The following is a 57,671-nucleotide window of genomic DNA, read 5'->3' as shown; positions in this document are numbered from 1 at the left end:
TAGTGAATTTGAAAAATCATGTGCATCAACAGAAACTGGAAAGCTATTCATAAATCTATCCTCAGGTTATTAAAGGCAAAGCAATGCCCTGCCAGCTATGGCATACAAAAAGTACAAATAGGGAGGCTTGAAAATTTATCGTCGTCGCGATGCTAAATCAGGATGATCCGCTGGCGAGTTTGAATTGTCCTGCACAAGAGTAAACCGAAATATTTCAGTTACACCGTGCACAACAATAGGTTGGCCATCAAACAACTGTGGCCTGTAATGGGATTTTTTTAATGCACTTAATACACTGCGATCAAAAATGGCTGAAGGTGAATGAGCAATAACACGCGGATTTACAATATAGCCATTTGAATCAATGGTAAATTCAACTTCTACCCAGCCTTCAATGCCTTTACTCAAGGCTTGTGCAGGATATTCAGGTGTCACCAGCTTTAACGGCAGATAACCCTCTATTTGTATCCGCGGAATCATCAAATCTTGAGCGCGACCAAATTCCACTTGAGTTAAGCCCTGCAATTCGAGTTTATCGGGACGTGGAGCCTCAACATGTAGATGCTCCAACTGCTCTATCGCAACCGGCGGCTCCACCAACACGGGTTTTAACGCTTGCATTAACTCCCAAGAAAACATTTCGCTGCGTATGCTGTTCTGCTGAACCGTGGAATGCTGCAACTCAGGAACCCGTATTCTCAATGACGCGCCTGTGAATCCTGTCATTTGTTCACGCAGTGGAGCCCACTGTACACAGGAGAAAAGGATCAACAATAAGCCGCCAACCAGAACCCAATATTGCGCCGACTCCGTTGCCAAAGGCTGATGTGGTCGCTGGTTATCAAGCACCGCTATAATGCGTTGATGTACCTCCGAATGACCGCGCATATACAGTGCGCTATCTTCCGTTTTAAGTTCGGTTGTTAATCGGGCAAAGGCGAGCAAATTCCTAGCGTAATTCAGATATTTATCGCGCAGCCTGTAAATATAATCATCAGCTGCAATTTCTGCCTGCAAGTACAATTGATGAGCAAGCCACCAAAGGGGCAATAAAAACCAGAAAATAGCACAGACAATTTTTACTATCATGCTAACCGGCCAATCGCAGCGCGCGATATGACCCAACTCATGCATAAGCACACTGATACGCTTATCCTCATCCCACAATAAAGCGGCACGAGGCAATAAGATAACGGGACGAAAAAATCCCCAAGTATGTGGCGATTTAATAGTGGGTGAGGTTAATAATCTAACCGGGCGGCGCACATCGATAAGTTCGCACAAAGCATTTTTTTGTGCGATTAGTTCCGGGGCGACAATTTCTTGAGCCGTTTTTTGTTGCAACCAAAGCCCAATAATACCCAACGCTAAATAAGCTAGCAGACTGGTAGCAGGCAACAAATATATCGCCGCCATCAATAACCATTGGTTAGTGGTTAACCCCCGCTCCAACCAAGCACCTAGCAGAGTTAAAAAATCCAACGGAAACCATTCGGAAAAAAATTCCAGTACGTTGAGTTGAATTGGTATTACTGGCGCAAAGGCTGCAATTACAGGCAGCATTAAAAGACCAACAAAACCGAGACTTAACACAAAATGTTGAAGTGCTGCGGACTTGTTGCGCACTAACAACCACAGCAACAATATCACGGCAATTAAAACCAAGGGTTTTATCACGCCTGTTATTAATAGCTCTGCGGTTGCCAAATTATCCATGGAACATCCCTTGTGAAAAAATACTTAGGGGGGCGTTGTCACCGAACTGATTGCGATGATTTTGCATCGCCTTCTTTTTTTGCTGCCTCATCTATAGCTTGCTGCAATTGTTTTATTTCATTTTCACTTAACGAGTCCTTGTTCATTCCCAACAACGCATTAACTGCTGCCGCCGTTGATCCGCCAAAAAAAGTTTTTAGCAGTTTTTGTAAGGCAGATACACGAGCCTCTTCTGGCGCGATACGGGGAAAATAAATATAACGTGGCCCCTCTTCGCGAAAATCGACAATTTGTTTTTCCACCAATTTGGCAAGAAGTGCCCTGACCGCAGAATAACTGGGGGCATCGGGAATTGCCGCTCGCACATCTTGGGCAGAAAGCTCCCCCGCCTCAAAAAGAGCATCCATTATTTGTCGCTCACGGCGACTAAGCTGCGACGCAGCCGCCTTATCTACATCATTCAACGTCATGAATTACCAACTTAATTGTTTTCATAAATGCTAATTTTTTAGCACCATGCTAATAAAATAGCACTCGCGGCCTGAGTGTCAAGAAAAATATGCTAAAAAAATAGCATGCCTATCCAATCGCCATCACAACCCTGTTTATACAGGTAACAAAAAAGCCGCTACGGTTGCCCGAGCGGCTTTAGATGGAGCAAATACAGGCAAATCGTTATTGCTCGTTAGGCACTAATTCCAGCTCTACGCGACGGTTTTGCTCACGACCAACAGGAGTGTCGTTGCTGGCAACCGGGTAACGTGAACCATAGCCATAAGACTGGATACGTGAGCTGGAAACTTTCTGGCTGCGCAGGTACATGGCTACGCTGTCAGCACGACGCTGGCTGAGTGGTTGATTGATACTGTCACTGCCAGTTGAGTCAGTGTGACCAGTCACACGAATAGAGGTTTGGTTGAACTCAGCCAGCACTTTAGCTACCGAATTCAGAACATCAAAAAAGTCGGAACGAATATCTGCACTGTTAGTTGCAAAAGTAATGTTACCCGGCATCACCAGATAGAGGTTATTACCTTCACGTCTTACTTGCACACCGGTACCTTGCAGTTCCTGGCGCAATTTGGCTTCCTGGCGATCCATGTAATTACCGACGCCACCGCCCACAACACCACCAATCGCAGCACCTTTAAGTGCGCGCTCGCGGCGATCTTTTGCGTTATCACCGGTCGCCGCCCCCAATACCGCCCCAGCCAATGCACCTATACCGGCACCTTTTGCTGTTTTGCTGGTTTTTTGCTCGCCAGTGTAAGGATCAGTAGTGGTACAACCAATCAATCCAACAGACAAAAATAAGGCTAATAAATATTTCATGATGAATCTCCATTAAAACCAAAGTGACCGAGAATAATAAAAGTAATTAAAATAGATACTGAACATACCGGACATACCGGACTCAATCCTTGCGGATGATTGGTTTGATTGTTAATAAAATCAACTGAACCAATACTGAATCGATGATTCTATCATTGATGACAAGGGATTATCTGATTAAAGTAAGAAACTGCTCGTTAACTAACATTTCTCTTCTATCCCCCGCTATCACAAACAAGGTACGCAAATATGCAGAGCAAACATGCACTTTCCACAGGAAAATATCTTTGGATATTTTGTACTTTGTTATGCAGCCTACTCGCTAGCGGGTGCAAAAATTATTCAGTCAGTGTGAATGACAACCTGGTGTATGTCCCGCCGTCAATTTTTAAAGATTACACGATTGCGGATCAACGACTATTCGATTGTGTAGAGCAAACTATTTACGATAAAAAGATCACTCGAGCAGAAGACTTAACTTCTCTCAATTGCAGCAATGCAGCCATTAAATCATTAAAAGGGTTGGAAAAATTCTTTGCACTTAAAGAGCTAAATCTGGCAGAAAATCAAATTGATGATATAGCAACGCTAGCGATGCTCGGTCGCTTGGAAAATTTGAAGCTCAATGGAAACCAAATAAAGGATGCAACTGCTTTACTGAATTTGCTGCATTTAAAGCAATTGGATTTACAAGAAAATGACCAGTTAAACTGCAAGAGTTTGCAACAAGTAGTTACTAATCTAACCAAAACCGCTGCACAAGTTTTAGCGCCCGAACAGTGCATAAATTAGAACAGGCAAAAGAAGGAAGGCGAACCCAACGTCATTCGAGCTTAGGTATCAATGGATTATTAAAGCGCGCATTGGCGCGCTTAATTACCACCGCGAACAAACATCAACCCTATAGTATTGCGCAATTGGTGAACCACACGCATGCGTACTGGTTCGGCATTAATAGCACCAACTGCTTTTTTAAACTTCACCATTACTTCAGTGCCAACTGGTGGGCAAATTTGATTTTCAATTTGCACCTGGGCCCCACCATCTGAAATATCTTTAGCAAAACCAACAATGGTACCAAAACTGGGATTGGACATTTCAACTCTGACTGATGTTGAGGTGCGTTCAAAAACGCGACGTTCGTTCACAATAGCATCTCCATTTCAATCTCCGCGTGCGAGCAATGATCAATACTTGTTGATTATAGTTTCTAATTATCAGAACACACAGCAGCAACAAAAAAGGGGCCGAAGCCCCCTCCTATTTCCAATTGCGACTACAACTAAAAGGTCAGACCCAAACGCTGACCTACCATCTCGTAAGACTCGACCACATTACCCAGGTTTTGACGGAAGCGGTCTTTATCCAACTTTTCACGGGTGTCCTTATCCCACAGACGACAGCCATCGGGCGAGAACTCATCACCAAGAATCACTTCACCTTTATGCAAACCAAACTCCACCTTGAAATCAACCAACAGCATATTGCCTTCAGCGAAAAGGGCTTTCAGTATGTCATTGATTTTAAAAGTAAGTTCTTTCATACGCGCCAATTGCTCGGGGGTAGCCCAACCAAAGGATTGCACATGAGATTCATTAACCATGGGGTCGCCCAAGGCATCATTTTTCAGGAACAGCTCAAAAGTAGGAGGATTTAATTCCAATCCCTCTTGAACGCCTAAACGACGCACCAGCGAACCAGCAGCCAGATTGCGCACTACACACTCTACCGGGATCATCTCCATGGTCTTAACCAGCACTTCAGTATCAGACAGGAGTTTTACAAAGTGAGTAGGAATACCGGCTGCTTGCAACTTACCCATAATGAAGGCATTGAACTTGTTATTCACCATGCCTTTGCGATCCAACTGCTCGATACGCTTGCCGTCAAAGGCAGAGGTATCATTGCGAAATAACATAATCAAATGATCTGGATCATCTGTTTTGAAGATGGATTTGGCTTTGCCAGCGTAGAGTTGTTCGCGCTTTTCCATTAATGGGCCTGCTATTTAAGGTAAAGGTAATAAATCGAATTTAACAAACAGATAACCAGTCAAACCCCTGGTTTTGACACGCAAAAGTCACTTGTTTGACCTCCGCCGTGACGGGTGCCAAAGCGGCTTGCGCCAGCTCCAGCGAATTATTTTGCTGACTGATGTGAGCAATCACCAAGTGTTGCAAACGCGCACAATCCAAACGCTGCAGGAAGCCAGCGGCCTGCTGGTTACTCAAGTGCCCCCACAAACCACCAACACGTTGTTTGAGTGAAGTAGGATAATCGCCCGAAGCCAGCATTGCCGGATCATGATTAGCCTCCAACAACATTGCATCCAGATTTTGGTAATGCGCCTCAACGTGAGCAGTTATGCTGCCCAAATCAGTAAGGACACCCAAACGTCTACCTGCATATTCAAACACAAACTGTGATGGCTCGCGTGCATCGTGAGGGACTGCTACGGGAGTAACCTGCAACTGATCGAGTTCAAATGGCTGGTAAGCCTCAATCAAACGTAGATCCGGCAGCTCACCCATGTTGCGACTATGATAGGTGCCAGGCGTCATATAAACCGGCAAATCATAGCGGCGCGCCATGGCTGCAACACCTTTTATGTGATCGGTATGCTCGTGGGTAACCAGTATAGCGGTCAGATCTTCTGCTCGCTTCCCCAAGCGCAACAAGCGCTCATTGGCCTGTTTGACGCTGAATCCGCAATCGATAAGCAGCGTGCCTGTGCCCCATTCAACCAGCGTCGAATTACCACGGCTGCCGCTGCCCAGCGACGCAAATCTAAAAGGCCCTGACATTTAGATCAGATTTTTACGCAACAAAGTCACCAAGTGGCGCGCCTCACCGGTAGGTAAGCGTTTACCGTAAGGATCGCGAACACGCACCACAAAATCGTTGTTATCGCCGGTAATAACGATCAAATAACCGGGCGCTTTGGGCAATACTTTTTCTTTCTTGCGCTCTGAGCGCGGAGCAGCTTCAAACTCGTCACCCGTCAACATGTTGGCTTTTATCTGAGCCAGGCTGTAAGGCGTTGTAGGTGGCTTGGGGTTCAAACCAATTCTGAAAAGGCGCTTAAAAAATCCGGGCTTGGAATCTTCCGGATCTTTGTAGTGAACATAGTAAAGCGCTGCATCCGCATCAGCTTCGAAGGTTGTAAAGCCATCTTTTTTGGCTGCATAAGCCAATGTGGCAAAGGCACGGGTGCGATCAAGTTTGATTAACATGGCTGGCTCACCACGCAACATCGTCAAATTGGCTTTTACCGAACCACCGATTGCTTGTGCGAGCAAAGATGTGCCACCTTCTGCCGTCTCACTGGCCAAAGTAGCGGCCAACTCGTCCAGCATCCACTTCTCGCGCTCCGCATTTACGGATTTACGCGGCCAGTTCATCTCTGCGGCAGGCTTTTCGCTGGCAGGAACACTCATGTGGATAATGTGAATTTCTGTAGTCTCGGGTTGAACCCCCTGATCAATCTGCAAGCGATAGCGATCATAGGTAGCCAAGTCAGTTTTGAATTGCAACCAACTGGTTTCAATAATGCCTCGACTGATATCGGCACGACTCACTGGAAGATTATTGACATTCAGGAAGTTACGAATACGTGGCCACACCTCACCGGGAGCAGCATTGAGCAATATCCAGCTTTCACCACCAACGCGCTGGATCTTTACATTTTCCTGCTCCAGATTTGCAGAAAGCGGCATGGGACGCGGCACTTCTGTATCTATGGAGTCTGGATCATAACCAAAATCAGTCGCTGTAATGGGCGGTATAGGATAAAGCTCACCCATAGCTTCAGAATGTTTGCCAGCAGGCAAAACCAGTGGCGGGATATTATCGGCCTTGAGGTAGTCGCTCTCGCGATTGCGAAACACCCCCTCATCGCCAAAAAACATACCGCACCCAGACAGGGAGAACCCTAAAGAAGCAACAAGCAACAACTGCAGCGGGCGATTGATGCGGTAAGCAGATATTTTTATCGTCATTGCGCTATATAAACTCATGAATCTTCTCATCGACAACAGCACGTCAGGGGGCGGTTAAACACCAGCTGCCTGCATAGCTGTTTTAAGCTGTTGGTGATACTGCTCTGACAAACGCGTCAGCGGCAGACGAATACCCGATTGAATCAAACCCATTTGTTCCACAGCCCATTTAACCGGAATAGGGTTGGATTCAACAAACATGGCGGTATGCAGAGGCAACAAACGTTGATTGATTGCACGGGCTTCTTCAGCATTACCTGCCAAGGCCAATTCGCACATACGCGCGATGGCAGCAGGTACGACATTCGCTGTGACAGAAATATCCCCTTTACCACCTAAAAGTATTAAATCAACCGCAGTTGCGTCATCGCCAGAGATGATCGCGAAATCTGATGGCGCTTGCGCTACCAATAAACGAGCGCGCTCAAGATCACCTGTCGCTTCTTTAATACCGATGATATTGGCAATCTTGGCCAAGCGCAGAGCGGTTTCCGGTTTCATATCCACTCCGGTGCGCCCCGGTACGTTGTACAGGATTTGTGGTATGGCAACCGCTTGGGCGATGTGCGCGTGATGCAAGTACAAACCCTCTTGGGTAGGCTTGTTGTAATAGGGAGTAACCAGCAAGCAAGCATCCGCCCCTGCATCTTTTGCTGCTTGGGTAAGCTCAACAGCTTCAGACGTCGAGTTGGCACCGGTTCCAGCGATCACCGGTATACGACCATTAACTTGATCTACCACTTTTTTAATGACTGCGAGATGCTCTTCTACCGTCAGCGTGGCTGACTCACCGGTCGTGCCTACGGCAACAATCGCATGGGTTCCCTGCTCCAGATGCCAGTCCACCAATTTGTGCAAACTCGCCCAATCCAGGGAGTTATCTGCATGCATGGGGGTCACCAGGGCAACCATACTGCCTTGAATCATCGGGAGCTCCGTTAGTCAGCAAATAAAGCTGGCATCAAATAAATAAGGAAATAAGAAGAAAATGAAGGTCATTGCACGAAAGGCGCAATGGTACTGAGTGGGGCCAACCGAAACAAGCTAAACCCCACTCGGGCGCACCATCGCGCCCTATTTATTGCTTTTAAAATCACGACTTGGTTTTTTAAGCGAGCGTTACTTTTTAAAATCGAGCATGCGCTGCAGCGGGATCATTGCCTGACGCCCCAATTCCGGATCGACATGGATCTCGTTATCTGCACGATCAAACACACTGGCAAGATTATCCAACACATTCATCGCCATCCAGGGACAGTTGGCACAAGAGCGACATGTCGCACCACTGCCTGCCGTTGGTGCTATATGAAAAACCTTATCAGGATTCAACTGCTGCATTTTGTAAAAGATACCCTGATCAGTTGCCACGATAAACTCACGGTTAGGCAATGTTTGCGCCGCTTTGATCAACTGCGAGGTGGAGCCTGCGACATCAGCCAAATCCACTACCGCCTTGGGCGACTCCGGGTGTACCAGTACCGCCGCATCCGGGTAGAGCAATTTTAAGTCCTCCACACCCTTGGCTTTGAATTCTTCATGCACAATACAGGCACCGTCCCACAACAAAACATCTGCACCGGTTTTTTGTTGTACATAAGCACCCAGATGCTTATCCGGCGCCCAGAGGATTTTTTTACCCTGACGATCCAAATAATCGACAACATCCAAAGCAATACTGGAGGTGACCACCCAATCAGCGCGGGCTTTTACTGCGGCAGAAGTATTGGCGTAAACCACCACGGTGCGGTCAGGATGCTGATCGCAAAAAGCAGAGAACTCCTCGATAGGGCAACCCAGATCCAATGAACAAGTAGCCTCAAGCGTGGGCATTAACACGCGTTTTTCAGGAGTGAGAATTTTGGCTGTCTCACCCATGAATTTTACACCTGCAACTATGAGTGTATCGGCGGAGTGATTTTTTCCGAAGCGGGCCATTTCCAATGAGTCGGATACACAACCACCCGTCTCTTCCGCCAGCGCCTGAATTAAAGGATCAGTGTAGTAATGGGCAACCAATACCGCATTGTGCTGTTTCAGCAGGGACTTGATACGCGCCTTGTACTCCGCCTCTTGTTCCGGCGTGTATTGCGGCGCACTCCAAGCGCGCGCAAGGTGTTGTTTTACCAAATCCTGCGCATTGGGATCGCGCGGAGCGAGACTTACACGCTCGGTCACATTCAAAAGCTCTGACATAAAATTGCCTCGGTGGTCACTTAGCCGCACGGCAAGCAAGAAAATTGCGCCAGATTTTATCACAGCGCGATATTCTCAACGGGAAAATTAACTGCGCGCGGAAGAACTTCGACGCAATAAAAAAGGGCGCTAACAAGCGCCCTTTTAGAGAATTACATAAGTGGTGGGTCGTGCTGGATTCGAACCAGCGACCAATTGGTTAAAAGCCAACTGCTCTACCGACTGAGCTAACGACCCACAGTCGCATTTTGTTTTCCCCAACTTCGTGTTGAAAGTGGTGGGTCGTGCTGGATTCGAACCAGCGACCAATTGGTTAAAAGCCAACTGCTCTACCGACTGAGCTAACGACCCTAAATGCGAGGCGCGTATAATAAGGTTTTGATGCAAAAAGACAAGCGTTTTTTTGAAACTTTTTATCATGCTCAATAAGATTGGCAGCAATCGCTCAAACAAAAAACAATTTGCATTGCAATCAAACAATATCGCCAGCATTTGCTCTGGCGCATGGCGCAACACCTGAGGCAACAGCAAACTTTACGTCCCGATGGGCAAATTCTGACCTATCATTCACTGGGAAAAGCCCGGTTTACAGACACTCATGAGATTCACGCATGCCGCTTGCGCAATTCGCAGAAAATACACCTGGAGCTAGTAAAGTCAAAATAAGCCATTGCTTGTTCTTAGTGTTGGCTTATGTTTCCACTGGCTTGCTGGGACTATTGGTGCCGTTTGAAAATGCCAAGGTGACGCTCTTTTGGCTGCCCAGCGGCATAGCGGCGGCTGCCCTTTACAGGTGGAGCACCAAACTTTGGCCATGTGTTTTTCTGGCTGCACTGATTATCAATATAAGTTCAGGGCACAACCTGCTGTTGAATCTATTGATTGCTGCCGGGAATACACTGGCGCCACTGGCGACCGTCTGGCTATTGAAGCATTTCAACTGTGACCTCGCGAGCCTTGATCGCCGCAACGCGATTGGTTTTTTTCTGCTCGCTGCGCTGAGCATGACATTGTCAGCACTGGTGGGTTCCAGCCTCTTGGGTGTCTATCATCAATTATCACTGGAAACCTCTGCATATATTGCAATTGCCTGGTGGATGGGCGATAGCCTGGGGGTCTTTTTAGCGATGCCCGTGCTCGTCAATATGAATCGCAAATATCTCGAAAAGGTAGCAAAGCGCAAAAAAGATTTTTTTATGATCATGGCAACCAGTTTGGTAATGGGCCTGATTTGTTTTCCGCTGAACAACTATGCAGATGGCGCACACCTTCCCATCGTTTTTATCACCTTTGTATGCGTTGCCTGGGCCGCATTATGGTTTGGTTTATTTGGGAGCACCCTGACAACTATCGGCTTCTGTTTCCTCGCCATTTGGGCCACAGTCAACAATTTGGGGCCCTTTGTCCTGCCCAACCTTCACTTGAGTTTTTGGTTAATCTGGCTGTACACCGCTGGCACTGTCATTCTCGGTTTTATGATCACAGCGGCTCACATCACCATCTCCAACAGTTACGACCGCTTGGTGCAATCCGACCTCCATCAGGAGCAACAACAAGCACAACTGGCCCATGCTCAACTGATGGCGCGACTAGCGCACTGGCAGTGGAACCCGCTCAGTGATGACTATCAACTCAGCCCGTCCATTCACACACTGTTTGGGCTACCCAAGGAACACCTGAATGGCAAGATGAAGGGCTTTATCGATACATTCATTCATCCTGATGATCGATTGTTGTTACAGGTCGCGCTGAAATCTGCTCTGGAACAACCGCAGCCACTGTCGCTGGATGTGCGCCTGGATACCCGCAGCAGCCAATCTTATTGGGTTCAATTACAAGCCGATAAAAGCAGCGGGGCAGAACCCCCTCTGCTACAGGGCACAATTCAGGATATTACCGAGCGTAAACGACTGGATTTGGCGCTCGCTGCTGCCGCTGCGGATGCCGCATCCGCACCGGACTTTTTTGTCACTCTGCTACGCGCACTGAGCGAGGCCGTTGGAGCGGATCACGTGTTAATCAGCCTGATTGACACTGAAAACCCTATGCAAGCCCACACCCACACCTACCTCAAACGCGGCGAACTCCAACCAAATTTTAGTTATGACCTGAAACACACCCCCTGCGCCGATGTGATGGACGAGAACCTTTGCTACGTTAGTGAAGGAGCTGTAAGTCATTATCCTGATGATGAAATGTTTCGCGCTTACCGCATAGAAAGTTATCTTGGTGTCGGTATCCGCAATGCAGAAGCCAAACCGATTGGCATTTTAATAGCCATGGCCGAGCACCCCACCCCTGTCTCTCCGCAATTAAGTTCACTGTTGATGATTTTTGCCGAGCGTATCGGCGGCGAATTGCGTCGCGCGCAGGATCAGGAAAAGATTTACAACCTGGCATTTTTTGATCCACTCACCCGCTTACCCAATCGCCGCATGCTGCAGGATCGCCTGAGATTAGTGATCTCCCAGAGTGCACGCAGCAAACAATATGCAGCACTGCTGTTTATCGACCTGGATCACTTCAAACTACTCAACGATACCCGCGGTCACCATATTGGCGATCAATTGCTGGTACAGGTTGCGGAGCGTATTAGCAGCATTATTCGCAGCTCGGATTTGGCTGCCCGCTTGGGTGGCGACGAGTTCGTGGTGGTGTTTGATAATCTGGGAGAAAACCCGCAAGACGCCGCCCTGGAGGCCAAAAAACGCGCGGAGCAGCTACATCAACTCATCAGCCTGCCCTATGCACTGCGACAATCGGTTTATCACTGCACCATCAGTATTGGCGTGAGCCTGTTCAACAACCAAAACGATTCAATTGATGATTTGTTGCGCCATGCCGATGCCGCCATGTACCAAGCCAAAGACAGCGGTCGCAATGCCATTCGCTTTTTTGATCCCATGATGCAATCGCACTTGGAAAAACGCGCTGCTATTGAGGAAGATTTGCGCAGCGCCCACGACTCGCACCGGCAGCTTATCCCCTACTATCAAGTGCAAGTTAATGCCCAAGGTAAGGCAATTGGGGTGGAGTTATTATTGCGTTGGCAACATCCGCAAAAAGGCATGATTTCTCCTGCCGACTTTATCCCTGTTGCCGAGCAGACCGGTTTGATAGTTCCTATGGGGCGCGAGGTAATTCGGCAAGCCTGCCAACAATTGATCCGCTGGCGGCAGCATCCCGAATTTGCCCACTTGAATATCGCTGTGAACGTGAGCCCCATTCAGTTTAATCAGCCTAATTTTGTCGAGGACGTGCTGACGATTGTGGACGACTGCGGCGTAAGCCCACAGCAGCTTAAATTGGAACTGACTGAAAGCTCACTGCTGAAGAACGTTGACCAAAGTATTGGCAAAATGCAGCAATTGCAGGATCGCGGTATAGGGTTTTCGATGGATGACTTCGGTATCGGCTACTCGTCCCTGTCCTATCTCAAGCGCTTGCCGCTGGATCAACTGAAAATTGACCAGACATTCGTGCGCGACATAGCCGTAGACCCTAATGACGCAATTATTGCCCGCACTATTATCGCCATGGCGCACAACATGAATCTGCAAGTGATTGCCGAAGGCGTGGAGACAGATGAACAGCAGAAATTTCTGGAGCAGAACGGGTGCAGCTTGTTTCAGGGTTACTTTTTTGGGCGCCCCATGCCACTTGAGCAGCTTGAACAGGAACTCAGGGCGCGCGGTTACTGCGGATAATTACATCAACTGATAGCGGGTTGGGTCAGCCACACCTGCCTGCACAAACCCCTGCTTACGCAGACGACAACTGTCGCACTTGCCGCAGGCTTCGCCCAGATCGTTAGCCTGATAGCATGATACCGTCAGACCATAATCCACCCCCAAGGCTATACCCTGCTGGATAATCTCGGCTTTACTCAGATGAATCAGCGGTGTGCGGATATGCAATTTATTGCCTTCGGCACCGGCACGTGTAGCAAGGTTGGCCATGACCTCATAAGCGGCAATATATTCCGGGCGACAATCCGGGTAGCCGGAGAAATCCACCGCATTGACACCAATGAATATATCGTCGCAGCCCAATACCTCAGCCCAACCCAGCGCAATGGACAGGAACACGGTGTTGCGCGCTGGCACATAGGTCACCGGTATACCACCAGTCTCCTCTTCGGGCACGGCGATATTGTCGTCAGTCAGCGCCGAACCGCCAATCGCACGCAAATCCAACTTGATGACCTTGTGCTCAACCGCACCCAGCGCCTTGGCAGTGCACTCTGCGGCAGCCAATTCAGAGCAGTGGCGCTGCCCATAATCAAAACTCATTGAGTAACAGGCGTATCCCTCACTGCGTGCTATAGCCAGCACAGTGGTGGAATCCAAACCACCGGAGACAAGAACAACGGCTTTTTTTTGCGACATAACTCAATCAACCACATCAGATAAGGAAGTAAGCAGGGCTAAACACAGGATGACAAAGCACCATGGCAATGAATGCACGACAGCAATAAAAGCACCGAAAAACTGGAAGCGCCGAACACGATTAATGACCGGGAGTGTCGTTCCATAACAATTTATGCAACTGTAGCTGGAAACGCACAGGCAAATTATCCGCGAGAATCCATTCCGCCAGAGTAACTGCTTCTATCTGGCCAAAACTCGGGGAGAAAAGTACCTCGGCAACACGCTCTGCCAGTTGATGCTCATCCAGCTTGAACCTTGCCCAGTCGTAATCCTCACGACTACAAATCACAAATTTGACCTGATCCTGCCGACTCAGCAAAGGAATATTCTCCCAGCGGTTGCGCCCGACTTCGCCGGAACCCGGTGTTTTCAGATCCATGACTTTAATCACCCGGGGGTCTACATCATCCACCGGCAAAGCGCCACTGGTCTCAAGGGATACGCTATAACCCGCATCACACAAGGCGGTCAGCAGGGTCAAGCATTCGCGCTGGGCCAGAGGCTCACCACCTGTCACACAAATGTAACGAGGCTTAAAGCTGGCAACCTTGGCGAGAATTTCGTCAATCAGTAATCGCTCACCGCCATAAAATGCGTATTCAGAATCGCAATAGCCACAGCGCAGCGGGCAGCCGGTAAGGCGCACAAATACTGTAGGCAGGCCAACAGTATTGGACTCCCCCTGGAGCGAGTAAAAAATTTCAGTGATTTTTAGGCTGGCTTGGGTCATGGCGGCGGACTGCTTGAATGCGGGCGGGATAAATCAAAGCGGCGCGCAGTTTACCCCAAAGCCAGCTCCCGATGCGAGGATCGGGCAGCAACAGGGTTTGCCCTCAGCTCCGCCGCGCTGGTATGCTGGTTAATGCCGTTTTTTTTAGCCCATCGATTTTTTTACAAGACTACTTCTGGATTCATGATTAAACCCACCAAAACCCGCCGCCAATTGCATCAGGAACTGGAAGAGCAAATCCAGGAGTTTCTGCAACAAGGCGGACAAGTCAACGAAGTTCCACGCGGACTGAGCGGCAGAGTAGATGCCAACGGCCCTCTGATCAGCATATTTGACGGCACCAGCCAGGAAGACCGCACCCCACTACCGGAAGTGGTAGCCGCCATTGAAGCGCGCAAAAAACCACAACTTATTACCAAACCCAAAAAGCCGCGCCCACGCAAAAAAGTGATTCTCGATGATTTTGGCCAACCGCTGCGCTGGGAGTGGGTTGAAGACTAGGTCAACTTGATTACCCGCCCGTTAAAGCCTGCTCGCTGAAGATGGAGCCCCAATAAAAAACACCGCAGTGACAAAATCGCTGCGGCGTTTTTTATTGGGGTACAAAAATAACTCAGAGCCAATCTTTGCGCTTGAAATACCAGTAAGGCAAAACAGCTGAGAGCAACATAAGCACCACAGCCACTACAAAACCGTATTTCCAATCGGTGTGAGGGATGTATTCAAAGTTCATCCCGTAGGCGCTCGCAACCACAGTAGGCGGCAGGAATACCATGGCGGCAATGGAGAAAATTTTGATAATCTGGTTTTGTTCGATATTGATAAAACCCTGGGTCGAGTCCATCAGAAAGTTGATCTTGTCGAACAAAAACGCAGTGTGCGACATAAGTGTATCCACATCGCGCTTAATTTCGCGGGCGGTCTCTTGCAACTCAAAGGACTCGCGCAGGTGACGCTGCAAAAATGAAATAGAACGCTGGGTATCCATCAGACACAACCGGATTTTACCGTTGCTGTCCTCCAGTTTGGCGAGCCGATCAATCGCATCTTCCAGCTCGGCATCGGCGTCCTCCAGCACCATGTGGCTAACGTCCTCCAGCTTGCGATGTATGTCTTCGAGCGCGTCAGCAAGGTTTTCCACTTTCTGCTCAAACATAGTTACCAGCAGATCCTGAGGGGACGCTACCTGCACCTGCCCTGCGCGCGCGCGCATACGCAGCAAGCGGAAATCTGCAAGATCGCCATCGCGTACACTGATCAGACGTTTTTCCTGGAGAATGAAGGCGACCGTAGCGGTACTGTGACGACCCGAGTCACCCGGTGCCAGAAACAAGGAGTGGACATGAATTCCCATATTGTCCTGAAAGTAACGTGCGGAGAATTCGATTTCCTCAACATCGTCTGACTCAGGCAGCTCTGCGCGCAAAAAACCGTTTAATTCGTCGCGCTCTTCGTCGGATGGCTCATGGGCATCAATCCAAAGCGCATTGTGCAACGCCAAGCGTGTGCTTTCATCCGATTCCTTATCCTCTCGCAGGGTATTACCTTGAACTTTAAACATTCTCAACATCGTTGTTCATCTCCTGCAGCTCAAGGTTTAAGGTATCTCGTCAAATCCGGAACTTACCGGCGAGCGATTTTGGGGCGGCTTTATAGCACAGTGCAATCACAGTTAAAGTATTTTATTAGCTTTTCAGCCTAGACAATTATTTTTTTGAAGATTTTCTGAAGCACTCACAAACTACTGCCAGCCCATGACAGCAAAGCAGTGGCAATTCTGCTAAGGTTAGCCCGCCACCTTTTGAGCCTAGAGTTATGCATATTCGCCAGATATCAGCCGCGCTGGATACCAAAGTTGCACAGTTGGACAAGCAGCTAAAGCAGCTGCAAGACCAACAACAACGACAAGGTGATAACCCGGAACCAAATCTGCTGGAAGATATAACCGCACTGAATCAAATGCGTGACAAGCTGCTTAAGTCAAAAGATCTTGCCTGGCGCGCCCATCAGTTGCGCGATGCAAATGACGAAGAGCGGCGCGCCCGACAGCGAGCCATGGGTTTGGCAATGTGTGGGGTGAGCCTGCTGGGCGCCCTGCTGCTGATTTATTTCGCTTTGCAATAACCCGCGGGCTCATCGATAAGCCCACCACCACCAAACCCTTAACAACAACACTAATAAAGAGCCCATACAGCGATAGGCTCTTGTTTATTGACCCGCTACTGCCGCGTCAATCAGCGGTTTCAATTCACCTTTTTCATGCATCTCGGTGATGATATCGCAGCCGCCAATCAGCTCGCCTTTAACCCACAACTGCGGGAAGGTTGGCCAGTTGGCGAATTTAGGTAACTCGGAGCGAATGTCGGGATTGCTCAGGATATCCACATAAGCGAAACGCTGGCCGCAGGCCATGAGCGCCTGGGACGCGCGCATAGAAAAACCGCATTGTGGTGCGCTGGGTGAACCCTTCATATAGAGGATCACGGCGTTGTCACTAATTTGCTGCTTGATTGTATCTAACACATCCATCTTAACTACCTCGATGATCTTTAAGGATTAACTCAGGGGAAATGAGGGCGACAGGGCAAGGTCGGTATATCCGAGTGTTTTGCTCAAGTATTGCCATTTTACCCCAGCCGGTGACGCTAGGCCAATCGGGGCGATTGCCAAATCCCGGTTTTTGCTTATTCTGTAAAAATCCGGTTTAGCGGCCCCCGTCTTTTTAAAGGTAATTATCGCGGTGAAGTTTAATTTACGAGTTCAGGTGTTTATCGCCTTCGCACTTTTTGCACTCTTGTTAACGGGAGGCTTATACCTTTATTCACGCCTTAGTTTTGAGCGAAGTTTTAATAATTACATGGAGCAAAAAGAAGCTGCGCGCAGCGCCACATTAATTCGCGCGCTGGAGCAGCATTATTTATTGTTTGGCAATTGGGAAAGTTTTAAAAACAATCGCGACTTTTGGCAAATGTTTGTCTGGCAATACACCACCAATTGGCGGCAGCGAAGTGAGCGCCCCATCCCCTTGCCCTTACCGCCGGATGTAAATCCTTTTTTTGCACCGGATAGCGAAGAAAAAAATCCACTGCAATCTTTTTTATTGCGTCGCGACACACAAAAAAATGCACGCGAGCAACGCCCGGACGACTTTTTGCGCCATCAACCTTTCCGACGCTTTATTTTGCTGGATGAGAATAAAAATCTGGTCAGCGGAAAAAAATGGCGCAATGAAACTTACTTTTTTAATGAGCTGTTTATTAACCTTGATACGGACAAAAAACTCATTGGCTACCTGGGCACACCGATGAACCCGGCACTGCGCGATTTACGGGACAACGAATTTGCCAAGCGTCAGCAGCAACATTTTTTACTAACCGCATTGGTAGGTTTAACCATCGCCCTGGCTTGCGCTATTCCACTGTCCTACTTACTGACCCAGCGAGTAAAAAAATTGGCAACCCAGGTACAGCGCTTGAGCAGTGGCGATTACAGTCAGCGTTTACCCAGCAAAGGGCAGGATGAGATATCTACATTAGCGGAACACCTGAATCACCTGGCTCATACTCTGGCGCAAAGTGAAACATCGCGCAAACGTTGGGTTGCCGATATCTCCCACGAACTGCGCACCCCGATTGCAGTGTTAAAAGCTGACCTGGAAGCACTGGAGGACGGAGTACGCAAATTTGACAATAAATCCATCGCCCGTTTACAAAAGCACGCAGAGCGGCTGAATAGTTTGGTGAATGATTTATACCAGCTTTCACTTACCGACATAGGTGCTATGACCTACCGCAAGCGCGAATGTGATTTGGTGGAAATCATCGAGGAAATAGCGGTTTCCCTGCAGAGCAAGGCCACGCAACAAGGCCTGGGTTTGGAGGTAAAAATTCCAAAACAATCGCTGTTATGTTTTGCCGACCCTGAGCGTTTACACCAACTGTTCCTGAACTTATTTAATAACAGTATTAATTACACCCTCAGCCCTGGCCAGATTCGCGCTGAATTAAAAACTTATCGCATGGATACTGGTGCTGAAGCGGTATTCACGTTGGAAGACTCAGCCCCCGGCGTAGATCCGGCATTGCATGAAAAATTATTTGAACGACTTTACCGCGCCGAATCATCGCGCAGCCGCGAAACTGGCGGCGCCGGTTTAGGGTTGAGTATTTGCCGCAACATTTGTGAAGCCCACCAAGGGCGCATCGACATTAGCGAGAGCGAACTGGGTGGTTTGAAAGTATCAGTTTATTTACCCCTGCAGGAATCCGCATGAATATTTTAATCGTTGAAGACGAAATAGATTTAGGTGAAATATTGCAAGATTATCTCGCCAGTGAAAACTTTAACGCGACGCTGGTAAGCGATGGCGAGCTGGCACTGCAAAAAATTCTCAATGAAAAATGGGATTTGGTGCTATTGGATTTAATGCTGCCTAAACGCGATGGTTTGAGCATCTGCCAGGAAGTGCGCAAGGTTTCACAAGTACCCATTATTATGACCACCGCCAAGGTGGAAGAAATTGATCGTCTGCTCGGCTTGGAATTAGGTGCGGACGATTATATTTGTAAACCCTTTAGCCCGCGCGAAGTTATCGCCCGCGTTAAAGCAGTGCTGCGCCGCAGCAATAAAGCTGACGAACCCCAAGAGTCAGGCTTTCATTTGGATAAAGAGCGCCAGTATGCCTGCGTGGGCGAACAGTGTGTGGAATTAACCAGCATAGAGTTTCGTATTTTGGAAACCTTGCTACTCAACAAACAACGAGTTATTTCACGCGATGTACTGCTCAAAAATGCCTACACCGATCATCGGATTGTCAGCGACAGAACCATGGATTCACACATCACCAAACTGCGTAAAAAACTATCGCCTATTTGTAGCGATGACTTGATTCACTCGGTTTACGGTGTCGGTTATCGCCTGCAATTACCCTAACCCCGCTCAAGCCTTTAGTACCGCCATGGATGGCAAAAACCAAATCAAATACCCACAACGATCAGTTTTTTGGTTATTTTTATGGCTGATTTTTCAAGTTCCACAGTTTTTGCACACTTATCAAGTTTGAACAATTTTTGAAATTTGTTTCAACAATTTATCGCAAATTAATTTCCGCGCACTGAGTCAAACTTCAGGCTACGCATTCACTTTTTGCAGCTACGACTCATTAACACAGGAAAATAATTATGCACCAACAACCTCAAGTGCCAGCAACCACCACAATAGACAACGGGCGCCGCAAAACCTTGGGCACACTCGGACTCTTCAGCTTGATGGGTGCAAGCGGATTAATCAGCTGTGGCGGCGGTTCAACAACAGGCAGCGGTACCAGCAGTGCAAGTGCCACAAACAGCACCGCCACCTCCGCAACAACCACAAGCACTGCCCTCAGCAGCTCGGGAAGCTGTGTAGTCATTCCCACCGAAACTATTGGCCCCTACCCACTTTCCACTTTATTAAATAGCTCGATGATTTTGCGTGAAAATGTGGCGGAAGATAAAACCGGTGTACCACTGCAGCTCAAACTTAAACTGGTCAATGTCAACAACAGCTGCACGCCGGTCTCTGCTTACGTTTATATTTGGCATTGTGATAAGGATGGCAACTATTCAGGTTATGGCAGCGAAGCGGGAACAACCTACTGCCGCGGCGTGCAATATACCGACACCAATGGCACTGCACATTTCACTACTATTTATCCGGGTTGGTATGCGGGGCGCATAACCCATATTCACTTTCAAATTTTTTTAAGCGCCTACGACAGCAATGCGCAATCCAGTAAAATTTCACAATTGGCTTTTCCGCAAACCATTACCCAAGCCGTCTACAATTCGGCGCTCTATACCAAGGGGCAAAATACTTCAGTCACCAGCTTTGCTGCCGACAATGTGTTTAGCGATGGTGTGGAATACCAAATGGCAACAGTCACCGGCAATTTGAGTGAAGGTTATGTTGCTGAACTGGTTGTAGGTTTAGCGCTTTAACATCAGGCGGTATTAGCGCGGCGGTTGTTGCAGCGCCAATTTCTTTTTAGTGAGCGCGGTAGCTTCATGCTCCAGCGGATTTTCCGGCCAAGGGTGGCGCGGGTAGCGGCCGCGCATTTCTTTGCGCACCTCCGGGTAAGCCTGCTGCCAAAAGGTTTGTAAATTGGTGGTGATGGCAAGCGGGCTGCCATTGGGCGAGAGCAAATGAATTTTTAATGGAATTTTGCCATCGCTTAATTGCAGTTGTTCGCAGCCAAAAAATTCCTGCAATTTAGCGGCGATTTGCGCGCTGCCCTCACAGGTGAATTCAATAGTCACTTTGCGCCCGCTGGGCAAGGTGATGTGATCCGGCAATAACTGCGCGATTTTTTGGCAGTGTTCGTAACCCAAATAAAATTCCAACCCATCCCGCAGGGGCAAATGCTCCAGCTGGGTGGAGGCAGTTAAAAAAGGTGCCAACCACTGCGGCATGCTGGTGATCAGCGCTTCATCATCCAGCGCGGGCAACTCCATCACCTGATGCCGCACCAATAACCGCGCGCGCTCCAGCAAAGCCAGCGCACTAGCGCTCCACCTCAGTTGCGCCAAGGTTTTTTCACGCGCAAGCTGTTGAATATGTGCAACCAGTGCCGCACTGATGGATTCTGGCGCGACTGGCTGGAACTGCTCATCAATTACCACGCCACCCATGCGCCAAGTTTGGTGAATTTGCCAGCGCTGTTGTTTAAATTCCAAGGCGTGACTGAACTGGCTCAACTCGCGTTGCTGCGCTTGATTTAGCTGCAGCGCAACGCCAATGCCCGAGTGACTTTTGGCTTTGCTGTTGATAAGTACAAAGACCGCCCAATTGGATTCCAGCTTGCCCTGCGGCTCCACACTCATTCCGGAATTCAAGCGGTAGCGCCCCGATTCCTGTTTAAAACCAATGCGATCATTAAAAGCGCGCGCCAGTAATAACGCATCAACCTCACCTTCACCCTGTTGCAAACCCAGCGCCGCGAGCCAACGTTTTTGTTGTTTTTGCCAGTGGCGATTGCGCGTTAATTCCTGCGCTGCGGCATCCAACCAGAGCACCCAATCCTGCTCGCCCGCCCATTCAAAATGCAGCGCCAGTGCGAGCAATAAGGACGATTTGGGAATAGTGGTGTTGTGCAGCAATAAAAAAGCGGCAATGCGCGGGTGAGTACCCAAGGCACTGACTTTTTCACCGGCGGCGGTGATGGCGCCCTGCGCATCCAACAGCTGCATTTTTTGCAATTGTTGCTGCGCAAATTCCAGCGCGAGTTTGTTGGGTGCCTCCAACCAGGGCAGTGAACTGGCGGGGCTGCCCCAGTGGGCGATGCGCAACAGCAGCGGCAAATAATCGGTGGCGCGAATTTCCGGCAAATCGGCGGCGGCCAGAGGCTGATCCTGCGACCAGAGCCGAATGCAATGACCGGCCTGCACCCGACCGGCGCGCCCACGGCGCTGCTTCGCACTGGCCATGCTGATGCGCGCGGTTTTTAGGCGAGTAATGCCAGTGCGCTGTTCGTAATCGGCGCGGCGCGCGAGGCCAGAATCAATCACCAGCGTAACATCGGCAATGGTGAGCGAGGTTTCGGCAATATTGGTCGCCAAAATAATGCGTGCGCCCTGCGCCGGATCCAGCGCACGCAGCTGCTCACGGGCATCCACACGGCTATGTAAGCGGCAAACTTTGTGTGCAGGAAATTGCTGGGCGATGGCTTGGGCGCAGTCTTCAATCTCGCGCCAACCGGGTAAAAACACCAAGCAACAGGCCTGCTGCCACGCGGGATAGTCGCGCAGCGCGCGCAGCAGTTGCTGGTCCAGTTTTTCCACTGCGCCGCGGGCATCCTGTTTGGCGGGCTGGTAGTGCAGCGTCACCGGAAAACAGCGACCCGCCGCAAATAAACGCGTGTCGATTTGTTGCTGCAGTGCAGGGTCAGGGGTCGCGCTCATCAGCACCAGCTGCAAGTCATCGCGCAGTATCTGCACCTCCTGCAAAAATGCCCAAGCCAAATCCTGATTAACACTGCGCTCGTGAATTTCATCGAGCATCACACAGGCCACGCCCTCCAACGTGGGGTTTTGCAGCAAATGCTGTAACAGCACCCCCGGTGTCATTAACACCAAGCGGGTGGCTGCGCCCATACAGGCATCGTAAGGCACCTGATAACCCACCTGCTGCCCCGGCTGCTCGCCCAAGAGTTGCGCCAATCGCTGCGCCAAGGCCTGCGCTGCAAGCACGCGCGGCTGCACCAGCCACACCTGCTGATCGGCAGGCGCCTGGGCTAACACCCACAGAGGCGCGAGGGTAGATTTACCCGCACCGGGTTCCGCCTCCAACAACAGAGGCGTGTGCTTGAGTGCGGCGAGAAAGTCGTCGTGCAGCGCACTGAGGGGCAGTTCGGGTAATGGGGGCAAAGGGTTGGTCACGCTGATCTCACCACGGTTATAAACAAGCGCGGCGCCTTATTAACAGCGCAGCGGCAGGACTGCACCGCTGGCGAATTAATAAAACGCCGCTTACTAAAAACTACTCACTAAAACACCACTAAAAAGCGTACTGCATATTTATTCCTGCGGTGACATTGCGCCCCAAAGCCGGCTCAAAGGCGCGGCCGTTGGCTTGGTTGACCACCACGGAACCGACGTAGTTTTCATCGCTAAGGTTGGCGATTTTTAACCACCAGCCCAGGTTTATCGCACTGAGTGAGTACTCACCCTGAGCGCTCAGGTCAAAGGTGCGATATCCGGGGGCAGCCACGGCGTTATCGTCAGCTGTGAATACGCGGGAACGCTGCTGTAGCTGCGCAGCTAATTGCAGCACTTCGCTGCCAAAGGGCAGCCATTGTAAACCGAGTTGGTATTGCTCGCGCGCCACACCGGGCAGCTGTTTGCCGTCCAGTGTACCGGCGGCAAAAATGGCATCTGTAAATTGCGCACTGCCCAACAGACGCCAGTGGCTGCCAAACGCGTAGCGACCAAATAATTCACTGCCTTCACGCTCGGTGGCGGCGGCATTGCGATAACTGGTGCGACCACCCACTGACTGATCCACCACCAATTCATTGTTGCTGTCGATGGCAAATTGAGTCAGCACTACTTCAAGGCGATCATCCAATCGATAATTAACGCCCCATTCCGTTTGGTAATTAACTGCCGCTTCCAGCGCAGTGTTTAGGCCGCTACCTATGCGCTTGTAGGCCATCTCGGTAAGAGTGGGTGTTTCATAACCGCGCCCGCGGCTGGCAAAAAATTCCCACTGCGCATTGAGCTGGTAGTTGCTGCCAAAGGCATAGGCTGTCTCGCGATAATCGCGCGCACCGCTATCATCTGGGTTGCCGGCAACCACAAAATAATCCTTTACTTCAGTATCCATTTGCCCACGGCGAGCGCCCGAGTAGAGCGAGAGCCCATTGATCGGTGTCAGCTGCAGTAACGCAAAACCATCCAGACTATCTACCTTGCCCAATTCATGGCGGCGCAGGTCGCCGGCGGTGCCATTGTTATTCACAAAGCCGCGCCGGCTGTCTTCCATTTGCGCCAATTCAACCCCCACACTCAGGTCTGCCGGCATAGCCAGCAATTCAAAACCCTGGGTCAGGGTCGCGCTGGCACCGGCAAAATCACGCGCCAAATCCACAACGCCGCCGCTGCCGAGGAAGCGAATTCCGTCAACAGTAGTATCTCCGTTGCGGAAACCTAAATATTGGGTAATAGCGCGTTCACCTTGCCAAACGGAGGTTTGCCAACGGGTTTGCCCCTCACTCCGGCGCAGGCTGACAGAGGTCTGTTCGTAATCCACGGTTTTGCGGGTATTAAAGGTTTCTGCGACGGGGTTGGTTTGGCGCGGATTAGTGCGCCATTCATCGGGGCGCAGCGACAGTGGATCCTGCAACAGCGGGTCGCGGTTGCGCTCGTGTTTAAGGGCGATATCCAAGTCGCCGGCGGTGCGGTAATACAATTGAGCAATCCCCTGTTCGCGCTCGGCGTAGGCGTGAGGGCGCTCACCATCGACCTGGGTATTGGCCAGTTGCAGACGCGCAGCGGCCGCGCCTTCACGCCACTCACCGGCCAGGGTTTGGCGCTGCAAACCCGGATCGCCCGCCGCCACACCAAGGCTCAACTGCGTAATTTCAGGTGCGGCTGTTTGCAGGGCGATTACACCGCCCGCACCGTTGCCATAAAGGCCGGCAATTGGCCCCCTGAGCACTTCAACCCGCTGGATATTATCCAGAATGACGCTGCCCAACTGCCCCTGCCCATCGGGGGTGGACATGGGGATGCCATCCACCTGCAGGTCGATACCGCGCACCCCAAACGCCGAACGGGCGCCAAAACCGCGCAGACTGATACGTGTGTCCTGGGCGTAATTACTGCGCGAATCCACCTGTATGCCGGGCAAATTTTGCAGCAGTTCGGCGGAGTCCAGACGTGCACCGGGGTGAAAATCACTCGCCTGATTTGACATTATGCGGCCAGCCAGGGCTGGCGCAGGAGCATCGCCGCTGACAATCAAGGTTTCCAACATTTCCTGTGCCCGGACATGGCCTACCGGCCCAAGAACCAGCAGGCCGCTCAGGGTGATAAAAGATAGATAAGGCTTAACTTGTATAAACATCGACAAATATCCCGGGTGATAAAAAACAGGGGCGCAACCAATAAAAACAGATCAGCAAAAATGGGCGCCATTGTGCGCAAAGCAGTTGCAAGTCTCACCCGCCAAAACGGTTTTTTACACCGCCAACATTTGTAGCGACAGCAACAACGAACATTCACCCTTGCCACTCGCTCAATACCACTTTGCGCAGGAGCCTCTATACTGAAAATCAGGAATACAGGACTGAGCCTATGCCGCAAGAATTTGAGAAACAGCTTGAAGCTTTGCGCCAGCGTTTTATTGGCAGCTTAAACGAACGCGCGCAGCACTTGGATAACATCTGGGGATATTTGCGCCACATGAATTGGAGCACCCAGGGGTTTAATGCACTGCAACAATTTGTGCACAAACAAAGCGAGGCCGGCGCCAGTTATGGTTTACCGGAACTGCGCGATGCCGCCCAACAACTGGAAGCTTTTCTCGCCGAATTACAGGAACTTGAGCGCAGTTTTGGCGGGCAGGAATACGCCCAGCTGGAAGAGCACGTTAAACATTTAGCGCGCGCTATGACGGCGACAGCCCAGGGCATCACCACTAAAGACAGCCTGCCGGCCCCTATCGAAAAACAGGCCTACCCGGAAGCAGAAGGCAAACTGGTATTCCTTATTGATCCGGATCGCACCCTTGCCGCGCTCTGCAGCGCCTATTTGCGCCGGGTGGGTTTTGCAGTGGAGTATTTTGAAACGCCGCAACAATGTGTGCAGCGACTCTATGAAGAATTGCCCAGCATTGTCTTGATGGACCCCAATTTCGAGCGCGAAGGTTTACAGGCCCTCAGCAACCTGCATCAACTCAAAACCCTGTTGCCGCCCACCAGCCCAGTAGTGCTTATGTCTGGCCGCACCGATGTAAATGCCAAACTGCGCGCCCTGCGTGCCGGCAGCAGCGACTACCTGAGCAAACCGCTGGACATGAACCTGTTAATTGAGCGGCTGGTGCAAATTATTGGTCAGCACAACCATACCCACAGGGTGATGGTGGTGGACGACGACCCCGACATGGCAAGCCTGGAAAGTGAAATCCTGCGCTATGCGGGTATGGACGTTATTTGCGTTCAGCAGCCACTGCAAAGCTTGCAACAGGCCGCGCAATTCAAGCCGGACCTGGTCGTTCTGGATATGCATATGCCGGATATCAACGGCATGGAGCTGGCGGTGCTCTTGCGGCAAGACCCGCAATTTTTATTGCTGCCCATCGTATTTGTAACAGCAGATACGGACACCAACCTCCATGACAACATAAAAGCGCTAGGCGTAAACGCCATTATCACCAAACCCTTTGAAGCAACTGACCTGATCAACACCTGCGAACAGGCACTCAACCAAACATCAGCCTTAAAAAGCCGGGTGGCGCGTGTAACACGCCACACCCAGTTGCCGCAAAAGATCAACCGCAGCTACTTTTTCTCAGTGCTGGAGGACGAAATCCAAAGCGGCAGTCAAGGCCAACACACCAGTGCGCTTTATTACATCAGCGTGAGCAACCTGGATGAACTGAGCCAGCAACTAGGCATGGTGGAGCTGATTACCCTGCACGACCAATTCTGCCGGCAGTTGGACGACTGTATTGGCAGCGATGAACAGTGGATCGACTTATCCAATATGGTCACCTGTGTACTCGCAGGCAAACGCAGCACCGAATTTCACCAGCAGCGAGCCGAGCAGCTCAAGCGCCATCTGGCTGCGCACAGATACCTCGCCGGCGGTGAGCCAATCCAGTTAGCAGTGGGTATCGGCATAGCCCCGTTGAGGGCGAGCCTCGGAACCGCCAACCAAGCACTGATCGAAGCGGAACAGGATTTTGAAGCCAAAGTACCCGGCAAAACACCAAGCGCGGCGACCAGTCAGTCAAAAGACCTGACTTCAGCCGCCCCAGCCGACGAGATCATCAACATTCCGGTATTAACCAAGGTTGAGCCTGATTTTTCCCAGATTGTTTTTAGCCGCGATTTATCCCTCGCCTTCCAACCGATCATCAGCCTGGAAGATTCGCGCATCGAACACTTTTCGGTGCTGTTGCGCCTGAAAGGCGAAGGCGGCGAGGCCATTGCTGCCAAACAATTCCTCAGTCGCATCAGCAAACCCAGCCAGCGCATAGAGCTGGATCGCTGGGTACTACAGCAAGCCGTCAGTGCCATAGCCAACAACAGTGCCACCCGCGAACAGGCGACGCTGTTTATTCACCTGGCCGAAGACACCCTGCAGCAGAGCACCTTTTTTTCCTTTGCCGCCAATGTATTGCGCTCTTCGCGCCTGCGCGGCAGCGAACGCCTGGTGTTTATGCTGGAGGAGAATTGGGTGATCAATCACCTGCATCAAACCCGCGAGATCACCAAAGCACTGCACAACATACAGTGCGGCATCTGCCTGACGCGGGCAGGTGAAAACCCCGGCATTCTGGAAGTTATCGACCAACTAGCATTGGACTATTTGCGCCTTTCCCCCAACCTGACCAGCAGCGGCACCAACCCTGAACTGCTGAAAAATCTGGTGAGTGCCGCCAATGCCAAAGCGGTTAAAGTGATTGCCACCCAAATTGAAAACTCGCGCAATCTGTCCAGCCTTTGGATGCAGGGTGTGCGTTTATTTGAAGGCTTTTTTATCCAACCGCCCGACCAAGGCTTTCATTTGCAAAACGACATAATCTTTGCGAAAGAGTTTGTTCAGGGAAATGGCTTCAGCAACTAAAAGCCCAAGAGTGTCGATTGAGTACCGACCTGCGCGAAACTGCGACAAAAAAGGGCAAATTTGCCAATAATCGCAATAACTTATATATTTGCGACTTGTTTTTGCTGCGCGCTTTGAGCGCTTCCACTGCGTCACTTTTGCTCGCCGTGTTGATTTAGCGAAAAATCCCCTTAATCAATTGCCCGCCAGCCCGTATCCGATTGGCTGTGCAGCTTCCGTTTTTCCGGTTATTGGGAACTGATTTTCTTACCAGCCCCGGCTTTGTTTTTTGGAGACCATCATGTCCAGTTTAATGAACACTTACGGCACCAGAACCCTGACCCTGACCAAGGGCGCGGGCAGCCGCGTGTGGGACGACCAGGGCAACTCCTACATCGACGCGATTGCCGGTATCGCCGTGTGCGGTCTGGGTCACTCGCACCCTGCCCTGACCAAAGCTATCGCTGAACAAGCGGCGACTTTGTTGCATGTATCCAACCTCTACAACATTCCCCAGCAACAGCGCTTGGGGGATTTGCTGATTCAGGTATCGGGCATGGATAAGGTGTTTTTCTCCAATTCCGGTGCCGAGGCCAATGAAGCCGCCATTAAAATTGCGCGGAAATATGGCAACGAAAAAGGCGTGAAAAATCCCGCCGTCATCGTCATGGCCAACAGTTTCCACGGCCGGACTATGGCTACCCTGAGCGCGACCGGCAACGTCAAAGTGCAAATCGGTTTTGAACCACTGGTGGAAGGTTTTATCCGTGTGCCATACAACGATGTGGCGGCAGTGAAAGCCGCCATCGCCGAATACAGCAATATAGTCGCGATTCTGGTTGAACCCGTACAAGGCGAAGGCGGTGTACGGGTGCCTGCGGCAGACTATTTAAACCAACTGCGCAACCTGTGTGATGAACATGAGCTGCTGCTCATGACCGACGAAATCCAAACCGGCAATGGCCGTACCGGAACCTACTTCGCCTACCAACACAACGGCATACTGCCGGATGTAGTCACTACCGCCAAAGGCCTGGGCAACGGTATGCCTATTGGTGCCTGCTTGGCGCGCGGCAAAGCGGCAGAAGTACTGCAAGCCGGTAACCACGGCACTACCTTCGGCGGCAACCCGCTGGCCTGTAGCGCGGGCATTGCAGTGATTGAAACCCTGCTGACCGATAATTTAATGCCACGCGTGAGCGAACTGGGCGAAAGAATGCTTAACGGTTTCAAAGCCGCTTTGGCTAACAACCCCAAGGTAGCGGATATTCGCGGCAAGGGTTTGATGATTGGTATTGAACTCAATGCCCCCTGTGCCGAGCTGGTGCAAAAGGGCCGCGAGCTGGGAATATTGATCAACGTAACGGCGATGAACACCATCCGTCTGCTACCCACCTTCATCCTGAGCGATGCAGAAGCCGACGAGCTGGTCAGCAAAGTGGTAAAGCTAGTGACCGGGTTTACCCCAATTGGTTAATGAGTTCACCCCCGATTAGTACTGCGTTTTAAGTGGGCGCGCGCAATAAAGCGCGCGCTATAAATGAAAGAGCATCGATTATGGTTCCCCCAAAGGCACCGAGACATTTCCTGACTCTCAACGACATTAACCGCGCCGAACTGCAACAGATTATCGCGCGAGCCATCGAACTCAAAGCCATGTTGCGCCAGGGCACTGCCCCTGAGCCATTTAACAACAAAGTGCTGGCGATGATTTTTGAGAAAAACTCCACCCGCACCCGCGTTTCCTTTGAATCCGGTATGGCCAAACTCGGCGGTCATGCAATTTTCCTGTCCACCAAGGATTCCCAACTAGGTCGCGGCGAACCCATTGAAGATGCCGCCCGCTGCATCGCCAGCATGGTAGATATGGTGATGATCCGCACCTATGCTCATAGCACCGTGCAGCGTTTTGCCGAATATTCGCGTGTACCGGTCATCAACGGCCTGACCGATGAATATCACCCCTGCCAATTGCTGGCCGATATTCAAACCTATGTTGAACAGCGCGGTTCACTCGCCGGTAAAACCGTAGCCTGGGTTGGCGATGGCAACAACATGTGTAACAGCTACATCCAGGCTGCCGAGCTGTGCGACTTTGAACTGCGCATAGCCACCCCCAAAGGGTTTGAACCGGAAGACGAATTTGTCACCCCCTACCAACATCGCGTCAACCTCAGCAACGACCCGCGCGCCGCGGTCACCGGTGCCGACTTGGTAGTAACTGACACCTGGGCCTCTATGGGCCAGGAAGATGAAAAGAAACAGCGCGAGAAAATTTTCAGCGGTTATCAAGTCAATAAAGAGCTGATGAGCCTCGCCCAACGCGATGCGTTATTTATGCACTGCCTGCCCGCTTATCGCGGCAAAGAAGTCAGCGCCGATATTCTGGATGCACCTGATTCAGTCGTCTGGGAAGAAGCTGAAAACCGTATGCACGCACAAAATGCACTGATGGAATTTTTATTTAATCAGTAATTGTTGCCGGGGTAACAATCGCCCTGAATATCACTCCCAAAACCACCTGTAAGAAATTACAGGTGGTTTTTTTATGGCGACCAACTTCATGGCACAGCCCTCACGCGATTACATTTCGCTACAGTTTTTTGATTGACGCTAACCACGCCAGAGCAATAAATACTGAACACTTAGTGTTAGATTTTCGGCAGTAGACTCAGGGAAAATGCGGCAATGAAACTCAGCGATTTTAATGAATTGGTATTCCAGTTTGCGCAAGCAGAAACTACCGACGATATCACCCGCCTTTGCGTTACCCACTGCGCCAAAATGGGTTTTGATAATTTTATTTACGCCTTGCGTGTACCCACCAGTTTTGCCGAAGCGCGCATTATTACCATTAAAGGTTATCCGGATTCCTGGCTAACGCATTATTTTGAAAATGCCTACTACCTGGATGACCCGGTCATAGTGCATTGCAAAAAACATTTAATTCCCATTCAGTGGCAAGACCTTGGGCCGGTAAGCACCGAGATGGGCGAACGCATTATGAATGAAGCCACGGAGTTTGGTTTAAAAGGTGGCATTAGCATGCCAGTGCATGGCCCTACCGGTGAATTTGGCATTTTCAGCATGACGTTAAATGAACAAAAAAAGATGCAATTGGAATTGATCCAGCAAGCCTCGCCCTACATCCACTTATTTGCGGCTTACCTGCATGAAACAGTACAGCGCGTATTGAGTCTGGATGTCCCTGACAAAAAACTATTGCTTACCGCACGTGAAAAAGAATGTTTACGCTGGACTGCCGATGGAAAAACGTCCTGGGAAATTTCGCAGCTACTAAATACTTCCGAGCGCACTATTAATTTTCATTTAACCAATTCCATGTCAAAACTCGACGTTAATAATCGCCAACACGCCGTTGCCAAAGCGGTATTGCAAGGCATTATTAATCCCAATCCATTTTAATAGCCTGTCAGTTTTTACAGCTAACCGCACAAGCCGCAATGATTTCTAATAAGTGAACAACACACTCATGTGTTCGCTGTTTAGCACCATTGAATTCAGCCAATTTATTTGCGGACTTGATCATGAATAAATACGACTATTCTTTTTTATCGCAGAATTTTTTTCACCACACATTAATTTCATTCAAACATTTTTTAACGCCAACGATTGCTGCAGCAACCTGCAGTGTGTTGGTTGCCTGTGGGGGCGGTGGAGGTAGCGGTGGTAATAATAATCCCAGCCCGGCATCCAGTGCTGGCAGCAGTGTTTCCTCGGCTATTTCGTCATTAACTGTTTCATCATTAAGTGCTTCTTCGCTGAGTGTTTCATCCTTAAGCACATCCTCATTAAATAGGTCGTCCGCAAGCAGCATGCCGTCCAGTGTTTCATCGCGGGCAAGCAGCTCAGCCAGCCCTGTTATTGACTCAAACGCCATCAGAATCTCGCCGACCGGCGCAGCCAGTGCACGGGTAGCCATAGACGATCAAGGCAATGCCTGGGCGATCTGGAAGGGCATTATTGAAGGCGCCAGTGGTGGCGATAATTTAATTGCCAATCGCTATGTCAAAGGCTCCGGCTGGGGCACGGCGCAACTATTGGAAACCGATGGCGGGTCTGTCGATAAAGCGGAGATCTACGTAGATCCAAGCTCCGGTCGCGCGGTGGCAACCTGGACTCAACTCACCTCTGCCGGCGCCTACGATTTATGGGTGCGTCGCTATGCACCCGCAACCGGCTGGGCGAATGCAGAGCGCATCGAAAACTCCGAAGGGGCGATGGGCTTTTTCGCCAAAACTATCATCGACAGCAACGGCAATGCGCTGGCGGTATGGGCGCAGTCGCCGGTTAATTTAGGGCGCTTTAGCATCTGGTCCAGCCATTACACGGCGGCAGCGGGCTGGTCGCAACCGGTGCTGTTGGAGGACAACGAAGTGATTGGCGGCCAGGATGGATCACCAAGCCTCGCCTGGCTGGGCGATGGCAAAGCGCTGGTGGTGTGGTTAAACAGCGGCAACAACCGCGTCAATATCGCCGCCAATAGCTACACCGCGGCCAGCGGTTGGGCTGGCGATGAAATCCTGATCGCCGATACCGGTGGCGATATGTCGCTCAACCACCCGCTCTTGATTAACGATGGCGCAGGCAAAGCCCTGCTGGTGTGGGGCCAGTGGAATTCGCTGGGCGGTGGCAACTTCACCAGCCGCATCCTGGCCAAGAGCTACAACAACGGCTGGGCAAATGATATTGCCGTGGTGGGTGAGGACAGCGGTAGCGATCTGGTGAGTGCACCCCGTGCCGCCAGCAATGGCAATGGTGTCGCCCACGTCACCTGGGGCCGGAAAAATCAGGCAATTATGGCCAATACTCGCGCCGCCAATGGCACCTGGGGCAACCAGTCAATAATCAAACCGGGCAATGCGGATTTTGTGCAGAGCGTTCCTGAAATCGCTATCGATAGTGCAGCCAATGGCTTACTGGTGTGGTCACAGGAATCCAACGACAACACCACCAAAGACAGCTGGTTCGCCAACATCAGTGGCAGCAGCGGCAGCTGGGCAAACGGGCAATTGCTGGAGAACTTTGTAGGCACCGCCGTTGAACCCATTGTGGCTGGCAATAGTGCGGGCGACCGTGTGGTGGTTTGGTACAACATCAATTCCTTTGGCTCGACCGGCTCGGAAATTTACGCCCGTTATTTCCCGGCCGGCACTACTCCGGCGCCCTTACCAAACCAAAACTAAAGGTTTTTCACCCCTTGCGCCGCAGCGCTTTCCGAGCCGCTGCGGCGCTTTTTTCCGGGGCAAACCTCACACCGTCAAATTGATTTCCTGTATCACCCCGGCCCTGCCATCCTCGGTGAGATAGACGCTGGAGTTGGCCACTTCACCCAAGGATTGATTGTCCGCCGCTTTCAATTGAAAGGGTGATGACACATGGCCAAGAAAAATCGCACCGATATTTTTATCACCCAGTGCCGCCAATTGGGTTGAGCCGTCTTCATTGGTCATCCAGATGCGCAGCTGGTGGTAGATGCTGTCGCCCTCATCGATAAACTGGTTGCCATCTTCATCGTAAACCGCAAGTTCCGCAAAACCGCGCCCGCTGCTGGGGCCAAATAATTCACTGCCGTTATTGATTTGGCCGTCGCCGTTGCGATCCAGCGCGAGGTAGCCACTGCCGGGGCGCAAACTGGCGATTTGCTCGGCACTGCCGTCATTATCCAAATCAAACGCAAAGCGGGTTTGGGTCAGGCCAACACCCAAACCGTCAAAGTTAATGACCAGCGGGTCGATTTTGGCCGCACCAAGGCGCAGCTCCAGATTGGACTCCTGCACAAACTCGCGGCTCATGGACAGGGCTACACTAAACTCGATTTCGCGGCCATCGGCGGTGCGCACTACACCAACCGCGGCAAAACTCATTTTTTCCTGCTCCAGATAGCGCTCCTGACGCTGGTACACCAACCCCGGCCCGGCAGCGCGCGCGGCCACTTGCGGCGGCGGGCGGGCATCCACCGCCAGGGTTTGGCCCCCGGCGCTACCAACTGCAGCCTGCAGATCAGCAGGTGTGCTTACTTGCATCTCCTCACCGGTAATGGCTTTGTACATCGCCTCCAGAATCATCAAATTCAACCGCGAACGCGAATCCAGTTGTGGCGATAAATCCAGCAGCTGTCGCTCGCGATGCATGGCCAACACCGAACCGGCTGAGGATAAATCCACCCGCACCGCGACTTCTTGCGGCGCGGCGGCTGGCGCGGTATTGGGCGCCGGGGTATCGCTGCCCCGCCAAAATTCAAGGCGTTCATTGACCCGGAGTTCTTCACGGTATTCCTGTCGGGATGCCATTTGGATTTGCGCATTGGAAATAATCATAGGGCTGCCTGCCGGATTGAGGGACACAATCCTATAGCGGCAAAAACGCGCATTTTTTGAGCGGAAAATTTAGACTATGTAGTTATAAGCGACTAGTTGCTTGCTAAGGCCAACTGGTTTTTGTAGCGCTGGTGCAGGATATTCACCCGGAAGACATAGGTTTTGGTTTCATCAAACGGCGGTACGCCACCGTATTTTTCCACGTTGCCAAAACCGGCGTTGTAGGCCGCGGTAGCGCGGGTGACATCGCCGTCAAAACGTTTGAGCAGCCACGCCAAGTATTTCACCCCGCCCTCGATATTTTGTGCGGCATCAAACGCATTGTTCACGCCCATGTCTTTGGCGGTGCCGGGCATGAGTTGCATCAACCCCATTGCGCCTTTGCGCGAACGGGCCAGGGGGTTGAAGTTGGACTCGGCGTGAATCACTGCGCGCACCAGGGATGGATCTACCCCGTGGCGCGCGGCAGCTTGCGTAATCGAGTAAGTAAATTGCGACAAGTACAGGCGTGTGACACGCCAGTCCACGGTCGATAAGGGGTTACAGGCATAACAGGAGTTGTAAACGATAACCTGATAATCGGTTTTGCGTGGTTGCCTGTCTGAATAGGCGACTGCACCATCTTTGCGGTATTTAAAAAAGGTTAGCTGCTTGGGTTTGCTGGCTTGCTCCAGTGCCTCGCGCGCCAGCCGCTCCTGCTCCAGCCGCGCTTTTTCCTCAGCCGCCGTGCGCTCGGCGATTTGTCGCACATGGGCTTCCACATCAATCAAGCTGGAGGATTGCTGTGAGAGGCTGGCGGCCGCAGGCTGCGCCAGTGCTGCACCTACCGCTGCCGAAAACTCTGGCGGCGCCACTTCAGCCATAAGCATGCCGCCGGGTAAACCCGGTAACAGCACACCCATGACAAAAAGATACTTACGCACTGCCAAAACTCTTCTGATGGAGACAAAACCAGTTGCCGGACTAAGCTGATCAAGATCGCCTTGCCCGCTCAGGGGTAAGGCTAAGTGTAGCCCAGTGAACTAGCGCAGCGTGGCATCAAAATCCATTTCCGTGACTTATTGCCCGTTGCACACTATGACTCAAGCCACACATCGCGCACCCAGTGCCACACCGAAGGCCAGGTCTCATCGGTCAGGTCGCCATCGCGCCAAAATACAACTTCGCCGTCCGGCTCTACACAGTAGTAACTGCCGTTCACTTCACACAGCGGTATTAAATAACGCGGTACGCCCTGCTCCCAGGCCACCGCCGTCACCTCTGGTAAATAAGTGTGGGAGTGAGGGTCGGCTGCGGTGACCGGCTCGATAGAGCCATAAACCACATCGCTGGCCTCCAGCAAAAACTGGCGCATTTCCCGCGGGATTGGGAGGAGGAGTTCCTCTTCTATTTCGACCAGCCGGTCTTCATCGGGCAATTCCAGAGGCACAGGCACGGGCTCGTTGTACTCGCGCAGCAAATCAAGAACTTCATCGATATCGGACATGGGTTTACCTGAACACTAAAAAGGGAAAAGGACTATAGCCCGAAGGTGGAGGGGGAACAAGCAGGCACAGGCCAGAAGCGGTGTTAACCAAATAGGGACAACTGTTGATCCACCAACTGGGTCAGGGATTCGTCCAAAAAATGCAAAATACTGTCAGCCACCGGGCTGAGCTGTTTGTCGATGTAGTGCTGATAATCAATCGGGCTTTGCAGCAATGCCAAATCCACTTCATAACTACCCACCGGCTCGGGGCCATTGGTAGTTATGAGATAACTAATCCAATCGCCACGGCGCAGAGTCTCGCCGCTAAGCAGCGCAAACTTGCGCGCTGCCTGCACATGGGGCGGTACATTTTTTTGATATTCGTGCAAATGGCGGCGCAAGCGTTTGCGATAAATTAATTGCAAGTCGCGTTTGCCGGCGATGACCTCATCGTTAGTGATGCGCACAAAATCCAGATAATCCTCACCGTTAAAAATTTTGCGATACAGCTCAGCCTGAAAATCCTTGGCGAGTTGCGTCCAATCGGTGCGTACATTTTCCAAACCTTTAAACACCATCTCGCGCACGCCATTCACCTCAACTAAACCGGCGTAACGTTTTTTAGTGCCCAATTCCGAGCCGCGAATAGTCGGCATTAAAAAGCGCAGGTAGTGGGTTTCAAATTGAATTTCCAGTGCGCTTTTTATATTGAATTCCCGCTGCAGGGTTTGCGCCCACCAGTGGTTTAATTCTTTGGCGAGGCGCTTACCAATGGCATCACACTGGGCGGCATTTTTGGGTTGGTGCCCCACACAATTATTTTCCAACCACACAAATAAGGAGTCAGTATCGCCATAAATAACTGCATAGCCCTGCTGCTCAATCCACTCGCGGCTGCGCTGGATAATTTCATGGCCGCGCAGGGTGATGGAGCTACACACGCGCGGATCAAAAAACCGGCAGCCGGTAGAACCCAGCACACCGTAAAATGAATTCATAATAATTTTGATGGCATGAGAGAGCGGCGCATTTTTATGTTGTTTGGCGCGGTCGCGCGCCGAGGAAAGCTGCTCAATCACTTGCGGCAATATGTGCCCTTCGCGCGCAAAAAAAGCGCCATTAAAACCCGGCACAATTTGTTCGTCGCTCATACGGTCATGCTGCGCCAACCAAAATGCACAGGGGTCAATTAAAAAACTGCGCATAATACTCGGGTACAGGCTTTTAAAATCCAGCACCAATACATTGTTGTAAATGCCGGGGCGCGAGTTCATCACATAGCCACCGGGGCTGATAACATCAGACTCCAGCTCACCCAAATTAGGCGCCACATAACCGCGCCTATGCAAACGCGGCAAATACAAATACTCAAACGCCGCTACCGAACCGCCAATGCGATCCAACAACAAACCGGTTAATTGGCTGCGCTCCATCGCAAACGCCAGCAGCTCCTGCTGCTGAAATATATCCCACACCAATTCGCAGTCGCGCAGGTTGTAGTGCGCGAGCGCAAGCTTATCGGTGTTAAATAATTGGGTAATATCATCGCCGCGCTGGCTGCCGGTAATTAATTTGCTTTCACCCAACAACGTCTCGGCGATATTTTGCAGCGAATAACTTTCATAGCGGTAATTAGCGGCTTTTAATAATTCGATACCATCCAGAGCGACTCGCCCGGGAATTACCACATAACTGCGCCCGCCTTCACTGGCATCCTCATGGCGCCAATGAATGGCTTGATGGGCGCGACCTAAATTCAGTGTCAAGGCTAATTTCTGGCAAATATTTTCCAGCACCAGTAAATCGAACTGCACCAAATTCCAACCAATTAAAATATCAGGATCAAGCGCCGCAACTGCCGCAAAAAATTGTTGTAAGCATTCTTTATCGTCGCGACAAAAAATAACGCTGTGCTTACTTTCTGGTGTCGCGGTAAATTCGCCATCACCGATCATAAACACGGTTTTTGCCGCATCACACCAAATAGCAATGGAATAAAGCTGCTGCGCATCCATCGAGGTTTCTATATCCAGCGACAACAGTCGCAATTGTGGTCGCCACAACACATCCTCAACGGGTGCCAAACGCGGGTTGCGCAGCGGTTGTTGGGTAATATCTCGTATATCCAGCTGCGCCGCTGCGGTAATAAAACGCTCCATCAAATAGCGCTCAGGCGGGCGAATATCACTCTCCCAAAATACAATTTGCTGCTGACGCAATAGATCCTGCGCATCGCGTGCACTGCGGTGCTGTTTGAAATAGAGGGCAACAATCGGCTGATTATGAAAGTTTTTTAATTCCACCTCCGCCATACGCCAGGCGCGCAAGCGGGAAAAAAGCGCAGGCAATTCCGGTGCATATTTGCGCTCAACAAAAAACACTACCTCTTGCCCGGTAATTTGCGTCCAACAACTCCCCTGCTCCGTCGCCCACCACAAATCCAACACCACACCCTCGCGGGTATCGCGCCATTGGCGGGTCAATAAAAAGGCGTTGGTCATAGGCTGTCATGCAAGCTGGTTAAGTAAACAGTATTATCCCGCAGAAGAGGACAATGATGCAATCAAGATTAATTCCCTGCCCGGCAGGTAGGCAGTGAGCGCAGCGATGCCCAATATGGATTTTCATGCGGAAAAATTAATTGAAGACAAAGACAGAAATTAGACTTGTAGCCTGTATGGAGGCTAACGGAATACGGGGGATGTATTTATTAAATAGACCCGCATGTTTTTAGACGAAATGTATTTTTTATTAAGGTTAATTTTTTAAGCGAATCTGCGACTGTTTTCTAAAAACAAAAAACTTACGAAAATTCTATAACTACCTAATGCCATCATTTACGCATTAATCAAACATGGGCCATTAATAATCATGTATTAATTACTTAGTTTCCATCATCCCAAGAATTCAAAAAATCTGCAAGAATATCACCATGACACGCTTTCGGTTTACAAAAGCATCCCAATCGTTTTCCCGCCAACTTATACACTTCCGACTTTTCTTTATTTGGAAACTTTTCATAATCAAAGTCATATTTAAACTTTCGAATAACCTCTTCCCGATCATCACCTTCTTCATACATGGAATAAGGATTTCCCCAGTAAGATCCACGACCAATATACTCATAACTATGCGTACTCTTATCTTTCTGGTATTCAGTATCTATTTTTATATTTACGACCCGCGTTATAGGAATATAAACGACCCTCAGGGGTAATCCGCTAGATCGCAAGCTATTAGTTTCTTCTGGAAACTCTTCCCCATCATCAAATATAATTGCATGAGTTATATCATCAACGCTCCAATTAATCAGTTGTTTTCCTTGCAATTCGCTAGGCTTCTCATCACAAAATCGTCGAATGAATTCATTATGATCATGTGAATATATTAGAGACACATCTCCCAAGCTCGAAATTATTTTCCTTACTTTTCTGGAAAACTTCGAGTAGCAGTTAAAAACCTTTGGATAAACAATCAGAACATCAGCCATCAGTATAAATGCTTCACTTTGAGATTTAGATTTGAATGCTCATTAAGATACTCGACAACTAATCTTCTATGGCAAAAATGTGGTTCATGCTCACTACACAGCAAACAACCATGATCTAGCAATTCTGGCACAATTGATTTTTCAACATTTCTTTGAGCCATAAGATTCATAAATTTTTCCTCATAAATATACCAAGAAATCTCTCCTTTCTTATACGAATCTAAAATATCTTTAGTTGGTGCAAATTCTGGCATATGAATATATTCCGCAGCACAAAGCTCTTTCAAAAAGAACTTTAGATCATCCTTTTTTGCAAAACCTGCCAATTGAGATATATTATTTAGGCGAACATCAATAAGCCTTTTAACGCCAGAGGTTTTCAAAAATTTAAAAAAATTTTCAGCATTTTTTTGTGTGAAACCGATAGTGTAAATATCCATGAAAGCCTCAGAAAATTGTAGCTACAAGTTTGTAACAATACCCGTTGTATTCTTCACCAAGACTTACACAAAGAATGTGATTAAATTCGCGATTATCTTTTACTATTTCGTCAAATTTTGGGTCGGTCACTGCCAGATCATAAGCGATACTGTTATACGAAAAAGATGCTCTCCGTTTACCACCATCTTTATTATAGAGCCTAAGCCTTTCTACTTGAATGAGGTAAAGTGATTGGGAAACACTATAAATGCCAGAAGTGATAAGAGCATGTTGCACCCTATTATCTGGTCCCCATATATCAACAGGCTCGTCAAGATATTGAGGTAGCTCTCCTAACCCTATAGAAAAGTTTTGATGCCATAAATTTCCATCTATCAGATAATTTTCCGGCTGATGTGGAAGCGGAACATGCCGGGAAAATCCCATTTGGATCTTTTGAAGTGGTTTTACACCATAAGTGCCGTAAGGATTTCGATATTTTGCTTGCTCATGACTTAACTCGGCACCTTGTGGATTAGATACGGGCCTAATCCATCTGCCAGTGCTCATACACTTACCGGCCACACAATGCTGTCCATGCTTTACGGAGTTTGCCAGTATAACTATTTCAACCATATCAGCATCAACTGTATCTATCTTTACCATTTGTTTCTTATGGTGATTCAATAAACTCCACACCTGCTCGCTAACTAATTTGAAATTAAACTTACCAAGAACAAGTTTTTCAATTAATTTATAGTCGCTACATCCGTCAATTACGATTTCATCTTTGATAGCGGCGTAAATCTCTGAGAGTTTAATGGGACTAGGCATGATCTCGATTTCCAAGTAAAAATCCGTGATTCTTCAATATATTGAAACTTTCTTATTTAAAAATGATAGACGGGTTTAATCGAATTTATATTGATATAGATTCAATAACTGTTTTGGGCACATTGACGACCTTCAATCTGTTGTAATTCATAAACTCAATCTACGCTACCTGCCGCAACCTATCGGCACCCCTTTACTTTAAATTCGTTGCAGCTCGCAAGCATGGATTACGTGTTTTTAAACTTTTGAGATAGATATAACAAGCGTTTATCTACCATGCCAATCAACAAAAACCCATTACACCTTATTACAAAGGCAATGCGCTGACGCTCGCAGCAAATCCACCTAGGATTTTAAATAAATCTCAATATCCGCTTTCCTGGCAGCTTTAATAAGATCTTTGTCGAGCGTTGCCAAAGGTAAGCCCTCACGGATTGCAAGCTCAAGATAAGCGGCGTCATAACTACTGAGTTTGTAGGCGCGCGCTAAAGACATGGTTCTTGTAAAAGATTGGCGCGCAGTGAGTGGATCAATATGCAGTGGAAGGTTTTCTAACTGGGCAATAAAACGCTCGATTTCGCCTAGCGTGGTGTCGCCACGGTTTTCAGCTCCCAACAACACATTGGTAGCTTCCAAATGCCACAGGTTAGGCACAAAAGCATCAGCATCTGCAAGACTGAGCAATACCGCTTCTGCATATTCTTGATCTGCGTGCTTTTCACTTTCCAGATGCCAGCGCATCGCCACTGAGTTATCCAAAACAAATGCTGTCATTTACGCCCCGATTCCTTGAGCTCAGTTAATACTACATCGCTAATTTTGTGTTTTTTTGCTTTCAATATGGTGGCTATAGCAGCTTCTGTTTTGAGCCTATCGCTCGCGCGACTCGGTATAACATCAGCAATAGGTTTGCCACGGTTTGTAATAGTGAATGCTTCGCCCGCCTCTACACGGCGAAGGATTTCAGGAAGCTTGGTTTTGGCTTCGTAGGAGCCGATTTCTTCTAACATGGGCACACCCTCAGTTGACCTGTAGACCAGTATAGTGGTCTACAGGCGAAGATCAAGACATTAGACCAGATGTATGGTCGGTTAAAAGCATTAAGGGGCACCGGGTATGCATACCAGTATCCAGATATGACGACATACGCCTCAAAGGCCCACCCCCACCACCAACATGAATAATATTCACCTTTTCATGAATTATTATCGTTTTTGTTCATGCAGCCATTCCAGTATAAAGACAACCTGTACTTAACCAGAGCCAAAATCACCCTTGCCTCTTAATCAGGTTGCGACATCGCCATGAACAACGATTTTACTTTTAGCATCAAAAGCATTGGTTTCGATGAGAACTATCATCCGGCGGACAATACGCGGGCCACGACTAACTTTGCCAATTTGGCGAGGGGTGCCAGCCGGCAAGAGAATTTACGCAATGCGCTGACGATGATTGATAACCGCTTTAATGCCTTGGCGCATTGGGATAACCCCAAGGGGGATCGCTATTCGCTGGAGTTGGAAATTATTTCAGTGGAAATGGACCTTGAGCGCACCGGAAAAGGCGACGCTTTCCCTGCGATTGAAATTTTAAAAACCACTATTCTGGATCACTACAACAACCGGCGTATTGAAGGCATTGTGGGAAATAACTTTTCCTCTTATGTGCGCGATTATGACTTTAGTGTGCTGCTGTTAGAGCACAACAAAAACCAAACCACATTCAGTATTCCCGATAATTTTGGCGATTTACACGGCAAGTTATTCAAACACTTTGTGAACTCTACAACGTACAAAACGCATTTTAATAAACCGCCGGTGATCTGCCTGAGTGTTTCCGATAACAAAACCTACAAACGCACTGAAAACCAGCACCCGGTACTGGGCGTTGAATACCAGCCCAATGAATCCTCATTGACTGAACAGTATTTTAAAAAGATGGGCTTGGCGGTGCGCTATTTTATGCCGCCCAATAGCGTCGCGCCTTTTGCGTTTTATTTCTTTGGGGATTTGCTGGTGGATTACACCAACCTTGAGTTGATCAGCACCATTAGCACTATGGAAACTTTCCAAAAAATTTATCGCCCTGAAATTTATAACGCCAATGCGGTAGCGGGAGCCTATTACAAACCCAATTTAAAGAATCAGGATTATTCATTAACCAAAGTAGTGTATGACCGCGAGGAACGCAGCCGGTTGGCGATTGAGCAGGGAAAATTTGCTGAAAAACAATTCATCAAACCCTACCAGCGCATTCTTGAGCAGTGGTCTGCCAACTACGCGTTTTAATTCGCCAAGCGGCTGATTTTTTTGGATACCCGCTTTCGCGGGTATGACGGGAAGTGAATATTTCAGAGCTTCCCGATAACTCTTAAATAGAAAAGATTATTCACTATGAAAACATTATTGCCCACATCCACCGCTGGCAGCTTACCCAAGCCTTCCTGGCTTGCACAGCCTGAAACACTTTGGTCGCCCTGGAAATTACAAGGTGATGAATTGCGTGAAGGTAAACAAGACGCGCTGCGTTTGTCATTGCAGGAACAACAACAGGCGGGGATTGATATTGTTGGCGATGGTGAGCAATCGCGCCAACATTTTGTGACTACCTTTATTGAGCACCTGAGCGGCGTTGATTTTGCGCAGCGCGAAACGGTGAGAATTCGCAATCGCTATGATGCGAGTGTACCCACGGTAGTGGGCGAGGTGTCGCGTCAGAAGCCGGTGTTTGTTGATGACGCAAAATTTCTGCGCGCGCAAACCACACAACCGATTAAATGGGCCCTGCCCGGCCCCATGACCATGATTGATACACTTTACGATGGTCACTATAAAAGCCGCGAAAAACTGGCTTGGGAATTCGCCAAAATTCTCAACCAGGAAGCGAAAGAATTAGAGGCGGCAGGTGTAGACATCATCCAGTTTGATGAACCGGCTTTTAATGTGTTTTTTGATGAGGTAAATGACTGGGGCATTGCCACACTAGAAAGAGCACGCGAAGGGCTTAAATGCGAAACCGCCGTACATATTTGTTATGGCTACGGTATTAAAGCCAATACCGAATGGAAAAAAACGCTGGGTTCTGAATGGCGGCAATACGAAGAGATTTTTCCCAAACTGCAAAAATCCAACATCGATATTATCTCGCTGGAATGCCATAACTCACGCGTGCCAATGGAATTACTGGAACTGATTCGCGGCAAAAAAGTCATGGTCGGTGCGATTGACGTGGCCACCAACACCATCGAAACGCCTGAAGAAGTCGCTGCTACTTTACGCAAAGCATTGCAATTTGTAGATGCCGACAAACTCTGCCCCTGCACCAACTGCGGCATGGCACCTTTATCCCGCCAAGTCGCTCTCGGTAAATTGAAAGCCTTAAACGCAGGCGCGGAAATTGTGCGCAAGGAACTTACAGGTTTGTAGGTTGGGCAGCCATGCCCAACAATATTGTTTGATTCCAAGATGTTGGGCATGGCTGCCCAACCTACGTTATACGCACTATTAATCGGCCCAATGGGTAAAATGCTTTTTACCTGTGTTCAATCAAATCACACGTCACCACAATAAGCTCAGTGCGCGTGCCCCTGCGTCCATGCAGGAAACGGATCAGGTAATGTTTTCCAATACTCCTGGCCTTTTAATACTTCATCTTCAGTGAGCAAGCATTGATCCAGCTGCTCAACCACAAACTCTTTATCGATATTTTGGCCAATAAACACCAACTCCTGGCGCATATCGCCAAAGGGTTCCACCCATTTATCCATAATGTAATTCACATGTTCTTCATCGCTCGGCCATTGTTCTTTGGGAATCGCTTTCCAGAACATTCCGGCTGCGCCGTGTTGCGCAATGCCGCCCGCCTGACTCCACTGGCCGGCCCATTGCGGGCGTGATGCAAGCCAGAAAAATCCTTTTGAACGCAGCAGTTTTCCTTTTACCGCCGGGCTTGAGAAAAACTCATAAATTTTTTGCGGGTGAAACGGGCGGCGTGCATGGTAGGTAAAACTACTGATGCCATATTCTTCGGTTTCCGGTGTATGTTCGCCGCGCATTTCTTTTAACCAGCCCGGTGCTTGCTGGGCTTTTTCAAAATTGAATTTTCCGGTATTGAGGACTTTATCGAGCGATACGTTTCCGCGCTCAACGGGAATAATTTCAGCGTCTGGGTTGAGCTTGGTTAAAATCGCATAGAGTTCTGCCAGTTTTTCTTTTGAAATTAAATCGGTTTTGCTGATTAACAACACATCACAAAATTCGATTTGATCAACGAGCAAATCTGCCACATTGCGCTCGTCGTCTTCACCCAGGCTTTCACCGGTTTCTTGTAGCGAGAAAGCGTCGTAATAGTCATCTAAAAAATTTACTGCATCAACGACGGTCACCATAGTGTCCAAGCGTGCAACTTGCGAGAGGCTTTGGCCGTCTTCATCTTCAAACGTGAATGTCTCTGCAATCGGCAAGGGTTCAGAAATGCCGGTGGATTCAATCACCAGATAATCAAAGCGGCCTTCTTTGGCCATACGGTTTACTTCCACCAGCAAATCTTCACGCAGGGTGCAGCAGATGCAGCCGTTGCTCATCTCCACCAGTTTTTCTTCGGCCCGATTTAATTCCACCTGATTTTGAATCAGCGATGAATCAATGTTCACTTCGCTCATGTCATTCACGATGACCGCAACGCGGCGGTTTTCGCGATTGTTCAAAATATGATTGAGCAAGGTGGTTTTACCGGCACCTAAAAAGCCGGAGAGGACGGTAACGGGAAGTCGGTTCATGGGGTCGCCTGTGTAATTTTTGCCATAACAGATACGTTATAATATAACATTATCGGTAAAAACCACTAGCCCAGCAAGCAGCTTGACAAAATGATCATTTATAAAGGGGATAGCTATACAAGGAGCGATTTAGGCGAGAGAGGAGCGCTGGCTATGCTCACCGGCGAGCGCCGGGAGCATAGGATTGGGCGGTTTTATTTCAGCACACGGCTCGAACTGGCGGGGTGCCAAGGCTCAGGCACGTAGCGGGTGCGCGCCAGGAATTTGTAATAGTCCAGGTTATGTTTTGGCTGCTCATAACCGGCAGGGATCGCCCGGCCGGAATAAGTTTGGAAGTAGAGCACACAGGAATCGCGCCAGATAATCGCATCGCGCTCCTGCACTTTTAACAGTGCTTTCACTTGCTCAAAACGCGCCGCATCCACATAGGATTTTTGCGCGTCCCAAGTGGTTTGCATAGCGCGCACCTGCTCTACCCCTTCGTAATATTTGTGTACCAATTCCTCCCAGAGTGTGCGGCCGGATTTCATTTTGTGATCCCAACTGACGTGATGGAACCAGAGTAATAATTCCTCAGGCACTGCATTCAGGTCGCCATACAACTGGGCGACTGGCGCCGGGTACTGGGCGATGGCATTGGAGCCGGTTTTGGTGCGATCAAAACCCAAACCGGTTTTGGAAGCGCGATGGTAATAAATAGCAGTCCAATCCGGGCGCTCGGAATTTTCCGTCCAGGGCGCGGGGCCGTAGTGATCGCCCTGCGAATAGAGGTGCGTCAAACCCAGTGGCGAGCGATAGTTAACGCCGGCTTCGCGCGACATTAGCATTAGGGCTTTCATGGGTTCGATGAATTTTTCTTCATTGGAAAAAGTCATGCGCAACCATTCTTCTGCAGCAGCCTCCGCGCTGATTTCGTGATCCCATGCCATGCGGCCAAAGGCATACCAACTGGATTGCACAAAGGGGTGGCCTGTCCAGTTGCGATCGGTACCCGGGTTGATAACCGCCGCCATGCCCGTGTGTTTGGTGTTAAACACCTTGCCTTCAAGAATATTGCCGATAGTCGAACCCTCGCCTTTTACAAAGGTATCGGTGCGCAGGGATTCTTCAAATAATGGGCCTTGGTAGGCAAGGTGGGTAGCAAAACCAAAATATTCCTGGGTGACCTGGAACTCCATCATCATGTTGGTTTTTTCCATGCCGGAAAATAATGCGGAATAGGGTTCGCGCGGCTGGAAATCGATGGGGCCATTTTTAACTTGCAGAATCACGTTGTCTGCAAATTTTCCATCCAGGTGTTTGAACTCATCGTAAGAACCGCGAAAGCGGTCGCCAATGTCAGGGCTATAGACAAAGGCGCGCCAAAATACAACGCCACCAAAGGGCTTTAAGGCTTCGGCCAGCATATTGGCGCCATCGGCGTGATCGCGCTTGTAATCCTGCGGGCCGGGCTGGCCTTCGGAATTCGCTTTCACTAAATAGCCGCCAAAATCGGGGATGTAGTCGTAGACTTTTTTGGTGCGCTCCTTCCACCACTGCTGCACCTTGGGATCGAGCGGATCGGCCGTTTCCAAATCGCCAAAGGCGCGCGGTGAATTGTAATTAATCGACAGATACACTTTGATGCCGTAAGGGCGAAACACATCAGCCAGTGCCGCAATTTTTTCTAAAAATTGATCGCTCAACACGCGGGGGTCGGCGTTCACATTATTGAGTACCGTGCCATTAATACCCAGCGATGCATTGATACGCGCGTAATCTTCATAGCGCGGGGATTTGTAATCCGGCAAAGTTCCCCAATCCCAGAGCGATAAACCGGCATAACCGCGCTCCACTACCCGATTTAAATTATCCCAATGATTTACTACACGATGCTGCAATTTTGGTGCGGATTTTATCGCCAGGTTTTGCAGTGAATGGTTTGTTTGCAACAGGCGCAAAAAGTGAAAACTGCCGTAGAGCGCGCCTATATCGGTGTTGGCTGCAATCACTATCACCAAGCGTTTATTCAGGGTTTTATTCGCAATGATGTACCCCTCGTCACCCAATGCCGATAACTCCTGCTCCATTCCCAGTGCAGCAATCATGGTTGAGTTTTTTGGGGTTCCCACAAGCAGCGCATGTTTCACCGGTTTGTTACTGGCAGGCGCACTGCCAATCACAGAGGCAAGCGGTTTGGCAAGCAGGCTACCCAAGCCGCGCTGCAATTCCGCCGCCGCTTTTTGCATAGTGGCAGAATCGCCTTCAACCACTAATTGGCTGATTTGCGCGCGGTAGCTTTTGAGCTGTTGTTGATTGGCAACCGGCTGATAGCGCAGCCACATTTCATAGCCATCCTCAGCAATCGCGCTAGAGGAAAAGATCAACGGGAATAAAAAACAGAGTACCCAATATTTATTGATATAGGCTTTTCTCACGCGACACCCCTTATAAACGTTTCTTTATTTGCTGAAATGGCAATTGCTGCGTATCTTATAGTCATAACAAATATATCACTTGTATACAAGAATACCAAGCCGATTTTTATCCATGAAAATGTAAAGTTTTATCCACAACAATAACCTTAGGGGATTTACCTATGAATATCTCACGTCGGCAATTGTTTGCACTCACCGGCGCAGGGCTTGCACTGAGCCAGGCTGCCAGAGTCACTGCAGCGACCAAAGCATTGGAGCAAACCGGGCTTAAAACAGCCTACAAGGATAATTTTCTAATTGGCGCTGCGCTCAATGCCAACATAGCCACAGGTTCCGATGAAAAACTGAATGCCTTGATCAGTAAAGAGTTTAATTCCATTACCCCGGAAAACTGTATGAAATGGGGCGTATTGCGCGATGCCCAGGGCCAGTGGAACTGGACTGATGCCGACAATTTTGTGGCCTTTGGCACCAAGTACAATATACACATGGTGGGTCACACCCTGGTATGGCACAGCCAGATTCACGATGAAGTCTTTAAAAAAGCCGATGGCAGCTACATTAGCAAAGACGCGCTGCAGAAAAAAATGGAAGAGCACATCACCACACTTGCAGGCCGCTATAAAGGCAAACTGCCCGCGTGGGATGTAGTGAATGAAGCGGTGGGCGATGACAATAAAATGCGCGATAGCCATTGGTACAAAATCATGGGCGATGATTTTATTTACAACGCCTTTGCCTTGGCACACGAGGTAGATCCCAAAGCTCACCTGATGTACAACGATTACAACATTGAGCGCACCGGTAAACGCGAAGCAACCGTTGACATGCTTAAACGTATGAAAAAACGCGGTATGCCAATTCACGGTTTAGGTATTCAAGGGCATTTGGGCATAGACACACCGCCCATCGACGAAATTGAAAAAAGTATTATCGAATTTGCCAAATTGGGCTTGCGTGTCCATTTCACTGAATTGGATATAGATGTATTGCCATCGGTATGGGATTTACCGGTCGCAGAAGTCTCCACCCGTTTTGAATACAAACCCGAGCGCGACCCTTACATCAAAGGGTTACCGCAGGAAATGCAAGACAAACTGGCCAAACGCTACGAGGATTTATTCAAACTATTTATTAAACACAGCGATAAAATTGACCGCGTAACTTTTTGGGGGGTAAGCGATGATGCGAGTTGGCTTAATGGTTTCCCCATTCGCGGCCGCACCAACTACCCACTCTTGTTTGATCGTCAATTGCAACCCAAAGATGCCTACTTCCGCCTCTTGGATTTAAAACGTTAAGCGCAAAATAAAAATCCCGCATCACCGGGTGATGCGGGATTCTTTTTAAGAAAGAATCACATTACCACTGCATTTTCTTTTCAATAAACGCCGTTAACAACTCAGCATTTGCTTTGTGCTGTGCAATACGCGGATGCTGCCCATAGCCGGTAAAGGGAAAGAAAATAGTATCCAGTTTTTTATCATTATTTTCCTGCTGCATGCGCGCCACCGCCGCTTTTACATAACCGGGCCAGGTTGGGTTTGCAGTGGCATCCATACTGCCCAGCGCACAAATAATGTGTGCATTCGGGTATTTGGCGCGGATGCTGCGCACAAAATCAATATAGGCCTGAATTTTTTGCTCATCCGTTGGGTGCGGCTGCAATTTTCTATCGCGATCCGTCAACCAACTATCGTTCTGGAACAAATTAATGACGACTAGATCGGGCGTCCAGCGGGAGAAATCCCATTGGCTATCGTTATTCCCCACGGCATTTAGCTGGTCATAAAACTGCGGCATGATAAACGGAAACCAGCTGATCATAATGCCAATACCACTTTGTGAAATGGTGTGTAATTCCGCATTCAAGTTGCGTGCGGTAATGGCACCATAGGCCCAATAATTATTTTTTTCACTGAGCAAATGATCGGCACCATTATCGGCGCCTTCATTGCCCATACCGCTGGTAATGGAATCCCCGTAAATTTCCATGCGGCGTCTAGGGCGCGCCGGCGGTTTTAGAAGGCTGGCATCTTTATCCAATACCAAGCCTTTAAAATGGGTAGCGCCCTCCTCGCCTTCGGTGCGTTTATAAATTTCCAGGCTGTGGTTGCCCGGTTTTAACGCCGTGCTAATGACATAGGTGTGTTCACCTTGTTTGGCTTCAAGCACGTAGGGGTGCTGGGTTTCGCCATCCACAATCACATTAAAAAAATTTTTCCCCAACTGGTCATCCAGAACAATGGCGAGCGATGTGCCGGTGAAATTCGCTTTAATACTGGAGCCAGGCCAGGAGAGCTGCGGGGCTTTTTTATCGCTAAAGTCGATGCGCCCGGTATAAAGATATTGTGGGTTATCGGCACCGATGTTTTGTACCGGCTCAGCCGAGGCAATACTGGTAAGGCCGAGCACTCCCAGTAAAAAAAGAGGGATTAATTTCATTGTAGTTCTCGTCAGGAATCTGTTGGTGGCAAAGGGTTTATAAAACTTATGGTTGATGATTTCCGCTGTCCTGCATCTGGCCTTGGTTGATCAGCCAGTGTTTGCTTCTAGTTATGGGCAGCCATACTAAATCCAGAGGGGTTAAATTGCCACGCAACCCCGGCGCGCATATTACAAAGAAGGGTAAATTCTTGCCCGCACGCCCCCCGGATCATCGGCAAGCGAGTAGACAAAACCAAGCGGCCTTGTTATGGTTTGCCCATGAATTATTCAATACTCACCTCCATTTCGCTTGTTCTTACCGCGCCGGAAGCCGCTTCCGCTCGCGTCTTTGTGGTATCTGGCGATTAAGTTATTGCCAACTTAATCGCCGCAAACCCTCTTTGTTGTTTTACTCCTGATTAGTTTTACTTCTGTTTTTTTTAATTAAACACCGGACAGTCACACTGGCTGCCGTCAGTTATTTTGGATATTTTTATGAGCAACAAAAAAAGCAGTGCATTGGTTATTACCAAAATTGACTACGCACAATTAATGCAATTGATTGAACAAAGTGATTCGGATGCCGCAGATGCTCTGGACCAAGAGATAAGCAGGGCCAAAATTGTGGAAACTCACAAGCTCCCCAGCAATGTGGTGGCGATGAATAGCAAAGTGACTTTTTGCGATTTGGACTCCAACGAAGAAAAAACCATTCAACTGGTTTACCCACAGGATGCGGATGTAAGCCAGATGAAAATATCGGTGTTATCGCCAGTGGGCAGCGCGCTTATTGGTTTGAAAATAGGCGGTGCGATTGAATGGCCAGTGCCGCTGGGCAAGGTGCGCCGGTTAAAAGTGATTGCGGTGGAACAAGCGCAGTAACGCAACTCACAGGCAATCAAAAAACAAACAAATAAAAAAGCAAAAAGGCCGATGCTGTTCACATCGGCCTTTTTGTTTTGCAAGGGCGTTAGCGCGCAATTATTTCAGATCAAAACGATCTGCATTCATCACTTTTACCCAAGCGTTTACAAAGTCTTTTACGAACTTTTCGCGGTTGTCGTCTTGTGCATAGACTTCGGCGTAAGAACGTAAAATCGAGTTGGAACCAAACACCAGGTCAACACGGGTTGCCGTCCATTTCACAGTGCCGGTTTTGCGCTCAACAATGTTGTAAGAGTTTTTACCGGTAGGTTTCCATTGGTAGTTCATGTCGGTGAGGTTAACAAAGAAGTCGTTGCTTAATACACCGACTTTATCGGTAAACACACCGTGTTTGCTGCCACCGTGATTGGTGCCCAGCACACGCATACCGCCAATCAACACCGTCATTTCCGGTGCGGTTAAACCCATTAGCTGCGCGCGGTCGAGCAGCATTTCCTCTGGCTGTACCACATAATCTTTTTTCACCCAGTTGCGGAAACCGTCGTGCACTGGCTCCAGCACCGCGAAGGATTCTGCATCGGTCTGTGCATCAGTGGCATCACCGCGACCGGCAGCAAAAGGTACGGTGATATTGACACCCGCATCTTTTGCGGCCTTTTCAACCGCTGCTGTACCTGCCAACACAATCAAATCGGCAATGCTGACTTTTTTGCTCAAACCCGCCTGGATATTGGTCAACACACCCAGCACTTTTTGCAAACGCGCCGGCTCGTTGCCCTCCCAATCTTTTTGCGGGGCGAGACGAATACGTGCACCGTTAGCGCCGCCACGGAAGTCCGAACCGCGGAAGGTACGTGCACTGTCCCAAGCAGTGGCAACCAGTTCAGCAACACTTAAACCGCTGGCTAGAATTTTGGCTTTCAGGTCGGCGACTTCAGCATCACTTAAGGTGTAGTCAACAGTGGGAACCGGGTCTTGCCAGATCAAATCTTCCGCCGGTACATCCGCACCCAAGTAACGCGCTTTGGGGCCTAAATCGCGGTGAGTCAATTTGAACCAGGCGCGCGCAAAGACTTCAGAGAAGTAGGCTGGATCTTTGTAGAAACGCTCGGAAATTTTGCGGTACTCAGGGTCAACCTTCATCGCCATATCCGCATCGGTCATCAAGGGCATGCAGCGAATGCTGGGGTCTTCCACATCCACGGGCATGTCTTCTTCTTTGATATCGACGGGTTTCCACTGCCAGGCACCGGCCGGGCTTTTGGTCAATTCCCACTCGTGGTTAAGCAGCATTTCAAAATAGCCGTTATCCCATTGGGTCGGGTTGGTGGTCCACGCACCTTCAATACCGCTGGTAACTGTATCGCGGCCAACGCCACGGGTTTTGTGATTCACCCAGCCCAAGCCCTGCTCTTCAATACCGGCCGCCTCTGGCTCGGGGCCAAGGTTGGCCGCACTGCCATTGCCGTGGGCTTTACCTACGGTGTGGCCACCAGCCGTAAGCGCAACGGTTTCTTCATCATTCATGGCCATGCGTGCAAAGGTCACACGTATGTCGTTGGCGGTTTTTTGCGGGTCGGGGTTACCGTCCACACCTTCGGGGTTTACGTAGATCAAACCCATCATCACTGCAGCCAGTGGGTTTTCCAAATCGCGCTCACCTGAGTAGCGGCTACCTTCGCCGCCACTTTTGGCCAGCCATTCTTTTTCAGAACCCCAGTAAACATCTTTCTCTGGGTGCCAAATATCTTCGCGGCCGCCACCAAAACCGAAGACTTTCAAGCCCATGGATTCATAGGCCATATTGCCAGCGAGGATCATCAAATCCGCCCAGGACAACTTGTTGCCGTACTTTCTTTTGATTGGCCACAACAAGCGGCGGGCTTTATCCAGGTTGCCGTTATCCGGCCAGCTATTTAAAGGGGCGAAACGCAGGTTACCGGTGCCGGCGCCACCGCGACCATCGGCAATGCGGTAACTACCGGCTGAGTGCCAGGCCATACGAATAAACAAACCGCCGTAGTGGCCCCAGTCGGCTGGCCACCAGTCCTGGCTATCGGTCATCAGGGCTTTGAGGTCGTTTTTAACGGCTTGCAGATCGAGTTTTTTGAATTCTTCGGCGTAGTTGAAGTTTTCACCGAGCGGGTTGGTTTTGCGGTCGTGTTGATGAAGGATGTCGAGATTGAGAGCCTTGGGCCACCAATTCATCACTGACTTGCTTGATTCAGTATTTGCACCATGTGCAAATGGGCATTGACCTGCTGAAGTGTTGTTATTGTCCATAACCTTCTCCTGTTGAGATATTGATTGAGTAAATTGGCTTGCAGTAAGTTGACTCGCTTTCAGCTGACTCACTAGATACAGACTAACCTTAGGCCAATTCTCTCAATTTGATAAATTTATATTTAATAACCAATCAATAGCCTTAACCAATAACAAATTTTATTCACCAACGTCTGGCCAAGCGCGGCCGTGTAACAGCGCAGGTGAAGGAAAGTCTAGAAGAGAATGTGCGGAATACTCTTGCTTCAGCGCAAAAACCGGCGCAAAAACAGAGCAATACTAAATATTCAAAAATGTTTTTATGCGATAAAGGGGAATAGATAAGGGCGAATAACAGCTTCGCCCTTCAAGTCGGTAGCGTCGGTGAGCAGATTGGGCTATTTATGCCGGTATTTTCTGATTAAAGGCGATAAGCGCATCGGGTTTATCGGTAAATACCGCATCCACCCCCAGCTGCTGCATTAACTGCCAATCATCCTCGTGGTTTACGGTATACACCCAGTTTTTCAAGCCGCGCCGCTGTGCATCCTGAATTAATTCCGGGGTAAGAAAACTTAAATGGGTATTAAAGGAATAGGCTTTAAGCGGTTCACAACAGGCGGCGTAATCCAGTGGAATACCTTCGATTAACACCCCTCGTTTAACCTGCGGCATCTGCTGCAAGGCTTGAAATAATTGCTGGTGATCAAAACTGGAAACCGCATACTGCTCGTAACTTCCACCGGACGAATGGAGGTAATCATCCAACTGACGTGCAAGTACAGCGACACAATTCTCGCCTTTGATTTCGATATTCAGCAGCGCCCTATCGCCCACCAATTCCAACACTTGCTGTAAGCGCGGCAGCGCTTCGCCATTTTCCAAACGCTGTGCTTGCAAATAATCCAGCGACTGGGCAGTAATCACTCCCTGCCCGGAAACCACCCGCCCCAAACGGCGATCATGGGTCACAAATAATTCGCCGTGGATTTGAAAAACATCAATCTCCACCGCATATACGCCCAAGTCCAATGCGCGTTTTATCGCCGCCAGGCTGTTTTCCGGTAAGGGGGTTGGCCCCGCTGCGGGGCCGCCGCGATGGGCAATACACAACAAAGGTTTCATAAAGCACTCGTTCAGCTATTCGGTGGGTATAATGTGCGAACGAGTATGGCAGTCGTTAATTGAATCAGCAATGCAGGTGCCAGTGTGGATAATCTACCAACATTTCGGGAAACTATGGATTTTTTACAACAGATAACCAGTCACGGTATCTTCTCCAAAATTATTATCATCCTCAGTTGTATTATCGTTTTTTCACTCGCCTCCAAATTATTGGATCGCATTATTCACGATGTCAGTGTGCGCCGCGCACTGGGCGATTTACGTGTGCTTTACATGACCCGCCTGATGAATATCGGCATGGTGTTTTTGTGTATTGTTGTAATGTGTTTGGTGCTGGGTTTGGGGTACAGCGAGATTTCGGTATTCCTCTCTTCTATTTTTGCGGTAGTGGGTATTGCGCTGTTTGCCCAGTGGTCAATATTGAGCAATGTCACGGCGAGCATGATTATTTTTTTCAGCTTTCCTTACAAAGTAAACGACAGTATTAAAATTTTGGACAAAGACGACGACATGAGCGGTGTGATTATTGAAATCACAATGTTCCACGTCATCCTCAAGCGTGACGATGGCAATATCATCACCTATCCCAACACCTTAATTTTGCAAAAAGCTGTATTGCGCATCGACAAACCGCTTGCAGAAAATCACACTGCAGAAAAACATCACCTGCGCCAAGGCGAACTGGAACTCACCGCCAGCCAACCAGAAAAAATGAAACAACAGTATTAATTTCCGCGATAAAAACTGTAAATAAAAAAGGCGATACCCAGCAACGGGTATCGCCTTTTTACTGTCATCTAGCGATTAAATTTGTACCCGCGTCCCCAATTCAATCACTGCGTTATCAGGTAAACGGAAAAATTCCACTACACCGCCAGCGTTGCGCGACATAGCCGCAAATAATCGTTCACGCCAAGGCGCCATACCACCACCGGGTGTGGAGACAATCGACTCGCGGCTTAAAAAATAACTGGTCTGGAATTGTGGGATGGTTAATCCGAAGCGCTCACAAAGTTTCAACGCGCGCGGCACATCAGGTGCGTCCATAAAACCAAAGTTGACGGTCACACGCCAGAAACTGTTACCCAACTCTTCAAGTTGAATACGTTCATCCTCGCCTACCCAAGGGACATCTTTAAACTGCACGGTCAAGATTAAATTACGCTCATGCAATACTTGATTGTGCTTCAGATTGTGTAGCAATGCCTGCGGAACGGTAGATGCATCCGCCACCATATAAACGGCTACTCGCGCTGCACACTGAATGTCGTTTTGATGCAATGAAGGAAGAAATGACTTTAATTCCAAACCATCGCGATGAATAGATTGCATAACAATTGTCCGGCCACGCTGCCAGGTGCTCATGATCAAAAATAATAGGGCAGCGACCAACAGCGAGAACCAACCACCATCGAAAAATTTAAGTGCACAGCCCGCTACCAAAAAAATATCCACGACCAGGAAAAACAGAGTCGCTCCTATTGCAAGAGGTAATGGTAATTTCCAGCGGCCGCGCACTACAAAAAACGTCAGGCAAGTAGTGGTGGCCATGGTGACAGTCACCGCAATACCGTAAGCGCCTGCCAAGCCGGAAGAGCTGCCAAAGAACAGCACCACCGCAATTACCCCCGCCAATAACATCCAATTTACCGCAGGCATATAGATTTGCCCCGCTTCACGCGCGGAAGTGTGCATGACCGTCATGCGCGGTAAAAAACCCAATTGGATTGCCTGACGCGTCATCGAATAAGCACCGGAAATAACAGCTTGAGAAGCGATAATCGCCGCGAGTGTAGCGATGATTAATGCCGGCCAAATCAGGGTCTGCGGGAAGAGTTTGTAAAACGGATTGGCGATAGCGGTTGGATCGGCTAACAAGAGTGCCCCCTGCCCCATGTAATTCAGTGCAAGCGATGGCAGTACTAAATAGGTCCAGGCAATTTGGATGGGTTTGCGACCAAAGTGACCCATGTCGGCATAGAGCGCCTCCGCCCCGGTCAGTGCCAATACTATGGCGCCAATCGCGGCAAACACATACCAGCTGCGCCCCGCTAAAAACTGCCAGGCCTCCAATGGATTAAGCGCAGCGAGAATCGCCGGTTGGACAATGATGTGGGCAATGCCAGATACCGCCAGCATCAAAAACCAGAGGGTCACTATGGGGCCAAACACTTTACCCATAGCGCCAGTACCAAAGCGCTGTACCAGAAATAAACTGATCAAAATCGCCAGGGTAATCGGGACAACCAATGGCTTTAACGCCGGGGTCGCTACCTCCAGCCCCTCCATGGCCCCTAATACCGAAATCGCTGGCGTGATGATACTGTCGCCATAAAACAAGGTAGCCCCAAATAAACCGAGCATCAGGATCAAGCGACGCAACTGCAGATTTGAACTGACAGTATTGGCAGCAAGCGCTGTCAGCGCCAGTGAACCACCTTCACCGCGATTATCGGCACGCAAAATAAGAATCACGTATTTCAACGTGACCACCAGCATCAATGCCCAAAAAATAGTGGATACGGCGCCGATAATATGACCCGCATCCAAAGGTACGCCAGTTGCCGGAGCAAAAATTTCTTTTACAGTGTACAGCGGGCTGGTGCCTATATCGCCGTAGACAACACCGATGGCGGCCAAGGTGAGTGCAGCCATACTCTGGCGCGCGGGCGTTGAGGGAGACGAAGAACCGGGTTCAAGGGGCAATGAAGAGGAAACAGTCATGGGGAAAAACCTATGCAATGAAGACATTGCCAGTGTTCCCAAGTACGCATCAGGATCGCATAAGTATTAGTAAAACCAGATCAGCTTTCGGTATCCAGTAGGCGATAACCCACCCCCGGCTCGGTTAGCAGCAACTGTGGTTCAGCCGGGTTATCTTCCAACTTGGCGCGCAGTTGTCCCATATACAGGCGCAAATAATGCGTATGTTCCAGATACTCCTGCCCCCACACATCCACCAATAATTGGCGATGGGTAACCACCTGCCCCGCGCTGCGCACCAGCCGCGCCAGTAAATTAAATTCCGTGGGAGTGAGATGAACAACATCATTTTTACGGCTGACACGATGACTGGCGAGGTCGATGATAAGATCACCCTGTTCATAACGAGTGATTGCCGCGCGCAGCGGATTACCACGGTGGCGCAGTGCTACACGTATACGCGCCAATAACTCGCCGATGCTGAAAGGTTTGACCAGATAATCGTCCGCGCCTTGATCGAGCAAACGGATTTTCTGCCCCTCGGCTTCGCGAGCGGAAATGATAATCACAGGTGTGGAATTCCTGCGCCGGAGCTTTAGCAACAACGCGCTGCCGTCACCATCGGGCAGGCCTAAGTCCAGCAGTATCACATCAAACGCCGGTGCACTGGCTTCATCCATTTGGGTTTGGCCGTACATCGCAATCGCCTCAGCCAAACTGGCTGCCGTAAGCACCTGATAACCCTCAACTAGCAATGCCTCGCGCAGAGTAGCGCGCAATTCGCGGTCGTCTTCAACCAATAACAAACGCACACTC

General features: G+C 49.5%; 51 protein-coding genes and 2 tRNA genes (3 of these 53 cut by a window edge). 17 read left to right on the top strand and 36 right to left on the bottom strand.

Annotation, left to right across the window (positions count from 1 at the left end):
* The 4 genes from ACFODX_RS01525 to ACFODX_RS01510 all read right to left on the bottom strand — a co-directional run.
* On the bottom strand, positions 1-51 hold the 5' end (the start) of the coding sequence (locus ACFODX_RS01525; RefSeq protein ID WP_378115351.1) for an energy transducer TonB. The gene continues 591 nt to the left of window position 1, outside the view; the window shows 51 of its 642 coding nt (coding positions 1-51); the start codon lies at positions 49-51; its stop codon lies off the left edge, out of view.
* An 84-nt stretch (positions 52-135) separates the two neighbouring features.
* Positions 136-1,716, bottom strand: coding sequence for a TonB family protein (locus ACFODX_RS01520; RefSeq protein ID WP_378115349.1), 1,581 nt, complete (start codon positions 1,714-1,716; stop codon positions 136-138).
* Between the two features lie 38 nt (positions 1,717-1,754).
* Positions 1,755-2,186 carry a BlaI/MecI/CopY family transcriptional regulator gene (locus ACFODX_RS01515; RefSeq protein WP_378115347.1) on the bottom strand — a complete coding sequence of 144 codons (432 nt, stop codon included), beginning with the start codon at positions 2,184-2,186 and terminating at the stop codon, positions 1,755-1,757.
* Positions 2,187-2,391: 205 nt separating this feature from the next.
* A complete protein-coding gene (locus tag ACFODX_RS01510; protein WP_378115345.1) occupies positions 2,392-3,048 on the bottom strand; it encodes an OmpA family protein in 657 nt (218 codons plus the stop codon).
* A 249-nt stretch (positions 3,049-3,297) separates the two neighbouring features.
* Between ACFODX_RS01510 and ACFODX_RS01505 the strand changes: the two genes are divergently transcribed.
* The gene (locus ACFODX_RS01505; RefSeq protein WP_378115343.1) at positions 3,298-3,840 is read left to right on the top strand and encodes a leucine-rich repeat domain-containing protein; all 543 of its coding nucleotides are present in this window, start codon (positions 3,298-3,300) and stop codon (positions 3,838-3,840) included.
* A gap of 80 nt (positions 3,841-3,920) precedes the next feature.
* On the opposite strand, the gene ACFODX_RS01500 is transcribed toward ACFODX_RS01505, so the two are convergent.
* The 8 genes from ACFODX_RS01500 to ACFODX_RS01465 form a co-directional block, all read right to left on the bottom strand.
* Positions 3,921-4,196, bottom strand: a complete 276-nt coding sequence (locus ACFODX_RS01500) for a PilZ domain-containing protein (protein WP_378115341.1) — start codon at positions 4,194-4,196, stop codon at positions 3,921-3,923.
* A 134-nt stretch (positions 4,197-4,330) separates the two neighbouring features.
* A complete protein-coding gene (gene purC / locus ACFODX_RS01495; protein WP_378115339.1) occupies positions 4,331-5,041 on the bottom strand; it encodes a phosphoribosylaminoimidazolesuccinocarboxamide synthase in 711 nt (236 codons plus the stop codon).
* 40 nt (positions 5,042-5,081) lie between these two features.
* Positions 5,082-5,852, bottom strand: a complete 771-nt coding sequence (locus ACFODX_RS01490) for an MBL fold metallo-hydrolase (protein ID WP_378115337.1) — start codon at positions 5,850-5,852, stop codon at positions 5,082-5,084.
* Positions 5,853-7,064, bottom strand: a complete 1,212-nt coding sequence (gene bamC, locus ACFODX_RS01485) for an outer membrane protein assembly factor BamC (RefSeq protein WP_378115335.1) — start codon at positions 7,062-7,064, stop codon at positions 5,853-5,855.
* 36 nt (positions 7,065-7,100) lie between these two features.
* Entirely contained in the window at positions 7,101-7,973 is an 873-nt protein-coding gene (gene dapA, locus ACFODX_RS01480; protein ID WP_378115333.1) for a 4-hydroxy-tetrahydrodipicolinate synthase, read from the bottom strand.
* Between the two features lie 192 nt (positions 7,974-8,165).
* Positions 8,166-9,239, bottom strand: coding sequence for a quinolinate synthase NadA (gene nadA, locus ACFODX_RS01475; protein ID WP_378115331.1), 1,074 nt, complete (start codon positions 9,237-9,239; stop codon positions 8,166-8,168).
* Positions 9,240-9,400: 161 nt separating this feature from the next.
* Positions 9,401-9,476: transfer RNA gene (locus tag ACFODX_RS01470), tRNA-Lys, on the bottom strand.
* Between the two features lie 38 nt (positions 9,477-9,514).
* Positions 9,515-9,590, bottom strand: a tRNA-Lys gene (locus tag ACFODX_RS01465).
* Between the two features lie 332 nt (positions 9,591-9,922).
* On the opposite strand from ACFODX_RS01465, the gene ACFODX_RS01460 reads away from it, so the two are divergent.
* Positions 9,923-12,946: a bifunctional diguanylate cyclase/phosphodiesterase gene (locus tag ACFODX_RS01460; protein WP_378115510.1), complete on the top strand. Its 3,024-nt coding sequence runs from the start codon at positions 9,923-9,925 to the stop codon at positions 12,944-12,946.
* On the opposite strand, the gene queC is transcribed toward ACFODX_RS01460, so the two are convergent.
* Positions 12,947-13,627, bottom strand: a complete 681-nt coding sequence (gene queC, locus ACFODX_RS01455; protein WP_378115329.1) for a 7-cyano-7-deazaguanine synthase QueC — start codon at positions 13,625-13,627, stop codon at positions 12,947-12,949.
* Between the two features lie 121 nt (positions 13,628-13,748).
* Positions 13,749-14,399: a 7-carboxy-7-deazaguanine synthase QueE gene (gene queE, locus ACFODX_RS01450; protein ID WP_378115327.1), complete on the bottom strand. Its 651-nt coding sequence runs from the start codon at positions 14,397-14,399 to the stop codon at positions 13,749-13,751.
* Positions 14,400-14,582: 183 nt separating this feature from the next.
* Here queE and ACFODX_RS01445 point away from each other — a divergent pair, with 183 nt between their 5' ends.
* The gene (locus ACFODX_RS01445) at positions 14,583-14,900 is read left to right on the top strand and encodes a hypothetical protein (protein WP_378115325.1); all 318 of its coding nucleotides are present in this window, start codon (positions 14,583-14,585) and stop codon (positions 14,898-14,900) included.
* A gap of 112 nt (positions 14,901-15,012) precedes the next feature.
* On the opposite strand, the gene corA is transcribed toward ACFODX_RS01445, so the two are convergent.
* Positions 15,013-15,969: a magnesium/cobalt transporter CorA gene (gene corA / locus ACFODX_RS01440; RefSeq protein WP_324258200.1), complete on the bottom strand. Its 957-nt coding sequence runs from the start codon at positions 15,967-15,969 to the stop codon at positions 15,013-15,015.
* A gap of 245 nt (positions 15,970-16,214) precedes the next feature.
* Between corA and ACFODX_RS01435 the strand changes: the two genes are divergently transcribed.
* Entirely contained in the window at positions 16,215-16,523 is a 309-nt protein-coding gene (locus ACFODX_RS01435) for a hypothetical protein (RefSeq protein WP_324258201.1), read from the top strand.
* Positions 16,524-16,607: 84 nt separating this feature from the next.
* On the opposite strand, the gene grxD is transcribed toward ACFODX_RS01435, so the two are convergent.
* Positions 16,608-16,928: a Grx4 family monothiol glutaredoxin gene (grxD, locus tag ACFODX_RS01430; protein ID WP_378115322.1), complete on the bottom strand. Its 321-nt coding sequence runs from the start codon at positions 16,926-16,928 to the stop codon at positions 16,608-16,610.
* Positions 16,929-17,139: 211 nt separating this feature from the next.
* Here grxD and ACFODX_RS01425 point away from each other — a divergent pair, with 211 nt between their 5' ends.
* The 3 genes from ACFODX_RS01425 to ACFODX_RS01415 all read left to right on the top strand — a co-directional run bounded on the left by ACFODX_RS01425 (position 17,140) and on the right by ACFODX_RS01415 (position 20,377).
* Positions 17,140-18,672: an ATP-binding protein gene (locus ACFODX_RS01425; RefSeq protein ID WP_378115320.1), complete on the top strand. Its 1,533-nt coding sequence runs from the start codon at positions 17,140-17,142 to the stop codon at positions 18,670-18,672.
* Entirely contained in the window at positions 18,669-19,331 is a 663-nt protein-coding gene (locus tag ACFODX_RS01420) for a response regulator (RefSeq protein WP_378115318.1), read from the top strand. Before ACFODX_RS01425 ends, ACFODX_RS01420 begins: the two co-directional genes overlap by 4 nt.
* 248 nt (positions 19,332-19,579) lie before the next feature.
* On the top strand, positions 19,580-20,377 hold the full coding sequence (locus tag ACFODX_RS01415) for an intradiol ring-cleavage dioxygenase (RefSeq protein WP_378115316.1): 798 nt from the start codon (positions 19,580-19,582) through the stop codon (positions 20,375-20,377).
* 12 nt (positions 20,378-20,389) lie between these two features.
* On the opposite strand, the gene hrpB is transcribed toward ACFODX_RS01415, so the two are convergent.
* Both hrpB and ACFODX_RS01405 read right to left on the bottom strand, forming a co-directional pair.
* Positions 20,390-22,813 carry an ATP-dependent helicase HrpB gene (gene hrpB, locus ACFODX_RS01410; protein WP_378115314.1) on the bottom strand — a complete coding sequence of 808 codons (2,424 nt, stop codon included), beginning with the start codon at positions 22,811-22,813 and terminating at the stop codon, positions 20,390-20,392.
* 118 nt (positions 22,814-22,931) lie between these two features.
* Positions 22,932-25,001, bottom strand: a complete 2,070-nt coding sequence (locus ACFODX_RS01405) for a TonB-dependent receptor family protein (protein ID WP_378115312.1) — start codon at positions 24,999-25,001, stop codon at positions 22,932-22,934.
* A gap of 230 nt (positions 25,002-25,231) precedes the next feature.
* Here ACFODX_RS01405 and ACFODX_RS01400 point away from each other — a divergent pair, with 230 nt between their 5' ends.
* From ACFODX_RS01400 to ACFODX_RS01385, 4 genes are all read left to right on the top strand, one after another.
* On the top strand, positions 25,232-27,727 hold the full coding sequence (locus ACFODX_RS01400; protein WP_378115310.1) for an REC domain-containing phosphodiesterase: 2,496 nt from the start codon (positions 25,232-25,234) through the stop codon (positions 27,725-27,727).
* 280 nt (positions 27,728-28,007) lie between these two features.
* Positions 28,008-29,183 carry an acetylornithine transaminase gene (locus ACFODX_RS01395; protein ID WP_378115308.1) on the top strand — a complete coding sequence of 392 codons (1,176 nt, stop codon included), beginning with the start codon at positions 28,008-28,010 and terminating at the stop codon, positions 29,181-29,183.
* Positions 29,184-29,263: 80 nt separating this feature from the next.
* Positions 29,264-30,181 (top strand): ornithine carbamoyltransferase, encoded by a 918-nt coding sequence (argF, locus tag ACFODX_RS01390; protein WP_378115306.1) that lies wholly within the window; start codon positions 29,264-29,266, stop codon positions 30,179-30,181.
* A 213-nt stretch (positions 30,182-30,394) separates the two neighbouring features.
* Positions 30,395-31,132 carry a LuxR family transcriptional regulator gene (locus tag ACFODX_RS01385; protein ID WP_378115304.1) on the top strand — a complete coding sequence of 246 codons (738 nt, stop codon included), beginning with the start codon at positions 30,395-30,397 and terminating at the stop codon, positions 31,130-31,132.
* A 163-nt stretch (positions 31,133-31,295) separates the two neighbouring features.
* On the opposite strand, the gene ACFODX_RS01380 is transcribed toward ACFODX_RS01385, so the two are convergent.
* Complete coding sequence (locus ACFODX_RS01380; RefSeq protein WP_378115302.1) at positions 31,296-31,544, bottom strand: hypothetical protein; 249 nt, start codon at positions 31,542-31,544, stop codon at positions 31,296-31,298.
* Here ACFODX_RS01380 and ACFODX_RS01375 point away from each other — a divergent pair.
* A complete protein-coding gene (locus tag ACFODX_RS01375) occupies positions 31,543-32,913 on the top strand; it encodes a hypothetical protein (RefSeq protein WP_378115300.1) in 1,371 nt (456 codons plus the stop codon). The two genes, ACFODX_RS01380 and ACFODX_RS01375, sit on opposite strands and share 2 nt — an antisense overlap.
* A 66-nt stretch (positions 32,914-32,979) precedes the next feature.
* On the opposite strand, the gene ACFODX_RS01370 is transcribed toward ACFODX_RS01375, so the two are convergent.
* The 9 genes from ACFODX_RS01370 to ACFODX_RS01330 form a co-directional block, all read right to left on the bottom strand.
* Entirely contained in the window at positions 32,980-34,047 is a 1,068-nt protein-coding gene (locus ACFODX_RS01370) for a hypothetical protein (RefSeq protein ID WP_378115298.1), read from the bottom strand.
* Positions 34,048-34,139: 92 nt separating this feature from the next.
* Positions 34,140-34,970: a lytic transglycosylase domain-containing protein gene (locus tag ACFODX_RS01365; RefSeq protein WP_378115296.1), complete on the bottom strand. Its 831-nt coding sequence runs from the start codon at positions 34,968-34,970 to the stop codon at positions 34,140-34,142.
* Between the two features lie 152 nt (positions 34,971-35,122).
* Positions 35,123-35,533 carry an SMI1/KNR4 family protein gene (locus ACFODX_RS01360; RefSeq protein ID WP_449244753.1) on the bottom strand — a complete coding sequence of 137 codons (411 nt, stop codon included), beginning with the start codon at positions 35,531-35,533 and terminating at the stop codon, positions 35,123-35,125.
* 83 nt (positions 35,534-35,616) lie between these two features.
* Entirely contained in the window at positions 35,617-38,016 is a 2,400-nt protein-coding gene (locus ACFODX_RS01355; protein WP_378115294.1) for a DNA polymerase II, read from the bottom strand.
* A 383-nt stretch (positions 38,017-38,399) separates the two neighbouring features.
* The gene (locus tag ACFODX_RS01350; protein WP_378115292.1) at positions 38,400-39,005 is read right to left on the bottom strand and encodes a DUF4326 domain-containing protein; all 606 of its coding nucleotides are present in this window, start codon (positions 39,003-39,005) and stop codon (positions 38,400-38,402) included.
* Entirely contained in the window at positions 39,005-39,445 is a 441-nt protein-coding gene (locus ACFODX_RS01345) for a DUF488 domain-containing protein (RefSeq protein WP_378115290.1), read from the bottom strand. Before ACFODX_RS01345 ends, ACFODX_RS01350 begins: the two co-directional genes overlap by 1 nt.
* 7 nt (positions 39,446-39,452) lie before the next feature.
* Positions 39,453-40,274, bottom strand: coding sequence for a dual OB domain-containing protein (locus tag ACFODX_RS01340; protein ID WP_378115288.1), 822 nt, complete (start codon positions 40,272-40,274; stop codon positions 39,453-39,455).
* Positions 40,275-40,604: 330 nt separating this feature from the next.
* Complete coding sequence (locus ACFODX_RS01335) at positions 40,605-41,033, bottom strand: type II toxin-antitoxin system VapC family toxin (protein WP_378115286.1); 429 nt, start codon at positions 41,031-41,033, stop codon at positions 40,605-40,607.
* Entirely contained in the window at positions 41,030-41,269 is a 240-nt protein-coding gene (locus tag ACFODX_RS01330; protein ID WP_378115284.1) for a type II toxin-antitoxin system Phd/YefM family antitoxin, read from the bottom strand. The genes ACFODX_RS01335 and ACFODX_RS01330 overlap by 4 nt, the downstream gene beginning before the upstream one ends.
* A gap of 294 nt (positions 41,270-41,563) precedes the next feature.
* On the opposite strand from ACFODX_RS01330, the gene ACFODX_RS01325 reads away from it, so the two are divergent.
* Positions 41,564-42,547, top strand: coding sequence for a DUF1852 domain-containing protein (locus tag ACFODX_RS01325; RefSeq protein WP_378115282.1), 984 nt, complete (start codon positions 41,564-41,566; stop codon positions 42,545-42,547).
* 105 nt (positions 42,548-42,652) lie between these two features.
* Positions 42,653-43,684, top strand: coding sequence for a methionine synthase (locus ACFODX_RS01320; RefSeq protein ID WP_378115280.1), 1,032 nt, complete (start codon positions 42,653-42,655; stop codon positions 43,682-43,684).
* Between the two features lie 146 nt (positions 43,685-43,830).
* On the opposite strand, the gene zigA is transcribed toward ACFODX_RS01320, so the two are convergent.
* Together zigA and ACFODX_RS01310 are read right to left on the bottom strand one after the other, a co-directional pair.
* The gene (zigA, locus tag ACFODX_RS01315) at positions 43,831-45,036 is read right to left on the bottom strand and encodes a zinc metallochaperone GTPase ZigA (RefSeq protein ID WP_378115278.1); all 1,206 of its coding nucleotides are present in this window, start codon (positions 45,034-45,036) and stop codon (positions 43,831-43,833) included.
* Positions 45,037-45,230: 194 nt separating this feature from the next.
* Positions 45,231-47,453: an alpha-glucuronidase family glycosyl hydrolase gene (locus ACFODX_RS01310; RefSeq protein ID WP_378115276.1), complete on the bottom strand. Its 2,223-nt coding sequence runs from the start codon at positions 47,451-47,453 to the stop codon at positions 45,231-45,233.
* 161 nt (positions 47,454-47,614) lie between these two features.
* Between ACFODX_RS01310 and ACFODX_RS01305 the strand changes: the two genes are divergently transcribed.
* Positions 47,615-48,754, top strand: a complete 1,140-nt coding sequence (locus tag ACFODX_RS01305; RefSeq protein ID WP_378115274.1) for an endo-1,4-beta-xylanase — start codon at positions 47,615-47,617, stop codon at positions 48,752-48,754.
* Between the two features lie 61 nt (positions 48,755-48,815).
* Here the strand turns inward: ACFODX_RS01305 and ACFODX_RS01300 are convergent, their stop codons facing one another.
* A complete protein-coding gene (locus ACFODX_RS01300; protein ID WP_378115273.1) occupies positions 48,816-49,898 on the bottom strand; it encodes an SGNH/GDSL hydrolase family protein in 1,083 nt (360 codons plus the stop codon).
* A gap of 477 nt (positions 49,899-50,375) precedes the next feature.
* Between ACFODX_RS01300 and rnk the strand changes: the two genes are divergently transcribed.
* Entirely contained in the window at positions 50,376-50,762 is a 387-nt protein-coding gene (gene rnk, locus ACFODX_RS01295) for a nucleoside diphosphate kinase regulator (RefSeq protein WP_378115271.1), read from the top strand.
* 99 nt (positions 50,763-50,861) lie between these two features.
* Here the strand turns inward: rnk and katG are convergent, their stop codons facing one another.
* Both katG and ACFODX_RS01285 read right to left on the bottom strand, forming a co-directional pair.
* Complete coding sequence (katG, locus tag ACFODX_RS01290; RefSeq protein ID WP_378115269.1) at positions 50,862-53,048, bottom strand: catalase/peroxidase HPI; 2,187 nt, start codon at positions 53,046-53,048, stop codon at positions 50,862-50,864.
* A 381-nt stretch (positions 53,049-53,429) separates the two neighbouring features.
* Positions 53,430-54,152, bottom strand: a complete 723-nt coding sequence (locus tag ACFODX_RS01285; RefSeq protein ID WP_378115267.1) for a glycerophosphodiester phosphodiesterase — start codon at positions 54,150-54,152, stop codon at positions 53,430-53,432.
* 84 nt (positions 54,153-54,236) lie between these two features.
* Here ACFODX_RS01285 and ACFODX_RS01280 point away from each other — a divergent pair, with 84 nt between their 5' ends.
* Positions 54,237-54,881: a mechanosensitive ion channel domain-containing protein gene (locus ACFODX_RS01280; RefSeq protein ID WP_378115264.1), complete on the top strand. Its 645-nt coding sequence runs from the start codon at positions 54,237-54,239 to the stop codon at positions 54,879-54,881.
* Between the two features lie 75 nt (positions 54,882-54,956).
* Here ACFODX_RS01280 and ACFODX_RS01275 read toward each other — a convergent pair whose 3' ends face one another.
* Positions 54,957-56,876: a potassium transporter Kup gene (locus ACFODX_RS01275; protein ID WP_378115262.1), complete on the bottom strand. Its 1,920-nt coding sequence runs from the start codon at positions 56,874-56,876 to the stop codon at positions 54,957-54,959.
* Positions 56,877-56,956: 80 nt separating this feature from the next.
* On the bottom strand, positions 56,957-57,671 hold the 3' portion of the coding sequence (locus tag ACFODX_RS01270; RefSeq protein ID WP_378115260.1) for a response regulator. The gene runs 2 nt beyond the window's last position; 715 of the gene's 717 nt are visible here — the last part of the coding sequence; only part of the start codon is in view: it crosses the right edge, with 1 base visible at position 57,671; it ends in the stop codon at positions 56,957-56,959.
* Positions 57,670-57,671 carry a 2-nt sliver of a sensor histidine kinase gene (locus tag ACFODX_RS01265; RefSeq protein ID WP_378115258.1) on the bottom strand. The gene runs 1,528 nt beyond the window's last position, so just 2 of its 1,530 coding nucleotides fall inside the window; the start codon falls outside the window, past its right edge; the stop codon is cut by the window's right edge — 2 of its three bases fall inside, at positions 57,670-57,671. The genes ACFODX_RS01270 and ACFODX_RS01265 overlap by 4 nt, the downstream gene beginning before the upstream one ends.

Source organism: Cellvibrio fontiphilus (assembly GCF_042646205.1).
Lineage (GTDB): Bacteria > Pseudomonadota > Gammaproteobacteria > Pseudomonadales > Cellvibrionaceae > Cellvibrio > Cellvibrio fontiphilus_A.
Note: the sequence above shows the minus strand (reverse complement) of the source record. Positions and strands in the feature narration are given on the sequence as shown.

Bases quoted from the DNA above. Each gene is read 5' to 3' on its own strand.
- dapA (WP_378115333.1), bottom strand. From the start codon at position 7,973: ATGATTCAAGGCAGTATGGTTGCCCTGGTGACCCCCATGCATGCAGAT.
- ACFODX_RS01360 (WP_449244753.1), bottom strand. From the start codon at position 35,533: ATGTCCGATATCGATGAAGTTCTTGATTTGCTGCGCGAGTACAACGAG.
- ACFODX_RS01395 (WP_378115308.1), top strand. From the start codon at position 28,008: ATGTCCAGTTTAATGAACACTTACGGCACCAGAACCCTGACCCTGACC.
- purC (WP_378115339.1), bottom strand. From the start codon at position 5,041: ATGGAAAAGCGCGAACAACTCTACGCTGGCAAAGCCAAATCCATCTTC.
- ACFODX_RS01420 (WP_378115318.1), top strand. From the start codon at position 18,669: ATGAATATTTTAATCGTTGAAGACGAAATAGATTTAGGTGAAATATTG.
- ACFODX_RS01445 (WP_378115325.1), top strand. From the start codon at position 14,583: ATGATTAAACCCACCAAAACCCGCCGCCAATTGCATCAGGAACTGGAA.
- ACFODX_RS01505 (WP_378115343.1), top strand. From the start codon at position 3,298: ATGCAGAGCAAACATGCACTTTCCACAGGAAAATATCTTTGGATATTT.
- ACFODX_RS01285 (WP_378115267.1), bottom strand. From the start codon at position 54,152: ATGAAACCTTTGTTGTGTATTGCCCATCGCGGCGGCCCCGCAGCGGGG.
- ACFODX_RS01490 (WP_378115337.1), bottom strand. From the start codon at position 5,852: ATGTCAGGGCCTTTTAGATTTGCGTCGCTGGGCAGCGGCAGCCGTGGT.
- ACFODX_RS01405 (WP_378115312.1), bottom strand. From the start codon at position 25,001: ATGTTTATACAAGTTAAGCCTTATCTATCTTTTATCACCCTGAGCGGC.
- ACFODX_RS01515 (WP_378115347.1), bottom strand. From the start codon at position 2,186: ATGACGTTGAATGATGTAGATAAGGCGGCTGCGTCGCAGCTTAGTCGC.
- ACFODX_RS01300 (WP_378115273.1), bottom strand. From the start codon at position 49,898: ATGAAATTAATCCCTCTTTTTTTACTGGGAGTGCTCGGCCTTACCAGT.
- ACFODX_RS01345 (WP_378115290.1), bottom strand. From the start codon at position 39,445: ATGGATATTTACACTATCGGTTTCACACAAAAAAATGCTGAAAATTTT.
- ACFODX_RS01325 (WP_378115282.1), top strand. From the start codon at position 41,564: ATGAACAACGATTTTACTTTTAGCATCAAAAGCATTGGTTTCGATGAG.
- ACFODX_RS01275 (WP_378115262.1), bottom strand. From the start codon at position 56,876: ATGACTGTTTCCTCTTCATTGCCCCTTGAACCCGGTTCTTCGTCTCCC.
- ACFODX_RS01355 (WP_378115294.1), bottom strand. From the start codon at position 38,016: ATGACCAACGCCTTTTTATTGACCCGCCAATGGCGCGATACCCGCGAG.
- ACFODX_RS01415 (WP_378115316.1), top strand. From the start codon at position 19,580: ATGCACCAACAACCTCAAGTGCCAGCAACCACCACAATAGACAACGGG.
- ACFODX_RS01510 (WP_378115345.1), bottom strand. From the start codon at position 3,048: ATGAAATATTTATTAGCCTTATTTTTGTCTGTTGGATTGATTGGTTGT.
- ACFODX_RS01375 (WP_378115300.1), top strand. From the start codon at position 31,543: ATGCCGTCCAGTGTTTCATCGCGGGCAAGCAGCTCAGCCAGCCCTGTT.
- grxD (WP_378115322.1), bottom strand. From the start codon at position 16,928: ATGGATGTGTTAGATACAATCAAGCAGCAAATTAGTGACAACGCCGTG.
- ACFODX_RS01320 (WP_378115280.1), top strand. From the start codon at position 42,653: ATGAAAACATTATTGCCCACATCCACCGCTGGCAGCTTACCCAAGCCT.
- ACFODX_RS01435 (WP_324258201.1), top strand. From the start codon at position 16,215: ATGCATATTCGCCAGATATCAGCCGCGCTGGATACCAAAGTTGCACAG.
- ACFODX_RS01305 (WP_378115274.1), top strand. From the start codon at position 47,615: ATGAATATCTCACGTCGGCAATTGTTTGCACTCACCGGCGCAGGGCTT.
- ACFODX_RS01370 (WP_378115298.1), bottom strand. From the start codon at position 34,047: ATGATTATTTCCAATGCGCAAATCCAAATGGCATCCCGACAGGAATAC.
- ACFODX_RS01330 (WP_378115284.1), bottom strand. From the start codon at position 41,269: ATGTTAGAAGAAATCGGCTCCTACGAAGCCAAAACCAAGCTTCCTGAA.
- ACFODX_RS01385 (WP_378115304.1), top strand. From the start codon at position 30,395: ATGAAACTCAGCGATTTTAATGAATTGGTATTCCAGTTTGCGCAAGCA.
- ACFODX_RS01400 (WP_378115310.1), top strand. From the start codon at position 25,232: ATGCCGCAAGAATTTGAGAAACAGCTTGAAGCTTTGCGCCAGCGTTTT.
- ACFODX_RS01520 (WP_378115349.1), bottom strand. From the start codon at position 1,716: ATGGATAATTTGGCAACCGCAGAGCTATTAATAACAGGCGTGATAAAA.
- katG (WP_378115269.1), bottom strand. From the start codon at position 53,048: ATGGACAATAACAACACTTCAGCAGGTCAATGCCCATTTGCACATGGT.
- nadA (WP_378115331.1), bottom strand. From the start codon at position 9,239: ATGTCAGAGCTTTTGAATGTGACCGAGCGTGTAAGTCTCGCTCCGCGC.
- rnk (WP_378115271.1), top strand. From the start codon at position 50,376: ATGAGCAACAAAAAAAGCAGTGCATTGGTTATTACCAAAATTGACTAC.
- argF (WP_378115306.1), top strand. From the start codon at position 29,264: ATGGTTCCCCCAAAGGCACCGAGACATTTCCTGACTCTCAACGACATT.
- zigA (WP_378115278.1), bottom strand. From the start codon at position 45,036: ATGAACCGACTTCCCGTTACCGTCCTCTCCGGCTTTTTAGGTGCCGGT.
- corA (WP_324258200.1), bottom strand. From the start codon at position 15,969: ATGTTGAGAATGTTTAAAGTTCAAGGTAATACCCTGCGAGAGGATAAG.
- queE (WP_378115327.1), bottom strand. From the start codon at position 14,399: ATGACCCAAGCCAGCCTAAAAATCACTGAAATTTTTTACTCGCTCCAG.
- bamC (WP_378115335.1), bottom strand. From the start codon at position 7,064: ATGAGTTTATATAGCGCAATGACGATAAAAATATCTGCTTACCGCATC.
- ACFODX_RS01380 (WP_378115302.1), bottom strand. From the start codon at position 31,544: ATGCTGCTTGCGGACGACCTATTTAATGAGGATGTGCTTAAGGATGAA.
- ACFODX_RS01350 (WP_378115292.1), bottom strand. From the start codon at position 39,005: ATGGCTGATGTTCTGATTGTTTATCCAAAGGTTTTTAACTGCTACTCG.
- queC (WP_378115329.1), bottom strand. From the start codon at position 13,627: ATGTCGCAAAAAAAAGCCGTTGTTCTTGTCTCCGGTGGTTTGGATTCC.
- ACFODX_RS01335 (WP_378115286.1), bottom strand. From the start codon at position 41,033: ATGACAGCATTTGTTTTGGATAACTCAGTGGCGATGCGCTGGCATCTG.